This window comes from Pseudomonas sp. Irchel 3A7, assembly GCF_900187565.1.
Lineage (GTDB): Bacteria > Pseudomonadota > Gammaproteobacteria > Pseudomonadales > Pseudomonadaceae > Aquipseudomonas.
The window spans coordinates 170,608-228,278 of the sequence record NZ_FYED01000004.1 but is presented as its reverse complement, the minus strand read 5'-3'; the positions used below and the strand labels follow the sequence as shown (position 1 = coordinate 228,278).

Sequence of the window (57,671 nt, the reverse complement as noted above, 5' to 3'; positions counted from 1 at the left end):
ACGCTTTTTGTGGCGAGGGAGTTTACTCCCGTCCGGCTGCGAAGCAGTCGCAAATACTGTGAATGCGGTTTGACTAATGCCATGTGATCACAGGTATTGGGGCCGCTTCGCGACCCAGCGGGAGCAAGCTCCCTCGCCACAGTTGACTAGCAGTGTCTGAAGATCAGCATTCGCAACCGATAACGGTATTGGCAGGTCGTTGGACCGTAACACTCAACTCAAACCCTTCATCCAGCCAGCCGGTCACACCGCCGATCATCTCCTTGACCGGATAACCCAGCGCCGCCAGTTTCACGGCGGCCTTGTTCGCGCCATTGCAGTGCGGCCCAGCGCAATAGACCACGAACAGACTGCTTTTCGGATAGGCCGCCAGACTGTCGGCCGTGAGCAAACGTCCCGGAATATTGATCGCGCCTGGCACATGACCGCGCTCGAACGCCAGCGGGCCACGTACGTCCAGCAGGACAAAATCGATTTCGCCGGCCTGTCGGCTGCCGTGGACGTCGGAACAGTCAGTTTCGAACGTCAGACGGCTGCTGAAATGCATCAGGGCGATGGCCGACGGGGCGGCGGGAATTTCGCGGACCAGGCTGGTCATGGGCAGTACTCCGGGGTGGCAGTGGGTGTGAACCGACTTTATCCGCGTGCCACTTGTCGCTACAGTGGCGCACAAGACACTCACCGGGAATTTTCCGCCAAATGCAGCCTGCCCCTGGATTGGTCGCGATTCTGGCCTACGACGGCCTCTGTACCTTCGAATTCGGCATCGCCGTGGAGATCTTCGGCCTGGCGCGGCCGGAATTCGATTTCCCTTGGTACGAACATCAAATCGTCGCCGTCGATCAGGGCCCGATGCGCGCCATGGGCGGCATCCAGGTATTGGCCGATGGTGGCCTGGAACTGCTCGGGCAGGCCCGGACCATCATCATTCCCGGCTGGCGCGACCGCAACGCGGCCGTGCCCGAAGCGCTGCTCACAGCCCTGCGCCAGGCTCATGCCCAGGGCGCGCGGTTATTGTCGATCTGCTCAGGGGTATTCGTGCTGGCTGCCACCGGCTTGCTCAATGGTCACGGCGCCACGACGCACTGGCGCTACACCACGGAACTGGCCGAACGTTTTCCCGACATTCTGGTGGACCCGGACGTGTTGTATGTCGACTCAGGCCAATTGATCACTTCAGCCGGCAGCGCCGCCGGCATCGACGCCTGCCTGCATCTGGTGGCACGGGATTTCGGCACCCAGGTGGCCAACACCGTGGCGCGGCGACTGGTGATGTCGCCGCAACGCACCGGTGGCCAGGCGCAGTTCATTCCAACACCCGTCAGTCCTACGCCGCGCAGCGATCTTTCCCGCGTCATGCAATGGGCACGTGAGCGCCTGCATGAACCGCTGGAAGTGCGCGACCTGGCCAGCGAAGCGGCCATGAGCGAGCGCACATTCCTGCGGCGTTTCAGCGAAGCCAGCGGCCAGTCGCCCAAGACCTGGCTGCAACACGAACGCCTGGGTCGCGCCCGCGAACTGCTGGAAAGCACGAACCAGAACACCGAGCAGATTGCCCAGCGCTGCGGTTATCGGTCAGTGGAAAGCTTTCGGGTGGCATTTCGCAGCGTGGTCGGGGTGCCGCCGTCGGTGTATCGGGAGCGGTTTGGGCGCGGGGTCAAGATCATTTTTTGAGTTGACCTATAGGGCCTCTTCGCGAGCAGGCTCGCTCCCACAGGGAAATGCATTTCAAATGTGGGAGCGAGCCTGCTCGCGAAGGGGTCAGGCCAGACAACCCACATCTCAAGGCTTGCGCAGCAGATAGGTATCCATGATCCAGCCATTGGCCAATCGCGCCGCCTTGCGCACCCGTTCGATCTCATCCGCCACATCCTTGAGCTTGCCGCTGATCAGGATCTCATCCGGCGTCCCCAAATAAGCCCCCCAGAAAATCTCGGTGTCCTGATTCTCTACTTGATGGTAGGCATCTTGCGCATCGAGCATTACCACCAGGCTGTCGGCATCACTCACTTGCCCCGCTGCCAGGCGCCGACCGGTGGTGATCTCGACCGAGCGACCGATCTGATTGAGTGTCACCTTGTGCTGCGCCGCCAGTGCCTGGACGCTGGTAATACCGGGGATGACCTCGAACTCGAACACACAGGCGCCTGACGCCAGTATCGCCTGCAGAATGCGAAGGGTGCTGTCGTACAACGCCGGATCGCCCCACACCAGGAAACCGCCGCACTGGCCGTCGGATATTTCTTCGTTGATCAGCCGTTCAAAGGTGCGCTGCTTGGCCAGGTTCAGATCATCGACACTGGCGGTGTAGTCCACATCGCCACGCTCGCGCTCCGGACTTTGCGCTTCGACAAAGCGGTAGTCACCCTCAGTAATGTATCGCTCGCAGATTTCCCGGCGCAGGTCGATCAGCTTGTCCTTGCTCTGGCCCTTGTCCATGAGGAAAAACACGTCGACCCGATTCAATGCCTTCACCGCCTGCATCGTGATGTAGTCGGGGTTGCCGGCGCCGATGCCGATGACCAGGAGTTTTTTCATCACCGCGTTCCTTCGGGCTCGCTGCCCGGCAAGCGTAGCCGCCAGCAACCATTGAACCTCAATTCAATGGCCGATAACGGCTCGACATCTATCAGGTTGAACGCCGAACCTTGCAACACGGTTGCCAGCGCGGCACGGATGATAAACGGATGGGTCATGGCAACGACATGACCGGGTGTCGCCTCCAGCGTCGCCAGCCACGCGGCCACCCGCTCGATGACCTGCGTCACGGATTCACCACCGTGGGGCGCCGAATCCGGGTCCGTGAGCCAGCGCTCCAGCTGTTCAGGCTGGTCTTTTTGCAGATCGTTTATACGTGCCCCGCTCCAGCGACCGAAATCGCAGTCCCTGAGTGCTTCGACAATCTCCACGGTAGTGCCGAACAATTCGGCGGTTTGCCGGGTCCGCAGCTCCGGAGCGCACATCAGCCTTGGCGAACCCTTGTATCGGGCGCTGAGCGAACCCCTTGCCGATTGCCAATTCATCTCCAGTGGCTCATTTGTAGGAAAACTCGCCAATTTCTGTGCGATGGTTCTGGCATGGCACATCAAGGTCAAACGGGTCGCCTGCACGAAAAATCTCTCGGTCGATAAAAAGGAAAAACGGCGTCTTGCCGTGGAATATCGCGTAATTGTGCCGTAACCAGGATGATCGGGGGTGTTTCGTTTGAACCAATGATATCGGCTCGCGCTGGCATTTCATCGCCCCCTGGCAGCCTTCTCCGACGCTCTTATAGGCCATGCCCTACACGGTCGATCGACATCCGCGTAGCCTCCGTCCCATGAGCATGCGGTCCGCGACCAGGCGTTCTGAACAGCGCGAAAATTAACTAGACATGTAACGCGCCTTAAATAAATACTGGTTTCAACGGACTATCGTTCCCATCCAGCAGGAGCCCGGATGCCCTCATTCAATGACCCGATCGTCGACTCTGGTCTGGACCTTGCACCGTCCGAATGCAAATCCCTATGTAACTCGCTGCCCCTGCACCCATTGCATGAGGCGAGCCGGGTAGCGATGTACGAATAACGACTGACAAAAAAAGAGCGGCGCCTGGCTAGGTGACCGCCGCTTCAACGCGTGGAAACCGACAGTGATAGTCAGGTCCGGTGCCAGTCACCTGGCCCTTTGATACAGGAGTGCATCCATGCTGGTCTTGCGTCCAGTGCAGTTAACCGACCTGCCCCAGTTACAGCGACTTGCCCGCGAAAGCCTGGTGGGCGTCACGTCCTTGCCGGACGACATTGAACGCCTGCGCGATAAGATTCTCGATTCCTGCACCTCGTTCGAGCAAGACGTGCGCAGCCCCGGCCCCGAGAACTACTTCTTCGTACTGGAAGACCTGGCGACCCAACGCCTGGTGGGCTGCTCGGAAATTCTCGCGACGGCCGGCTTCAGCGAGCCGTTCTACAGCCTGCGCAACCGCCATTTCAACAGCGTCTCGCGGGAGCTCAACATCGAACACGACGTGCCGGCGCTGTCGGTGTGCCATGACCTCAGCGTCCACACCTTGCTGCGAGGGTTCCATATCGATGCAGCGTTGGAACGCACGGCATTCTCCGAACTGTTGTCCCGGGCGAGACTGCTGTTCATTGCCGCCCATGCCCCGCGTTTTTCCGATGCGGTGATTACCGAGATCGTCGGTTACAGCAGCGACGAGGGCCACTCGCCGTTCTGGGATGCCGTGGGCAAACACTTCTTCGATCTGCCCTACGTCGAGGCCGAACGACTGTGCGGCCTGGAGAGCCGCACCTTTCTCGCCGAATTGATGCCGCAATACCCGATCTACGTGCCGATGCTGCCAAAGGCCGCCCAAGACTGCATCGGCAGAATTCATCCCGACGGCCAGGAAGCCTTCGATATCCTGGAGCGAGAGGGGTTTGAAACCAACAGCTATGTCGATCTGTTCGACGGCGGCCCTACCCTGTTTGCGCGCACCGGCAGCATCCGCTCCATCGCCCGCAGCCACACCGCTTCGGCCAAACCCGGCTCATCCATCGACGCCCGTGGTTGCTATCTGGTGAGCAACGATTCGCTGGAAAACTTTCGGGCCATCGTCGCGGAACTGGATTACATCGCCGGGCAACCAGTGATTCTGGACGCCGGCATGTGCTCAGCGTTGAAGGTAAGCGAAGGCAGCCCGGTCCGGCTGATCGCCCTGTGAGCATCAACCGGACCGCTACCCAACGACGACGCCCGATCTGGCGCAAACAAGGAGTTGCAGCATGATTGTCCGTCCGGTCCAGGTCACCGACCTTCCCGCCTTGCTCGCGCTGGTCCGGCAAGCGGGCCGCGGATTGACCAACTTGCCGGCCAACGAGGAGCGCCTGACCCATCGTTTGCGTTGGGCGAAACGAACCTTCGCCGAACAGGTCGAGCGCGCCGATGCCGATTACCTTTTCGTCCTTGAGGACGACGATCAGCAAGTGATCGGCGTCAGTGCCCTGACCGGGGCTGTGGGCCTGCGCGAACCCTGGTACAACTACCGGGTCGGGCTGACAGTCAGCTCATCAGCAGACCTGGGCATCAGCCGGCATATTCCGACCTTGTTCCTGAACAACGAAATGACCGGCCAATCGGAACTCTGCTCATTGTTCCTGCGCCCCGATCAACGCCTGGGCGGTCACGGTCGATTGCTCTCCCTGGGGCGCCTGTTGTTTGTCGCAGAGTTTCCGCACCTGTTCGGCGACAAGCTTATTGCCGAACTGCGCGGGCGCGCTGACGAACAAGGTTGCTCACCCTTTTGGGACAGCGTGGGCCGTCACTTTTTCCAAATGGATTTCAGCCATGCCGATCATTTGTCGTGGCTGGGTAACAAGTCGTTCATCGCCGAACTGATGCCACGCCAACCGCTTTACACCTGCCTGCTCACCGAACAGGCCCAGGCCGTGATCGGCAAACCTCATCCGAACAGCGAACCGGCAATGAAAATCCTCACCGTCGAGGGTTTTGCCAACCAGGGTTACATCGACATCTTCGACGCCGGCCCGGTCATCGAGGCCCCGGTGTCGAACATCCGTACCGTGCGTGACAGCCAATTGCTAGAGTTGGCCATCGGCACTCCGGACGACCAGGCGCCGATGTGGCTGATCCACAATCGTCGCCTGGAAAACTGCCGGATCACCACTGCTCAGGCGCGACAGGTCGGCAATTGCCTGATGGTCGACCGTCTCACCGCCAAACGACTGCAACTGCAGCCCGGAGATGGGGTGCGCGGTGTGCCAATGGTCAAGCAACAGGCACGGGCAGTGGCGGCTTGATCGGCAGTCGCCCGAACAAAAAGGCAGTAATCACGTTAAATTCGTCATCATTCCTAACATGCACCCGTGATAGCCTCTAACACTTTCGGCGTTGACACTTTTGCTCAAGCCCTTCCATTTCCATTGGTGGAACTCATATGTCCAGGCTGTCTCATCAAGATTTGCGCCGCAATTTTCGTCAACTGTTCGCGTCCAACACCTGCTACCACACCGCATCGGTCTTCGATCCGATGTCGGCACGCATTGCCGCCGATCTGGGCTTTGAAGTGGGGATTCTGGGTGGTTCGGTCGCGTCGTTGCAGGTACTGGGCGCCCCTGACTTTGCCTTGATCACCCTCAGCGAATTCGCCGAACAGGCCACCCGCATCGGCCGTGTCGCCCAATTGCCGGTGATTGCCGACGCCGACCATGGCTACGGCAACGCACTCAACGTCATGCGCACCATCGTCGAGCTCGAACGAGCCGGCGTGGCGGCCCTGACCATCGAAGACACCTTGCTGCCGGCGCAATTCGGCCGCAAATCCACCGACCTGATCACCGTCGCCGAAGGTGTCGGCAAGATTCGCGCGGCACTGGAAGCCCGGTGCGATTCGGAAATGGCCATCATCGCCCGCACCCACGCAGGGATCCTGCCGGTCCAGGAGATCATCAGCCGGACCAAGCAATACCAGGCCGCCGGCGCAGACGGCATTTGCATGGTGGGCGTGAAAGATTTCGACCATCTGGAACAAATCGCCGAACACCTGAGCGTACCGCTGATGCTGGTGACCTACGGCAACCCGGCCCTGCGCGACGACAAACGCCTGGCCGAACTGGGCGTGCGCGTCACCATCGATGGCCACGGCGCCTACTTCGCCGCGATCAAGGCGACCTACGACAGCCTGCGCGAACAGCGCCAGATCTTTACCCAGGCCTCGGATTTGAACGCGACCGAACTGACGCATACCTATACTCAGCCCGAGGAATACATCCGTTGGGCAGAGGAGTTCATGAGCGTCAAGGAGTGATGGGCAGCAGGTAGTGCTTTTCTCCTGAAAGGACGCTATCGCGAGCAAGCTCGCTCCCACAGGGTTAGCGTCGTACACATAATTTGTGTTCGACATATTCCTTGTGGGAGCGAGCTTGCTCGCGATGGCGTCAGATCAAACACCGCTAAACCGAAGCCTTGAACCCCTCCTCCCGCTGCAACGCCCTCGCCTGAATCACATCCAGCACAGCGCAACCTTCACGCATGAGCAAATACACGGCGCGAGTCACCCGCGTGATCTCCTTTGGAAGCGGACTTGCTTGCGAAGAAGGTGTGTCAGCCAATATTTATGCTGAATGAGACACCGCCTTTGCGAGCAGGCTCGCTCCCACAATGGGTCGACGTACGCCCGCTGCTTTTCACCACTCATCAGGCCGAGCGTCAGCTCGCCTTCAGCTCTTGATCTTGATCCACCCGCCCCTTCGGCAGGCTGAGTGGAGGCGTTCATCCGGGGATGGGCGCGCAGCGCCGTTCGACGCAGTCGAACCCATTGCATGTAGGTGCAGCGAAGCCAACCGGAGGGCAATGCCCCCGGATGAATGCCGGAGCGAAGGAACCCCGAGCCTTGGCGAGGGGCCGGACGCCGGGGCGAGCGTTTTTTTGGTTACTTTTTTTAGGCGCTTGTAAAAAAGTGACTCGCCGTAAGGGCGAAACCGCCAGTGGCCGTTACCGCAGCAATGGATATGTGCACCATCAAAATATGTCGCCTGACACATAGCCTTCGCAGGCAAGCCTCGCTCCTACAAAAGCAAAAGCAAAAAGCGCCACAGAAACGGCTATACATGAAGATAGGGTTGACCCCATAGCGGCAAACAGGAGCCCCATGCAGACCTTTCAGGTATTGATCATCGGCAGCGGCTTTGGCGGGCAGTGTGCAGCGGTCAATTTGCTCAAGGCCGGCATCACCGACTTTCGTCTGCTGGAACGGCGGGATTTCTTCGGTGGCACCTGGTGCCAGAACACCTATCCCGGCGCGGCGGTCGACGTGCCCTCGCCGCTCTACTCACTGTCCTTCGCCCCTTACCGCTGGACGCAGATGTTCGCCGAACAGGCCGAACTGCATCGCTACACCCGTTACGTGGTGGAGCGCTTCGGCCTGCGCGACCGAGTGGAACTGCTGGCCAATGTCGAGCGTGTGGAATGGGACGATGAGGGGAAGCGCTGGGCGGTTCATACCAGCAAAGGCACGTTTCATGCGCAGTTCCTGATCAATGCCACCGGGCCGCTGAGTCAACCGGTCGTACCGCGCTTCAAGGGCCAGGAACGCTTTCAGGGCAAGACCTTTCACACCAATAACTGGGACCATTCCTACGATTACCGGCAAAAACGCGTGGCCATCGTCGGTAGCGGTGCCAGCGCGGCCCAGGTGATTCCGTCGATTGCCCCGGACGTCGGGCACTTGCATGTATTCCAACGCACACCGCATTGGGTGCTGCCCCGGGCGGACCGCACTTTCGGCCGCTTCCAGCGCTGGCTGCTCGGGCTCAAGCCCGCCTACAAGCTGCTGCGCTGGATGATCTATTGGCAATTCGAAACCCGGGTGATTGCCTTCAAATACTCGAAACCGGCGGTGCGCATGGTCCAGCATCAGGCCCTGCGCTTCATCAAACGCCAGGTACCGGACGCCGAACTGCGTCGAAAACTCACGCCGGACTACACCATTGGCTGTAAACGGGTGATTCTGTCGAGCACCCTGTACCCGGCGCTGGCCCGCCGCAACGTGACACTGCACAGCCGCGAACAGGCCATCGCCGAAATCGACGAGACCGGCATCATCATGCAGGACGGCCAGCACATCGACCTGGACCTGATCGTCTGGTCCACCGGTTATGACGCCACCGACGGGGTGATTTCCTACCCGGTCACCGGCAAAAACGGCACGCAGCTCAGAAACGTCTGGGCCGAGTACCCCCGAGCCTACCTGGGCACCAGCCTGCCGGACTTTCCCAACCTGTTCATCGTTACCGGCCCGAACACCGGGATCGGCCACACATCGGCGCTGTTCATCATCGAATCGCAGATGAATTACATCCTCGACTGCATTCGCACCTTAAAAGCACAAGGTTTGCGCAGCATCGAAGTACGCCCCGAGGCAGAACGTACCTACACTGAAATGATCCATAGAGAAATGGAACGCACCGTGTGGAAGTCCGGAGGCTGCCACAGTTGGTATCAAAGCAAGAGCGGTCATGTGATTGCGATGTTTCCCGGGTTCAGTTTCAGCTTTCACCGCTTGACCCGAGCCCTGAAACCCGCCGATCACATATTGTCCTGATCCATCAGAAGGAAGACGCCTGATGCTTTTACTGGTTGTCGCTATCGCGGTTTTTGCGGCCTGGAGCTGGTTGAGCTACCCGGCCATCGGGTACTGGCTGTACAACTTGAGCGTGGCCGCCGAGGCCAGGTTGTACAAGCTGCACAAGATTGTGGTGCCCATCAGCGAAATGACCGTCTCGACCTGGCAAGGCGGGCCGTACGAGGCATCCAGCAATGTGTTGATGCTTCACGGCTACAGCGCCGATAAAAATATCTGGCTGCGCTTTGCCCGGTACTTTGTCGGCAATTACCGGGTGATCATCCCCGACATTGCCGGGCACGGCGAAACAGGCTTCAAGGCCGGTGGCGGCTATGACATTCCGCTGCAGGCCAAGCGCATGATCCAGCTGCTGGATGTGTGCGGGGTCGAGAAGGTCCATGTGATCGGTAACTCGATGGGCGGCTATATCGCGGCCTGGCTGGCGGCCACCTATCCGGAACGCATTGCCTCGGTCGCCCTGTTTGACCCGGCGGGCGTCGCCTCGCCCGAACCCAGTGATCTGGAGCACCATTTGTTCCGGGGCCACAACCCGTTCCTGATCAACTCGCGGGAAGAATTCAAATATTTTTATGCCATGACCATGGCCGATCCGCCGTGGGTGCCACGGGTGGTGCTGGATGCCATCGCCCATCGCTATCAACAGACGCGGGACGAACTGGAAGAAATCTTCCGCGAATTCCGCGCCAGCCCGCCGATGGAGCCGAAACTTCCGTCGATCAAGGTCCCCGCACTGTTGTTGTGGGGGCGCAAGGATCGCTTGATCGATGTCAGCAGCGTCGCCATCTGGAGCAAGGGCATCGCTGATTTGCGCGTGGAAATCTGGGAAGGCATCGGCCATATGCCCATGGTCGAAGCGCCTGCCGGCTCGGCACGCCTGTATCGGGAGTTTTTGGCATCGCTGCGCTCGGAAAGCCCTCAGGATCAACGATTGCATTGAGGATGCAGTCCTTTGCAGAATGAAGTTCGTCAGAAACTTCGTTTGTCGGCGTGGCTGAAGGCTGCGATCTTTTCTCCCATCCTTCACGTCACCGCGCCAGGAACCCTGTTCATGAACCACCCGAACTTCGTCAGCCCCGACCTGATCCGCCAACGCTTCTCCAAAGCGATGTCCGACATGTACCGCGAAGAAGTGCCGCTGTACGGCGCCCTGATGGAGCTGGTGGAACAGACCAACCGCCATGTCCTGGACAACGATCCGCAAGTGGCCCGCCAATTGAACAGCACCGGCGAAATCGAGCGCCTGGACCTGGAGCGTCATGGCGCGATCCGGGTCGGCACGGCCGCTGAACTGGCGACCCTCGCCCGCCTGTTCGCGGTGATGGGCATGCAGCCGGTGGGTTATTACGACCTGACCCCGGCCGGCGTGCCGGTGCATTCCACGGCGTTTCGCGCGGTGCATGAAGCCTCGTTGCAAGTCAGCCCGTTCCGCGTGTTCACCTCGTTGCTGCGCCTGGAACTGATCGAAGACCCGGAACTACGGGCATTCGCCCAGTCGGTGCTGGACAAGCGATCGATCTTCACCCCTGCTGCGCTGACGCTCATCGATCGCGCCGAAACCCAGGGTGGCCTCACCGAACAGGAGGCCGGGGAATTCGTCAAACAGGCGCTGGAAACCTTCCGCTGGCACCACAGCGCCACCGTCACCGCCGAGCAATACCAGACACTCAGCGCCCAGCACCGGCTGATTGCCGATGTGGTGGCGTTCAAAGGCCCGCACATCAATCACCTGACCCCGCGCACCCTGGACATCGACATTGTCCAGGCGCAAATGCCGGTACATGGCATCACCCCCAAGGCGGTGATCGAAGGCCCGCCCCGCCGCCAATGCCCGATCCTGCTGCGCCAGACCAGTTTCAAGGCACTGGACGAACCGGTCGCGTTCACTGATCAAGCCGAGTCACGTGGCAGTCACAGCGCCCGTTTCGGCGAAATCGAACAACGCGGCGCCGCCCTCACCCCCAAAGGCCGGGCGCTGTACGATCGTTTGCTCAATGCTGCCCGGGACGAACTCAAGGACTTCCCCAATGAAGGCAACGCGGCCCGTTACAACGCGTTGATGACGCAGCACTTCAGCGAATTTCCCGACACCTACGAAGGCATGCGCCAACAGGACCTGGCGTACTTTCGCTATTTCGTGACGGAAAAAGGCCTGGCGGCGGCCGAACTGAAAACCTTGCCTCTCGAGGATCTGGTCAGCGACGGCTATCTGCGGGTTGAACCCTTGGTCTACGAGGATTTCCTGCCGGTCAGCGCGGCGGGGATTTTTCAGTCAAACCTGGGCGACGCGGCGCAAACCCACTATGGCGTGCATTCCAATCAGCAAGCGTTCGAAGCAGCACTGGGACGTCCGACCATTGATGAGTTGAGGTTGTATGCGGAGACGCAACGGCGTTCGATCGAGCAGTGTTTTGCCTCGTTCGCGAACTAACACGCAATGACTGTAGGAGCGAGCTCGCTCGCGATGGTCGTGAACGATAACGCGGGGAGTCTGACGCCCCGCGGCGTTCTCGGGTTCTTCGCGAGCGAGCTCGCTCCTGCAGGTTTGTTTATTTCAGTTTCGCCAACAACGCTTCAGCCGTCGCCTGCGACGACGCCGGGTTCTGCCCGGTCAGCAACAAGCCGTCGGTGAGCACATAGCTTGCCCAGTCAGGCCCCTTGGAAAAAATCCCGCCCTTGGCCTTGAGTTCGTCTTCCACCAGGAACGGCACGACATCCGTCAGTTGCACAGCGTCTTCTTCGCTGTTGGTGAAGCCCGTCACCTTCTTGCCCTTGACCAATGGCTGACCGTCCGCGCCCTTGGCATGGCGCAACACCCCTGGTGCATGGCATACCGTCGCAACCGGTTTTCCGGCGTTGTAGAAAGCTTCGATCAGGGCTATCGATTGCTTGTCCTCGGCCAGGTCCCAAAGCGGGCCATGGCCGCCGGGATAAAAGATCGCATCGTAGTCACCGGCCCTCACCGAGCCGAGCAAGGCAGTGGAGGCCAACGCGGATTGTGCGGCCGGGTCCTTGCGAAACCGCTCGGTGGCTTCGGTTTGCGCGTCGGGCTCGTCGCTTTTTGGGTCCAGCGGTGGCTGGCCGCCCTTGGGTGAGGCCAGGGTCAACTGCGCGCCAGCATCCTTGAAGGCGTAATAGGGTGCCGCGAATTCTTCCAGCCAGAAGCCGGTTTTCTTGCCGGTGTTACCCAATTGATCGTGGGACGTTAAAACCATCAGGATTTTCATGTCTTCACTCCATCTCGGGATTGCGGGGGGATTTGTAGCGTGATGCGCAAGAGACTACGCGTAGATCCTGGTGTAAGACCCTGGGGCGAGGTGGATCGTTCGGTCGGAAAGACCTTTCAGAATGGTGCGCAAAATGCCGCCATGAATTGCGCGATGTTCTGCGCAGTTTTGGGAGAGCGTAGGATCAAAACCTTCCGGGATGGCTCTCAACCTACCGTTTTCCGTGGCTTCACGCTTCTTGGCACGGACCTTGTTAACCGTCAGTCCCCCGTCGGGCGATAACGTCTTTCGGGAAGATTACTTAACTCTAGCAAGGAGAGCATCCATGGCTTTACCCGCGTACATGTCCGTCGAAGGTCAGGTGCAAAAGCTGATCACCGAAAACGCGAGTACTCAATTATCCGCAGGCGCTGGTGCTATCGACGAAGAGACGCTCAACAACTATGTCTTGGTGCAAGCCTTCAGCCATGAAGTCACCAAACCCTTTGACCCACAATCCGGAATGCCTACCGGATTGCGTGCTCATAAAGCCGTCATTGTCACCAAAGGGTTCGACAAGGCTTCCCCACTGCTGCAACAAGCCTTGTGTACGGCAGAGCCTTTGAAGTCTGTAGTCATCAAGTGGTACCGCAACTTTGAAGGTAATAATCAGCACTACTACACCACGACCCTGGAAGGTGCGCGCATCGTTCAGATCAAGGATTACATGCATAATTGCCAGGACCCCGCAAACGCGCATTTCACACATATGGAAGACGTGCACTTCACCTACCGGAAGATCACTTGGACTCACGAGATATCCGGCACATCGGGCTCCGATGAATGGGGTAAACAGAAAACTGACTGAGTGTTTTCACAAGCAAAAAAAATCGACCAGTTTCGCTGGTCGATTTTTTTTAACTTAAAGAATGACCCCGCCGAATTTGCACCAAACCAAGTTCAATAAATAGCGTGTTTTGCGCGTCGCGGCAGGAAGCCTAAGGGATAGAAGGTGTTCGCCCAGTGCAATGGCCTCGGCAATCCATGCACTGGTAAAGAGCCGTGACACTGGGCGAACGGCGCGTATTTTAATTGATATGGATGAATATGTCCGCGCCTGCAAACATGAAATTTACAGATACAGATTTTATCAAATGTCGATTCAAATATTATTCAGATCGATACTTAAAACTCACCAGTTCGTCCATAAAAGTGATTATTCCTATACAAGAAGTTGTACAGGAATAATCAAAAAATAGAGCTGACACTCAACTTCCGCGCTTACTCGTCACTGTCAGTATGTCGGTGTAGACAACGTTAACGCTTTGCCCAACTTTCAGATCCTTCAACTTGGCTTGAACTTCCGGCCGTTCGATATCAAGGGTTTTGCTCTGCCCGGCCGGGTTCTCGAGGGTCACCTGATTTTTCTTCAGATCGATATGGGTGATTTTCAGCTGCACCTGCACCTGGCGATACGCTTCGCCGCCAGGGTTGGCGCTGCCGGGAGCTGCACGAACTTCGCCGGTGCGCTCAATGGTGCCTGGCAGGCCCTTGTCGACATCGGTGTCGAGATAAGCCGCCACGGCGCGGGTGACCTCGACGTCGACCTGGTCGCCGACTTTCAGGTTGTCGAGGTTTTTCGCCTTCTCGGTCAGTTGCACGTGCACCTGACGGCCTTCCGGCCCTTCGAGGACGACTTGACGGTTGGCAACATCGACCGAGACGACTTTGGTGCTGACTTTATCGGCTTCCACGACGGCGGACAGCGGAATATCCGCGGCAACGGCGCCGAGGCTGGCGGCAGACAATAAGGTGGCGAGGGTGATGGCTTTGGCCAGTGCATGACGTTTCATAGGCAGAACATTCCCTGTGATCAATGGCGACAAACGGCACCGAAGCAGGCTGCGATGCCGAGCGTGCCAATGAGCATAGACGCGGATCAGGAATGCTTCGCGGTTTCTTGTGCGGTCGATTCGCCGCTGGCCGTACCCTTGCCGCTTTCCTTGCGCCGGGTCGGGTCAGTAGAACGCAAGGCATCATTGTCACGCTCAACCTCTCCGGGTGGCCGTGGTTCGTCGGGGTGTTGCGTATCTGGCGTGGGTTTCATGGCTATGTTCCTCAGGCTTCGGGATCGTCGACTTCCCTGGCCACGTTGATGGCCGGCGAGCGTTTGTGGGATTGCTCCGCCCTCGCCCTCAGCTCCTGCCATTGTTCAAGGTCAATGGCGCCCTGCCCCAGCAGGTCGTCGGCCAGGTTCAATAGCTGCTGAAAATGAGCGTCGGGGGACTGTTGCCAGTAGGCCTCGTCTTCGAACAGGCGCTGCCACGCATCAAGGTCGGGGGGTGTGAGGTCTTCGCGCATGGCAGGCTCCGGTCAGAGGGCTTCTAGATTTAGGAGGCTGGTGCGCAGGCGAGAGTTCCGACTCAATAACCGGTCATTTCCAGATACCCCTGCCCGCCATGGCTGCCGCTCAAGCGCACAGGGCCTTCCCAGTAGGGAATGCGCAGGTCCATCCAGGCGTTGGGGTTGAGGGCGCTGATGACGATGTCCAGGTGTTTGTCGGGAATCTGGATCGACCAGCGTACAGGCATCGGGCGCCCGGCCACGCGGGCGGTGTCTTGAGGGATGAGCCGAATGTCGGGGCCGTGCAACAACTGCGTCTGGCCTTGGGCATCGATCCACGTGCCGGTGAGGTAAGGTTCACCGTCCTTTTGCCGCATGCGATAGAGCATCACCTGTTCGCCACTGTCCAGATGCAGGGAAAGCCAGTCCCAACCGGTCTGGTTGGCGGTCAAAGGCTGACTGCTCCATTCGCGGTCAAGCCAGGCGGGACCGTTGACCTGAAACGTCTTGCCGTCGATCTGCAGCGTGCCGCTGGCCTGGAAAAACGGCTGGCTGTAGTAATACGACGCCTGGCCCTCTTCGGATTTCTGGCTGAAGCCTTTGTCCCCTTGCAACACCAGCGGCCGGCTCGATGTCAGCCGCAGTTGATAGCTGAAAGCCTTGTCGCGGGCACTCAGTTGCAGGTCGGCCAGCGGGTCGCCATCGCTCGATTGGCTGTTGAAACGCCAATCGTCGATCCACGCATTGAACGGCGCCAGGCTGACACCGGCCAGGCCGACGCCGCCGCGGGCATAGCGTTCGGCAGCATGATGCACCGTCGCCGAGGTCACGGCCGCATGACCGAGCCAGATCGTCTGGTTTTCCCAGCCTGCCACTTCGGGTGTGGCTTTCAAGGCGCTGCGAAACAGCGTCCATTGCGCACCGAACTCGTTACCCTGCCCGTCCTTCAGGTTGGCGGTGACGTACCACCATTCGATGCGAAATCCATCGTGGGGACCGTGATCCGCCGGGAAGCTGAACACTCGACCGGGCACGACCGGCGTAAACGCCGCCGCTTGATTGCCCATCCCCGCAAAGCCTTTTTCCGCCGGCGCCGGGTGATCGCAGCCCGCCAATAGCAGCGCCACCAACATGAACGAATTAATCCTCATGGGCAAACGTCCTCAGCAGGTCCGCCGGCCGGGTGCGATACAAGGAGTACAACGGCCACGCCGAAGCCAGCAAGGTCGCCAGCAGCGCCAGCCCCATCAATTGCAGCAATTGCAGCGGGAATACCCGCAACGGCAAACGCCAGCCGAAGGCCTGGACATTGATCACCGTGTCCAGGCACCAGGCCAACGCGATGCCCAGCGGCAACGCCAGCACCAGCGTCAACACCGCCAGCAACCAGGTCTGGCCGAGGTTGAGCAACATCAGTTGCCGACGCGTCACGCCCAGCGCCCACAACGGCGCCAGTTGCCCGAGGCGGCTCTGGCTTTGGGTCAGCAGACTGATGAACAGCGCCACGCCGGCCACGCAGAGGGTCAGGCTGTTGAGGGCGGCGGTGGCGGCAAAGGTGCGTTCGAACACCTGTGTCGACCAGCCCTTGAGCCGGGCCTGATCGACAATGCGGCTGTCCTCCAGAGCGAAGCGATCTTGCAAAGCCTTCACGAACGCCGGAATCGACGCCGGCTCGATGCGCAGGTTGAAGCGATTGGGCGTCAGTTGCGGCCAGCCGCGCAGCAAGTGATTGACGTTGACCAGCACATGACCCTTCGGGTTGCCATAGTCGGCATAGATCCCGACGATGCGTGGCGACCAGGGGCCATTGGGCGTGGCAATCGTCAGGTGATCCCCCAGCCGCACGTTCAAACGCCGGGCCAGTTGTTCGCTGAGCATCATTGCATCGTCCGTGGCCAGGCGCTCCCAGGGTGAGTCGCCCAAGGCTTCGAGCAACGGCCAGTGCTGGCGATAGGTCGGGTGATCGATGACGCCAAAAATATCCGTGGGCCAACCTTGCAGCTGGATCGACACCTGCCAGTTGGGCAACACCGCCGTGAGTGGCGGCTGCTGTTTGAGCCAGGTGTGCAGCTCCAGTGCCTGGGCCGGATTTTGCGGATTGAGGTACAGCTCGGCGGTCAGCCGTTGTTCGAGCCAATTGCTGAAGGTCTGGCGGAAACCGCCGGTCATGCTGCCGGCACCGATGTTGGCCGCCAGTGCCAACAGCAGCGCCATCAGCGCCAGGCTCAAGGCCGGCAGTTGCTGGCGGCAATCGGCGACGAACCACTGACCGAGCACGGACCGACTGCGACCGATCAGCCCGTTGAGTACGGCATTGAGCACCACCGGTAATGCCAGTGCGGCGCCCAGCAACAGCGCGGCCAACAGCACGAAGCCGCTGGCCAGGCTGTCACCGCACAGCAACGCCAGCAAGGCGATCGCCAAGGTCAGCGCCGCCACCCAGCCCTGACGGCGCAACCAGCGCGCGTGGGCCTGATGCCAGGCCTGCGGATCGGCCAGGGCCAGCAGCGGCAAACGCGCTGCCCGCCATAGACTGTTGGCGCCGGCGAGCAACGCGCCGAGCAGGCTCAGGCCGATGCCGCTGAACCACCACCACGGGCTCAGGCTCAAGCGCCCCGCCACTTCGGCGCCATACAAGCCGCGCAGGCTGGCGGCGACATCGGGCAGCAGCATGCCGGCCAGCAGGTAACCACTGACCACACCGGCCATGCCCCCGAGCAAGGCCAGCACACCCAGTTCAACCGCCAGGCTGGCGATCAACATCCGCGCACTGACGCCACAGGCGCGCAATGTTCGCAGCAAACCGCGACGCTGTTCCAGTGCCAGCCCGATGGCGGCATGCACAATGAACAGGCCGACCACGAAGGACAGAAACCCCAAGGCATCCAGGTTCAGATGAAAGCTTTCGGTCAGGCGCACCAGATTGTTTTCTTCACCACTGCTCTTGAATTGCAGTTGGCCCTTGAACGAATCGGGCAGGGTCGCGCTGAAATCCTTGGGCAACAGCAGGCGCGACAACTGATCCGGCAAGCCCAGCACCCGCTGGGCAAAACCGATGTCCACCAACAACACCCCCGGCGCCATGTCTGCCTGAATGTGCAACGGCGGCAACGCCTGACCATTCACCGCCAAAGGACGATCGCCCTCCTTCAGCCCCAACGCTTGAAGGGTCTGCGGCGAAATCCAGGTGCTGCCGGGTGGCGTGAAAAACTCGACGACCTGCTCGATGGTCAACGCCTGCCCGGCCACGACGCCACCCGCCGGCAGCGACACCGGTTCGATGCCCATCAGTTGCAGACGCTGATCCTCATGGCCCTTGAGCGTCAACCGCCCCTGCAATACCGGCGACACCGGCCAACCGGCACGGCGCAAGTCGACAAACCATTGCTGCGGGAAGGTCGCGGAAGTGGGGGAACTGAGGCTGGCCTGGGGTTCGCCGCCGATCAGTTGACTGGCCCGGGCATAGCTGTCCCGCGCCTGAGTGTTCAGCGCCTGCACGCCGGTCAACAGGCTGGTGGCCAGCCACAGCCCGGTCAGCACGCTGAAAAACTGCACCGGATGCTGGCGCCAGTGACTGAGCAGTGCGCGCAGGGTTTCGCGAAAAATGCGCACCTCAGCGCCCGTCCACACCGGCCAGGCGACCACCGTGCAGCACCACTTTTTCCGCCAGCCGTGCCGCGACGCTGGGGCTGTGGGTGACCATCAACAGGGTCGTGGGGCTGTCATCGAGCAGTTCCAGCAACAGCTTCAGCACCTCGTCGCTGGTGGCCTCATCCAGGCTGCCGGTGGGCTCGTCGGCCAGCAGCAGCTTCGGTTGCGAGGCCAACGCCCGGCCCAGCGCCACCCGCTGCTGCTGGCCACCGGAGAGTTGTTCGGGATAACGCCGCAGCAGATCACCCAACCCCAGGCGTTGCACCAGATGCGCCTGCCAGCGCGGATCATGTCGCCCGGCAAGCCGCGCCTGAAACGCCAGGTTGTCCTCCACCCGCAAGCTGCCGATCAGGTTGAACTGCTGGAACACCAGGCCGATTTCCGTGCGTCGCCAGTTCGCCAGTTGTCCTTCGTTCATCCGTTCCAGCCGTTGTTCGCCGCTGCGGATGCTGCCGCGATCGACCTTGTCCAGCCCGGCGATCAGGTGCAGCAAGGTGCTCTTGCCACTGCCCGACTCACCCATCAGCGCCAGGCTGCTGCCGGGTTTGAGGCTCAGGTTGACGCCTTGCAGCACCGGCAATGGGCCTTGTGGCGTTGCGTAGCTTTTGAAGACGTCCCGGACTTCGAGCATGGGGGGAGGCTCGTTGAAAGCAGTGAGCCTAGGATAGCGGACGGCGGCAGCACCGCGTCATCGTTCTTCGCGAGCAGGTTCGCTCCCACAGTGGAATGCATTTCACATGTGGGAGCGAGCCTTGCTCGCGAAGGGGTCGGAACTGGCAACTAAAATATCACTGCCCCACCGCCACGCTCGCCGGCGCCTGCGACGGCGTCACGATGTTGTTCAAGTCGATGTACTTCCACTCCGGCTTGGCCCCCAGTCGCGCATTGAACCGATAGTTGAACGTGAACTCATCCGCCGTCGGCACGCTCAGCGGTTTGCCGTACACCGCCTCCACCCCTGCCAGGTCGTAACCCATCACCTGCAGCAAGGTCGGGAAGATGTTGTAGTGACTGGAGCGGTCCTTGTTGCCGGCAAGTGCAGCCTGCCAATCGAGGGTTTTCAATCCACTGCCCTGAATCACCACCAGCGGCACCAACCCTTCCTCTTCCACCGGGTCGCCACCGCAATGGGTGTTCAATCCGGGATTGCCCCGTTCATGCAGATCCTGTCCATGATCCGAGGTGTAGATCAGCACGGCGTTGTTCAAATTCGCCTGGGCAAATACCCGTGAAAAAAACTCCCCGACGTTCCACAACAGCGTGTTCTTGTAGGCGTTGCGGTACAGCACCCAATCGTCCGGCTTACCATTGAAACCGTCTCGCTCGCCCGTGTCCGCCACTTCGACGAACTTCCCCCGGGGCAAAGTCGGACGATAAGCCATGAACGCGTCCGGGTACTTGTCGTGCACCGGAAAATGCGCCCCGACCTTGTTGACCAGCACCAGTTGCGGCTTGCCGTCATTGAGCAGTTCGATCAACTTCGCCGCCGTCGCCATGTCACGGTCGCGCACGCTGGTCTGGTCGAACTGCACGAACTCATCAATGTCCTTTTTCTCTGCCGCACTCATCAGGTTCTGCAGATTGCCGCCGGTGCGCTGAGCATCGATGTAGACCGTGCTCAGGCCGGCCTTTTTCGCGTACTGCCAGATCGACGGCAGTGTGCTGTTGATCCGTACGTAGTCGGCGCGGGTGCCGCCATAGCGCAGGGTGACGTTGGTGTCGACGCTGCAATTGGCGATCGAGGCGGCGTAGCCATAGTTGAAGATGTCGACGCCCGGACGCGGCTCCTTGAGGTTGCTGTGCACACCGAACGGCGCATTGATGTCCAGGTAGTTGCCGGAAATGCTCTCGTCGATGACCAGCACAATATCGTGACCCACCGGTTGATCGACGCGCGCCAGACTCACCGGTTCGCGGGGGCCGACGGTGTTGTGCAGGGATTCATAGGCGAACAGGTTCAGGTAGGCCAGCGGCGTGTACATCACAGGCAGGCCCCGCGCGCCCTCCCCGGCGCGCACGAACAACACGGCACTGAGCAACAGCACGCCCAGCAGCGGTGCCGCCACCAACAATGCCCCCGGCACGGGCATACGCCGGCGCGGCTTGAGGCCAATGCCGAACAACAGCAACAAACCACCGAGCACGCCGCTGATGATCGCCCCACGGTACTGGTACAGCGCCTCTTCAATGAAGCCACCGGAATACACCAGCGAGACAAAACTGCTGTAAGTCAGGTAATCGGCGGTAACCCGCGAATAAACATCAAAGAACACCGCCGAGCCAAACATCGCCAAGGCGAACAGATGACGAATCAGCGTCTGGCGAATGTAGGCCGTCATGAATAAGGCAACTGTCAACACGACGAACATGCCGACAAACAACACAAGTGGGAAACTTAATCCGATTGCACTGATACGACCAAAGTAATAGTCGTAATGGGTGAGCAAATAGACAGCAATCAGAATTTCTTTGAAGTATCGAATCATTATTTTGGCGCCGGTTATTCATCACTATGGCCAGAAGGTCGTCGGCCATTTTTTGACACTAGCATCGAGCCATCAAAGCGCAAGAAACGTCAAAAAATCAGCTGAAAGCGTCAAAAAATAATCGTCTCATTTCTGACACACTCAACAGCCTACAGCCCTTGTATTTCAAGCCTTACGACCGTTTATCGCTTTGTTGAAAATCTTCGCGATCGCTAAAAAAACCGGCTAAGCCAGCAGGGCCGAGCGTTTGATGGCAAATGGCCCCCCAAAACTGGGGGTGTCTTAGCGCTTTAACATGTCAGTTTGCTGACATGGTTTTCCAAGGCTGGGCTATACCCCTTTTGACAGTCTCATTTCTGATCTTTCCACCGACTTACGAGGCACGCCAATATGGACGTGAGCGTATTTGGTACGGGCTACGTTGGCCTGATACAAGCAGCGGCACTGGCGGATGTTGGACATCGCGTCTTATGTGTCGACATCGATCCGAACAAGATCAAACAGTTGCAACAAGCAGTTCCACCAATTAGTGAACCGGGACTCTCCGGTACGCTGGAAGAAAACATCAAGGCCGGCCGGTTGCTCTTCTCCACCCAGGCCAGCGACGCGGTCGAACATGCCGAGTTGATCTTCATTGCCGTCGGTACGCCCGCCGATGAAGATGGCTCCGCCGACCTCAGCCATGTGCTCAATGTAGCTCGGCAGATCGCCAGTTTCATGGAGGCCGATCGCACCCTGATCATCAAGTCCACCGTGCCGGTCGGCACCGCGGACCAGGTCGCGGCGACCGCCTTGCAAGAACTGCAGCGCCGGGACAAGGGTTCGCTGCAGGTACGGGTGGTGTCCAACCCGGAGTTTCTCAAGGAAGGCAGTGCCCTGGCCGATTGCATGCGTCCGGACCGGATCATCATCGGCACCGGCGACGACACTGCCCGCAACCAGATGAGCGAGTTGTACGCACCCTTCTGCCGCAACCATGAAAAGCTCATGTTCATGGACAACCGCAGCGCCGAACTGACCAAGTACGCCGCCAACGCGATGCTCGCCACGCGCATCAGCTTCATGAACGAACTGGCCAATCTCACCGAACTGCTGGGGGCCGACATCGAAGCGGTGCGCAAAGGCATCGGCTCGGACCCGCGCATCGGCTACCACTTCATCTATCCCGGCTGCGGCTTCGGCGGCTCGTGCTTCCCCAAGGACCTGCGCGCCCTGCTGCACACCGCCGAACACAACGGCATGCCGCTGCGTCTGTTGCGCAGTGTCACTGACGTCAATGACAGCCAGCGCCAAATCCTGTTCAGCAAACTCAAGGCGCAGTTCCCCCAAGGGCTGGCCGGCAAATCCATTGCGATCTGGGGTCTGGCCTTCAAGCCCAACACCGATGACATGCGCGAAGCGCCCAGCCGTTACCTGATGGATGCGCTGTGGGCCGAAGGCGCCAGCGTGCAGGCCTATGACCCGGAAGCCATGTCCGAATGCCGGCGCCTCTACGGCTACCGCAAGGACCTGCACCTGTGCGCCACCCGCGACGACACCCTGGAAGATGCCGACGCGCTGGTGATCTGCACCGAATGGAAGAACTTCCGCGTGGTCGACTTCGACCTGCTGGCAAGCAAACTGCGTTCGCGGGTGATCATCGACGGTCGCAATCTGTACAACCCCGAACATGTGGCAGCGGCCGGCCTGCACTACAGCGGCATCGGCCTGCGCCACGTCGTGCCCGAGGCGCCGCGCCCATGAAGATTCTCGTGACCGGAGCCGCCGGATTCATTGGTGCCCATTGCGTGTTGCGGCTGTTGCGCGATGGGCATCAGGTGGTCGGGCTGGACAACTTCAACGACTACTACGACCCGCAACTCAAGCACGATCGCGTGCGTTGGGTGCAGGAACAGGTCGGCCATTTCCAGCTCGCAACCATTGACCTGGCCGATGCCTCGGCCATCGAGACCCTGTTTACCCGTGAACAACCCGAGGTGGTGATTAACCTCGCGGCGCAGGCCGGGGTGCGTTACTCCCTGGAGAACCCCCGCGCCTACCTCGACAGCAATTTGAACGGGTTCCTCAACATCCTCGAAAGCTGCCGCAACCACCCGGTCAAGCATCTGATCTACGCCTCGTCCAGCTCGGTGTACGGCGCCAACCAACACACGCCGTATTCGGTGCGCGACGGCGTCGATCACCCGCTGTCGCTGTACGCCGCGACCAAGAAAGCCAACGAGCTGATGGCCCACAGCTACAGCCACCTGTTCGGCATTCCCTGCACCGGCCTGCGCTTTTTCACGGTGTACGGCCCCTGGGGCCGGCCGGACATGTCGCCGATCCAGTTCGCCCGGGCGATCACTGAAGGCAAGCCGCTGAAGTTGTTCAACTACGGCGAGCACCAACGCGACTTCACCTACATCGACGACATCATCGAGAGCATCGCCCGCCTGATCGACCAGCCACCACAGGTCAATGCCGAATGGGACCGCGAGCAACCGGACCCGGCCAGCAGCATGGCGCCGTGGCGAATCTACAACATCGGCGGCCAGCATCCGGTGGAACTCAAGGACTACCTGGCGCTGCTGGAAAAACACCTGGGACAAAAAGCCCAGGTCGAGTTGCTGCCCCTGCAACCCGGCGACGTACTCAACACCTGCGCCGATGCCAGCGACCTGGCCCGCGCCACCGGTTTCCAGCCTCGTATCGAGCTGGATGAGGGACTCGGACGCTTCATTGCCTGGTTCCGCGACTACTACCCACTGCCTATCCCCTACGCGCCGCTCGCGGCTGAATTCCAGCGGAGGACTGCTCAATGACTGGACATGAAAAAGGTGTGCCGATCCAACTGTTGCGCCGTGACAAGCGCCTGGACCCCGAACACCGAATGCGCCTCGATGCAGCGATCCACATGCAGGGTCGCGGCTGGGTGACAGGCCGGGACGGTGGTCGGCCGTGGACGCTGTCGCGAACCAACCGCGTACTCGCCTGCCTCGGTGCACTGGTGATCCTGGTGCTGATCTCCCCGGTGCTGCTGGGCCTGGCGCTGGCGGTCAAGCTCACCAGTCCGGGGCCGGTGATGTTCGTGCAGAAACGCACCGGCTACCGCGGTCGCATGTTCGGCATGTACAAGTTCCGCACCATGGTGGCCAACGCCGAGGAACTCAAGGAGTCGCTGCGTCACCTGAACAAACACGGTGCCGACGCCATCGACTTCAAGATCGACAAGGATCCGCGCATCACTGGCATCGGCGGCTTCCTGCGCCGTACCAGCCTCGATGAGCTGCCGAACCTGTTCAATGTAGTGGCCGGCGACATGCGTCTGGTCGGTCCCCGGCCGACCTCGTTCAACGCCTATCGCTACAAAGACAATCACCTTGCGCGACTGAGCATCTACCCCGGCATGACCGGACTCTGGCAGATCTCCGGGCGCAGCAACATCGACTTCGACCAGCGCGTTGAGTTGGACCTCAGCTATATCGCCGAGCAGAGCCTGCTGCTTGATCTGAAGATCCTGTTGAAAACCCCCTTCAAAGTATTCAGCGGCCATGGAGCAAGCTAATGGACGGTTCAACTACCAAGAGTCTCAGCATCGCCAACCCCAGTGAGTCCAACCTGACCTCGACCGTGCTCGATCAGGATCTGCGCATCCTGTTCCTGACCGCCGCCAACCCCGGCGCGGGCACGAGCACCAGCGCCCTGGTGCTGGCCAGTCAACTGGCGCAAATGAGCAGCGGCCAGGTCCTGCTGGTGGACGCCAGCCAATCCTCGACCAACCTCACGCAACAGCTGGGGTTGACCAAGGAACGCGGTTTCCGCGACCTGCTGTTCAACCACCAGAGCCCGCCGCTGTTGCAGGACTGCGTGGTGGACGTGTCGAGCCTGCCCTTTCATATCCTGCCCAACGGCCGGTATGCCCGGGGTAACGAGCACCTGACACCGGATCGTCTGGGGGCGTTGCTCGACGAGCTCGGCAGCCGCTATCGCTTCGTGGTGATTGACGGCGACGCCGTGTATTCGGCCGCCGACACGCTGGTCATCAGCACACAGGTAGATGGCGTGATCATGGTCGTACGCTCCGAAGACACCCGCTGGGAAGTGGCACAGGCCGCGGTGCAGCGCCTGACCCAGGCCGGGGCAAAAATGGTCGGCAGCGTGTTCAACCGGCGCAAGTACTACATGCCCAAGTGGCTGTACAAAAACCTGTAAGCAACCGCAAAAAGGATGACGCCAATGAACGCCAAGATGCTTGTCCTGCTGTTGCTGCCGCTTGCAGGTTGCACCAGCACTTCCGAACCCCAGAACATGCCGGTGAACATTCTCACGGCCGCACCGGCCAACGCCCAGGCCACCGACATGCCCAAGGTCGAGCAAACCTTGCGCCCTCAGGATGTGCTGGATGTGATCTTTCACATCAGCACCAGCGGTTCGGATGCCTACCGCATTCAATCCGGTGACCAGGTCGGCCTGAACTTCACTGCCGCCAGCCAGCTCAACGGCAATCAGCTGGTGCTGCCGGACGGCACGATTGAACTGCCGGGCGCCAACACCTCGGTGAAAATCGCCGGACTGACCTCGGAAGAAGCACGCCAGGAAATCCAGCGCGCCTACAACCGCAAACAACTGTTCCAGCCCAATCGCAATCAGCTGTCCGTGCAGATCATCAGCCCATTGACCAACGAGTCGAACCTCAAGAGCGCGCTGAACCACCCGGGCACCGGCATGAGCCGGGAGATCACCGTGGGCACCGATGGCTATGCCAGTTTCCCGGAAATCGGCGCCGTGCCGCTGCAAGGCATGACCGTCAATCAACTGGAAACCTTCCTCAACCAACGCTACGCGCAACTGCCGGGACGGATGACCGTCGACGTGCTGCTCAAGTCCACTTCGGGCAACGAGATCTACGTCCTGGGCGAAGTCGGCCAACCAGGCTCCTACCCGATCCGCCGCCCGGTCTCGGTGCTCGAAGCCCTGACCCTGGCCCGTGGTTCCAACGTCAAGGCGCGCCTGGATTCGGTGATGATCATGCGCCGCAACGGTAACCAGGTTGTGGCCCACCGCTACGACGTGGAACAAGCCCTGTCCGGCGATGCCTCGCAGATCGCCTACCTGCAACCGAACGACATGCTCTACGTGCCCAAGACCAAACTGGCCAGCGCCGGTGAGCTCGCGCGGCAACTGGCAGATGTCGTGCTGTTCCAGGGTGTCGGCTTCAGCTTCGGCTACCGCGTCGACAACAAAGACAGCGACAACAACTAACTCTCAGGTGACCTGACATGAATCCAAAGGAAAACTACCTGCACGAGTTCTTCAGGATCTTCTTCGCCAACAAGCAATTGGTGAAGCGCGTATTCCTGGTCTTTGCAGTGATCGCCCTGGTCTTGCCATTGGTGCTCAAACAGAGCTTCGATATCACCGCCCAGGTGATCGTGCAGTCGAAAAAACTCTCACAGGGTGACGCCACCACGTCGCTGAATCAGGAAAACGCTCAATTCATTCCGCCATCGCTGGCCGACATGGAAACCGAGAGCAATATCCTGCGCTCGCCGGCGTTGATCCGGCAGACCATCAGCGAGTTGCGGGACAAGGGTGAGTACACCCAGCCGCCCGGAGTGTTCAACAAACTGGTGACCCAGCCGTTCAAAACCTGGGTGACCACACCGTTGCGCGAACGCGTGATCAACCCGATGAAAGCCGCGTTGGGCCTGGAGACCGACCCGGTGCGCGACACTGTGCTCGACGGCCTGACCCAGGAAGCCATCGACAGCCTGAAGATCGAAACCCTGCCGGGCTCCAACGTGATCTCGATCATCTACAGCTTCCCTGATCCGGCCCAGGGCACCAAGTTTGTTGCGGCGCTGCTGCAGAACTACCTGGTGAGCCGTCAGGCACTGCAATCGATCGACCTGCCGCAGAGCTTCTACGAAACCAAGAAGATGCAATATCAGGTGCGCCTCGATGGCCTGGAAAGCAACCGGCAGACGTTGCTGGGAGCGGTCGGCTCGTCCGATCCGAAGGAAGAGATCACCTTCCGCCTCAACGCCATCAACACCGAGGAGCAAGCGCTCAACCTGTACCGCGATCGCCTGCTGCAAAGCCAACGCTGGCTCGACTACCTGAAAACCAGCCTGGCCGCCGCCAAGGAATCCAAGCTCAACGACTACACCTTCCCCTACACCTTCACCACCACCGTGGACAACGTCGCCTTCGAAGATCGCGAGATCAAGCAGATGGGTGAGGCGCTGACCACTCAGGTCAGCCGCTACATGAATGACCTGGCGATCTTCCAGCCAAGCAGTGAACCGATGCTGCTGACCCGCGAGCAAATCGCCCGCACCCGCCAGCAGTTCCTCAAGGTGGTGAGCAACCGGATTCAGGAACGCACCAATGACCTGGCGATTGTCAGCTCGGTGATCGACCAGAAGACCGCGCGCATCGCCGAGTTCAAGAACCGCATCCGCCAGTTGCAGGAAACCCAGAGCAAGCTGCGGCAGATGGACACCGAGATCGACGCGCTGCACGCGGCGTTCTCTACCTACGCCCAGCGTTTTGCCGAAAGCAGCACTTCCCGTTCGCTGGACAACGACCTGTCCAACGCCCGGGTCCTGAGCCCGCCGTTCGAACCGACCGAAGCGGCCTTTCCAAAACCGCTGCTGATCATTCCGTTCGGACTGTTTACCGGTCTGTTGCTGGCGATTGCCCTGGTCTACGTGCGTGAGTTCTTCGATCACCGCTTCAAGCATCCTGCGCAAATCACCCATGAACTGGGCTTGCCAGTGCTGTTGGTGATCAACGATCAGAACGTGGAGCCGAACAACCCGCACAGGAATTGGGGCGTACCCCGCTTCGTGCATTGGGTGCGCAATTGAACGCGCCACTACCCTCCCCTAACAGCCGGTCGCTGCCGATCATTCATTTGCTCAGCAGCGGCGGGTTCTACGGGGCCGAGCGGATGTTGCTCGACCACTGCCTGGCGACGCCGGGGCAGCATCAGGTGCTGTTTCTCGATGCACCTTACGAGCTGCTCGCGCGGTTTCGCGAAGCCGGGGTGGACTGTCGCGGCTGCACCGGGCTGGGGGCGTTGCTGGCGCACTTGCGCCAGCGGCGGGCCGAGCGGCCGTTGATCAACACGCACAATTTCAAAGGGCTGTTGTTCGGCTGGGTCGGCGCAACCCTGTTGCGCCTGCCGCTGGTGATCACTCAGCACGGTTTCACCCCGCGCAGCCGCAAGCAGAAGTTCTACACCTGGCTAAGCCTGCAGCTGTGCCGCACCGGTTCGGTGAACCGGGTGGTGTGCGTCGCCGAGAGCATCGCCACGCTGTGCCGTCAGGCCAGCGTGCGGGCGGAGAAACTGCAAGTGATCCCCAACGGCCTGCCCGCCACCCAAGATCTGCAACCGCACACTGCGCAACGGCAACGCTGGCTGGCCGGTTACGTCGGGCGCTTGAGCAGTGAAAAGGGTCCGGACCTGTTTCTCGATGCATTGATTCCGCTGTGTCAGCAGTACCCGCAACTGGACGCCGTGATGCTCGGCGACGGTCCGGAACGGGACAATCTGTTGGCGCGAATCAATGAAGCAGGGCTGCAGGAGCGCATCTCGCTGCCGGGTTATCAGACCGACATGCGCCCGTGGTGGCGGCAACTCGACGCGTTGGTGATCAGCTCGCGCACCGAAGGTACGCCAATGATTCTGCTTGAAGCCATGCAGGCCGGGGTACCGGTGGTGGCGTTCGGCGTCGGTGGTATTCCCGATGTGCTGGAAGACCGGCACAACGGCATGCTGGCGCCCCCCGCCGACAGTGCCGCCCTCGCCCGCCAGATCGGCACCCTGCTGCGTGACCCGGAGCTGGCGCGCGAGCTGATCGACAACGCAAGACGTACGCAACTGGATCGCTACGACCTCAAGGCCCTGGCCGAACACTGGTCGCAGCTTTATATCCGTACCGCACGGGAGGCACGCGCGTGATTTTTCCGCTCTCGATCGTCAGTCTGCTCGGCTTGGTCAGCCTCGTTTTGCTGGCCACTCCTTATCCGTTTCTGGCACCGGGAGCGGTGTTGGGCGTGGTCGGTATCGCGGTGCTGTACCGCAAACCGGCCTGGGGCCTGTTGGGTATCGCGGCACTGATACCCCTCGAAGGCTTCTTTAAGGACAACGCGCTGTCCGGCACCAAACTGATCGGCGCGTCACTGGCGCTGATCCTGATGTTGCAACTGGCCATGCACCAGATTCCGTCCGAACGCCTGCGCAGCAACATTTGGCGCTTCCTGGTCGGATTCATGGCGCTGTACCTGCTCAGCACGCTCACGACCGACAACATGGCGATGTCCATGGGGCACCTGCGGGAACTGAGCGTCGGCCTGATCCTGTTTGTGCTCACCCTGCTCATCGGCCGTGAAATGAACCTGGACATGTTCGCCCGGCTGGTGACGCTGAGCGTCACCCTGACCTGCGCGCTGGCGATGTTCTCCAGCAAGTATCAGGACCAGGGTCGCGCCGCCGGCCTGCTGGAGGACCCAAACGCCTTTGCCATGCTGATCGCCTTTGCCGTGCCGCTGGCGCTGCTGCTGGTGATCCGCGGGCCGAACTGGCTGCATCGCGTGTTCTGGCTGGGTTGCTTCATCCTGCTGCTGGGCGGCATGACCAAGACCGAATCGCGTTCGGGACTGGTGGTATTGTTCCTGAGCCTGATGATCGGCGTCTGGCATTACCGCGCGCACCTACGGCGCATTCGCCCGCGTCATCTGGGCTTCGCCATGCTCGGCATAGCCATCGTGATTCCACTGGCGATTGCTGCGATGCCCCCCGGATATGTGGCGCGCATCCAGTCCCTGAGCATCTTGAGTTCGGGTGCCAAGGCCCAGGACGAATCCCTCGGTCGCCGCGCCTCGTACATCGTGGTCGGCAGTGGGATGATCCGCGAAAACCCGCTGCTGGGTACCGGCCCCGGTACGTTCCCGCTGCACTACGCCACCACCGGTTACGCCAAGGCGTTTTCCGCCAACCGCAAAATCGGCGACCTGTACCGCCGCGCCCACAACACCTACCTGGAAATCTTCAGTGAACTGGGGGTTCCGGCCGGGCTGTTGTTCGTCGGCATGCTGGCCCTGGGGTTGTACAACCTGACGCGCGCCCGGCAGGCCTGGATGCAGCGGCGCAATTGGCAACAGGCCGACCTGTTGACCCACCTGGGCATGAGTTATCTGTCGCTGACGCTGTTCCTGATGTTCCTCAGCGCACCCAATCAAAAGTACGTGTGGATCATGCTCGCCATGACCAGCGTGCTGCGTCTGAAAGCCGAAGAAAGTCCAACGCTGGAGGCCAAGGCATGAGTCGCATCAGTATCGTCATCCCGATGTACAACGAAGCACGGCACATCACCCGGACCCTGATCGCAGCGCAGCATGCCGCCGATTCCGCCGGCATCGAATGCGAGTTGATCGTGGTCGACAACGGCTCCAACGATCAAGGCCCGCAGATTGCCCGGCAGTTCGGTGCACAGGTGCTGGACATGCCCGGCCTGTTGATCGGTGCCCTGCGCAATCGCGGAGCGGCCGTCGCCACCGGGGAATGGCTGGCGTTCATCGATGCCGACATCGAGATGCCCGAAGACTGGATCACGCTTTTGCTGAAAATCCAGACCGCGGTTGAGGTCGACATTCTGGGGCTGGACCTGCACACCCCGGCCGAGGCCCCGTGGTACGCCAACGCCTGGCAACGCCGCATGTTGCGCCCCAGTGCCGAAACGGTGCAGTCCGTGCGCTGGCTGCCCAGCGCCAACCTGCTGATGCACCGTCACTGGTTCGACAAAGTCGGTGGCTTCAATGAAAACCTGCGCACCGGCGAGGACAAGGATTTCACCATGCGCCTGGCCGACGCCGGCGCACGTCTGCTGTCGGTCAATCAAAGCGTCGCCCTGCACTGGGGATACGAGGGCAGTTGGCGCGAATGGATGGGCAAGGAGTTCTGGCGCCAGGGCAGTCATCTGCAGCTGCTGCGCAGCCATGGCATGACCCTGCGCTTGTTGCGTTTCCCGATGCTGTCGATAGCCGCCTGGGTGCTGGACATCGCCGCGATGTTCGCCCTCGCCCACGGCCAGTGGCCGCTGGCGTTGATGCTGTTGTTGCTGACCAGCCTGCCGGCGCTGGTGTTGAGCCTGCGCCAGAGCCTGAAACACCGCGATTTCGGTTTGATTCTGCAACTGTGGGGCCTGCATTGGGTGCGCCTGCACCTGGCCGGCGCCGCGTTCCTTCTCAGTCTGTGTCAATGGAATGCCAGGAGGCCTGCCCGTGGCTGAATTCATTTTCTGGTCGTGCCTGTTGTTACCGGTCTACGCCTACCTCGGCTACCCGCTGCTGCTGACCCTGCTGGCGCCGTTTTTCCCGGCACGGCGTCATGGGCCGGCAGCGCCGATGGACGTGAGCATCGTGATTGCCGCACACAACGAAGCCCGGCACATCGAAGAGAAATTGCGCACCGTGCTGGCCCAGGATTATCAGGCGCGCTCGCTGCAGATCATCCTGGCCAGCGACGGCTCGACCGACGACACCGTGGCCTGCGCGCAAAAGGTCATCGACACGCGCATCACCGTGCTCGACCTGCCACGCCAGGGCAAGGCGGCGACCCTGAATGCCGGCGCGGCTCTCAGCACCGGCGACATTCTGGTGTTCACCGATGCCGACAACCAATGGTCCACCGACACCCTCGGCCACCTGCTCGCCCCGCTGGCCGATCCCAAGGTGGGCGCCTGCGCCGGGCACATGCTGATCCCCGTCACCGGCAAAGGCCTGAGCATCGGCGACAGCCTGTATCGGCATTACGAAGGCTGGCTGCGCAAGGTGGAAAACCGCACCGGTTGCATGGTGTCCGCCGATGGCGCCCTGCTCGCCCTGCGCCGCGAGTTGTTCCAGGAAGTGCCGGCGGAGGTCAACGATGACTTCTTTATCAGCACCTGTGCGCCGGTGGCGTTCAAGCGGATCATTTACGTGCCGCAAGCCCGGGTGATCGACACCGGCGTGGATGAAGCCGACAAGCAATTCCGTCGCCGCCAGCGTGTGACCGTCGGCGGATTGCAAAGCCTGGCCCAGCGCCGCGAACTGCTCAATCCGCTGAAACATGGTCTGTATGCCATCGCGTTGATCAGCCACAAGTTGATCCGGCGTCTGGCGCCGATCCTGTTGCTGCCGCTGCTGCTGAGCAATTTCTGGCTGTGGGACGACCACGGTTTTTATCGCCTGAGCCTGGTCGCCCAGTTGCTCGGTTACACGGTGGCCATTGCCGGTCTGCTGGATTCGCAACACCGCTTGCCCAAACCCTTTCGCCTCGCCGCATTCCTTCTGGTGACCCTCGCCGGGATGAGCATCGGTCTGTGGCAGTTCCTGCGCGGTCAGCGTTATGCGCAATGGAACCCCGAGCAAAATCGATGAGAGGAACGTGCCATGGCGATCAAACAATTATTAAAACGCACCAGCGGCTGGCTCTACCTCAATTCCTCGGTCGGGCGTCAGCAACTGCATGGCGCCGGGGTAATCCTGATGCTGCACCGGGTGCTGCCCAATGACCGCGCCGCCGACCTGCCCCATCGCAATGAACTGTGCGTCGGCCCCAAGGCCTTCGAGCATCTGCTGGTCTGGCTGAAAAAGCATTTCGACTGCGTGCCGCTGATGGAGATTCTGCAACCGGGCAGCCTGCGCTCGGAGCGGCCGAAAGTGACGCTGACCTTCGACGACGGCTGGCGCGATAACGCGGTGCATGCGTTCCCGCTGCTGCAAAAATACCAGGTGCCGGCAAGCATCTTTCTCTCCACCGACTTCATCGGCAGCCGCCAGCGCTTCTGGTGGGAAAGCATCGGCGAAACCCTGTGGAACAGCCACGGTGAAAAGGCCCGCCTGCATTTGATCGAATGCCTGCAGCAAATGGGTCGGCCGTTGCCGGTGCTGTGCGATGACCCGGATGTACAGCGGCGCAGCCTGGCGCTCCTGCACTTTTTGCAAAACCTGAAAACCTTGTCCCCCGTCGACCTCAATCGCCTGACCGACGAGTGCCCGCAGGAATCGCTGCCACAAGCACTGGACTGGCATCAGGTGCGCTCGCTGGAAGCCTCCGGACTGGTGCGCTTCGGTCCCCACGGTGCCAGCCATGCGATCCTCACCGGCCTCGACGATCAACGGCTGGATGAAGAACTGAGCCGCAGTCGCCAGGCACTGTTGAACAGCTGCAACCGGCCCCTGCCGGTGTACTGCTACCCCAATGGCGACAACGATGAGCGGGTGCGGCAACACGTGGCCGAGCATCACTTCCCGTTTGCCCTGGGCACCGGCACCGGGATTTATCGCGGCAACTGCGATCCGCTGGCCTTGCCACGGTTCGGGGTCAGCCAGCGCACCGCGCGCAATCCTGAACTGCTGTCCTGGCGCATTTACCGCGGGGGCCGCCCATGAGCCGCAGCAGCTACCTCAAACACCTGGCCCTGAGCATGGGCACCAAACTGGCGATGATCGCCCTGCGCCTGCTGCGCAACGTGTTGCTGGCGCGGATTCTCGGGCCGAGCGAACGCGGCCTGTTCGCCCTGCTCAGCACCCTGCCCGACCTGATCAGCGCCGCCACCAGTGGCGGGCTGAATTCAGCGGTGGGTTATCAGGCGGCCAAGCAACGGCCCATGGGGCTGTTGCTGAGTCAGGTGCTGGTATTCGGTTGTCTGCTGGCCGGTTTGCTGACCTTGCTGGTGGTGGCGCTGACCCGTGAGTTCGGCAGCGAACTGGACATCACCACGCAACTCGGGCTGCTGGCCTGGCTGTTGTTGCTGGCGGTGCCGCTGACCGTGCTCAAGAGCGGGCTGCTGACGTTGCACAACGCCTCGGGCGGCGTGGTGGCGTTCAATGTCTTGCGCCTGATCGAGTCGCTGGTGCCGCTGCTGTTGTTTCTCGCGTTGTTCTGGATGTGGAAAAGCGCCGCCCTCGAAGCCGCGCTGATCAGTTGGCTGGCGGGTATCAGCCTGGTGGTGCTGGTCGGCTGGCTGTGGCTCAAGCGCAATCAACCGCTGACCCTGCAATGGGACCGCAGCAGCCAGAACGAACTGCTGCGCTACAGCGCCCGCAGCCATCCCGACCTGCTGTTCCAGCAAGTGATCCTGCGCTCCGACTACCTGTTCATCGGCGCCCTGCTCGGCAGCACCGCGCTGGGTCATTACGCCATGGCCAGCGCCGCCGCCGAATTGTTGCTGATCGTCCCGGAAGCGGTGACCACGCCCTTGATGAAGCGCCTGTTGCAACAGGAAGCAGGCATCGAAAAAGTCACGCCGCTGGCCCTGCGCCTGACGGCCACGGTGATGCTCGGTGCCTGCCTGACCATGGCGGTGATCGGCGAATGGTTGATCGTCACCTTGTTCGGGGTCGCCTATCAGCCGGCCTATCCAGCCTTGCTGGCGCTGCTGCCGGGGCTGCTGGGGCTGTGCTATGCGAGCATCCTGCGCCTGGATCTGCTGGGCAAGAACCGGCCCGGTTCGATTTCCCTGCTGATGGGCCTTGGCGCCCTACTCAACCTGGCGCTGAACCTGTTGCTGATCCCCAGCTACGGCATTGTCGGCGCGGCGGCGGCTTCGTCCATCGCCTACCTGGCGGTGACCATTGCGTTACTGGTGTTGTATTGCCGCTTGAGCCAGGTGCCGGTCTGGCAAACCCTGATCATCCTGCCCCGCGACGTGGTACCGATGCTGCAAGCTCTGCAACTTAAGTCAGCGCAACGGAAGTCGGCATGAAATACTTTGCGCTGGCGGTGAGCCTGGGCCTGTCCCTGGATGCCTGGGCCGCGCCTGTGCGTTGGTCCGACATCCGCGACGGCAGCCTGTACCTGCAAGCGGATCGCCCCGACACCCTGACCGTGCGCTGGGTGCCGGCGTGGCAAGCGGATGCCAACGAAGAACACCTGTATCTGCTCGATGGCCAAGGCAAGCTTGCGGGCGAACGCACGATTGCCGCCAGCGAATCCAGCGGCAGCCAGCGTTGGCCGTTGGAACCGGGCGCCGCCAGTTATCGGCTGGAGATTCCCGGCTACAGTTTCCGTCGCTACAAGGTCGAGCACGATGAGCGCACGGTGGCGTTGTTCGCCCCGGCCAAAGTGCATTTCAGTGCGGAAACCCGCGACGGCGACGAGCTGTATTTCAAGGTCGCGGCAGGTGAGCACGCGGTGCTGGCCGGCAAGTTCCACGGCGGTGTCGGTGCCCTGCAGGCCCAGCGTGTCGGCGACGGCAAACAGTTGTCACTGGCGCTCAAGCCGTACCGCGCGTATTGGCAGTTCGATCAGGTGGCCTTGCCAGTGGCCAACGCCGATCAGGTCTGGCGCCTGCGCCTGCAAGGCAGTGGCAAAGTGGCGTTCTGGCTCGACGGCACAGCCAACCTGTTTGCGCAGAATCCACAGCAGCTCAAACCACTGCGCGAAGACGACGGCCAGACCCGCCTGACCCTGCACGACAAAGTCCTCGGCAATACACCGAACCTGGGCATCGCCCTGCCCTACGTGATGCCGCCGCCCTCCAGCTATGCCGTGCTCGATGCGCTCAAGCCACAGGCCGCCCTCTATTACAGTTTCGTCGACATCACCGCGAAGCAACCGCACTACGAAGACCTTTTCCGCCAGTTGTACCAGGACCGCTTCGGCATCAAGCAGGACCTCACCCTGTTGGCCGGTAGCCAACGCCAGGCCGATCTGCGCGCCGACACCACCAGCAACGCCGGCCTCGACGCCTGGCTCGCCGCGACCCGCGCCCTGGGCGGCAAAGGCACTCATTACATCGGGTTTGCCGACGAGCCGAACCTCAATTATCCGGACTACGCCAGCTACCAAAGCATTTTCAACAGCATGGCCCGTCAGGTGCGCAGTAACCCTGACAACGCCAAGGCCGGCGTGCGCATCGCCATGCCCGCCAGTTCGCGGCTGGTCAATGGCCCCTTCGCCAACAACGCCGCCGACAAGCGCGGCATCGACTGGTCCAGGCGCTTGCTGGCCGAATCCGGCGACAAGGTCGATGCACTGGCCTGGCACGAATGGATGGTCCGCGACCTGCTGGCGACCCGGGTCTATCGCGACAGCGTGCGCCGCGCCGCCGACCTCGTGGGGCTGGACGCCAACGGCCGGCCACGCAAGGCCTTGCTGCTGGACCAGACCAACATGTCCAGCGGTTCCAGCCTCAGCCCGTACGATCAGGAAACCCACTTCGCCTCGTTGTGGTGGGCGTCGGTGGTCATCAATTCGTCCCAGGACGGTTTGCTGGAGATGCTCAACTGGTTCCAGGCTGCCGACGAGCCCGAGTACCCCAAGGGCATGATCCGCGTCCACGGCGACGACAGCTTCGAACTCAAACCCATTGGCCTGGCCCAGCAATTCATCCAGCAGCATTGGCTGCACAGCGTGATGACCCTGGAAAACACCGCCTTTGAAGTCGACGTGCTGGCCATGGCCGAGGAGGACAAACGCAGTTTGCTGGGGGTCAACAAGGGTTCGCGCTTGCAGCGTGTAGAACTGAAAGGGGCACGCTGCCCGCTGACCAATGGATCCCTGCGTTATTTCGGCGCGGACAACCGCAGCCGCGACGCACCTGTGAAATGCAACGACGGTCTCGTGAGCTTCGAGCTGCCAGGGCAAACGCTGTTCGCCCTGACCTGGAGCGCTTCATGACCGCCGCTCTACTGTTTGGCAGCGCAGGCACCGAGCCGCGCGCTGGATCACTCCACTTTCGGGCCAACCCGTCAGGAGCCAACACCATGAGTATCTTGCACAGACTCAGTAACCACATCAGACAAAAAGGCCTGCGGGCCACCTTGAAAAAAATATGGAAGCACTTCGTGTTCTCTCACGAAGAACTGATATGGATGGAGCGCGACCTGGTCAGCCCGGTGCCACCGCACAGACTCAAGCCTTACCCGCCGTTGCAGGTCGTCGCCATTACACCGCACAACACCGCGGCGTTTACCCGCCACTTCGGCGACCGCGTGGCGACCATGACCGAACTCGCCAAAGAGGGTCACACCGGCCAAATGCACCTGGACGAAAACGGTGATGCGGTAGCGTTCATCTGGGGCGCCTCGCGCGACTACCACGACCGTCACTACTACGGTTGCTGGTTCCCGGTGAAGGACGGCGAGTTTTTCGAGTTCGGCGGTGAACTGAGCCGGGGCTATTGGGGCACTAAGCTGTCGATGGACCTGCAAACGGAACTGTGGAAAGCCATGCACGCACAGGGCTGCAACAAGGTGGTGGATGTGTGCGAGTGGCACAACGTCCCGGCCCTGAAACTGCATATACGCACGGGATACAAGGAACAGGGGCGAATCATGAACGTGTATGAACTGTTTGGCCGCTGGCGTTTTTATCGCGAAACCCGCTACACCGGCTCGCGCCTGGATGCCTTGCGTAAACCGGAACGACCCACCGTGAAAGCTGAGGTAGCCTGAACCCATGACAGTGCGATTTGAATGGCGGACGTCGCTGTGCGCCGCAGATTTTCCCGCAGCAGCCTATGAGGTGCTGCGCCTGCAAGTGATGGACCACACGCCGTTCAACACGCTGGCCTGGATGTCTGCATCGGAACACGCCCTGAGAGTCGGCGAACGCTTGCACGTTCTGCTCGGCTGGCAGGGGCAACAACTGGTCTTGTGCCTGCCCCTGGTGGCGTCCGTCGAACGTTTCGGCGGACTGCCGTTTCGGGTCCTGCATCACCTCGGATATCCCCTCGCCGACCGCCTCGCGCTGCTCGCCAGCCTGGACGCCGAGGACATGGGCAAAGCGTTGACGCAGATCCGTCGTCGACTGCCCCATGCTTTACTGCAACTCAATGAATTCTGTGAACCGCCAGGTGCCGCCAGCGCCCTGAGCGAATGGATGGGCCATAGCTCCACGGCTGAACGCCGCCTCAGTTGTCGGGTGCCGGTGCACCTGATCAGCGACGCCGATCATCAGGAAGTCTCCGGCGACCCGCGCTACAAACTGCGCCGGGCACGCAAACGCATTGCCGCCTGTGGCGCGCAAGTGCGGCGCATCATTCCCGACGCCACGACCATGGGCCCGTTGCTCAAGGTCATCGGCGAAGTCGAAGCGGTGAGCTGGAAAGGCGATGAAGGCGTGGGCATTTTTTCCGACGAGCGCCACCGCCAATGGATGGACCGCGCCTTCACCGCCCTCGCCGCCCAAGGGCTGGTGCGCGTGGTGGTGCTGGAGCTGGACGGGCGTTGCATCAGCTACCGCCTCGGCTTGCTGGAGCAGGGCCGGCTGTACGATTACAACCTGGCGTTCCTGCCGCAACACGCCGACCTGGGCAGTGGTCGGGTGCTGCTCGAAGAATGGATTCGCTGGGGCCTGGAGGACCACTGGCACTGGATCGATGCGTCGCGGGTCAGCCTGGAAAACTCCAGCCATCAACTGCATGAACGCATGACCGGGCAACTGGAACACTGGCGCTGGAGCTTCTATTCCTGGCGCCCGAGCGGCCTGGCCCTGGGGCTTGCCCTGCGGGTCTGGTACCGCATCAAACCCTTGTTGCAGCAATGGCGGGCCCGGCGCGCGACAGCGTCCAGCGCCCCTGCACCCGCCGCAACGCCTGCGCCTGTCCCCGGGCCCAAGCCGCCTGCAGCCACCGACAAACACCTGGAGGGTAAACATGCCACGCCAAGTCATAGTCAACGCTGACGATTTCGGCCTCAGTGCCTGTGAAAACGCGGTGATCCTGGGGGCATTCCAGGCCGGGATCATCAGTTCCGCCACCGCCATGGCCAACATGCCGGCCTTTGAAGCGGCCTGTGCCCTGGCCCAGCATCCGTTATTGGAAGGACGCATCGGCCTGCACTTCAACCTCACCTACGGCCACCCGGTAAGCAGGCGCATTCTGACGCGCCGCACCTTCTGCGACAGTGCCGGCGTGTTCGACCTCAACCTGTCCCGCACCCGCCTCTGGCTGGGTCGCCAGGATCGGCTGGCGGTGGAGGAAGAACTCGAAGCCCAATGGCAACGCTGTGTGGATAACGGCGTGCGCCCCAGCCATCTGGACTCCCATCAACACGTACATAACATCTGGCCCATCGGCGAGATCGTCGCGCGCTTCGCCGCCCGCCAGGGCGTTCCCGTGAGGCTGGCGCGCAATCTGGGGCAAAACCTGAGCCTGCCCAAGCGCATCTTCAAGGAATTGCTCAACCATCGTCTGAACAGCCTGGCCGGGGCCACCGCCGACTACGTCTGCACCCCGGTGGATTTGCGCAATGCAGCGCCACCCAGTGACGGCCTGCTGGAGATCGTCGCCCATCCCAACCAGCTCGGCGCCGATTTCGGCGATGCCTATCTGGATCAAGGCGAGTCGTTGAGCGCGCTGCTGGAGCAGCGCTTGCCGGGTGTGCCGAGGGTCGCCTACGGCGCTGCAGGTCGCACCTTCGGCAGTCGCGCAGAGACGGTGATGGACTAACCCTCCAGGCACCGATTCACCCCGAAAAAAGCCCCTCTGGAAAGCCCGGAGCGCGGCTTTTTGACGCCGGAAAAGTTGTGTCAATACTGAAACACATATTGAAACAAATTGCTGGTAAAGGCGCCTCCTTGCCACGTCCAGTGTGATCTATACCCAACAGTACCTTCACCCAAAGCATGGCCAATCCCGGCCAAGGAGGGCTTCATGAGCCTGATCGACAAACTCCGCGAACGAATCAAACAAAAAGGCCTGAGCCGCACGTTCGGCACGCTGTGGAAACGCTATGTGTTCTTCCACTGGGAGTTGTTGTGGATGGAGCGTGACCTGGTCAGCCCGGTACCACCGCACAAGCTGCGTCCCTACTCCGGCGTGCGCCAGGTCATCATCACCCCGGAAAACGCCACGGCGTTTGCCAAACACTTCGGTGACCGTGTGCAAACCATGGCCGAACTGGCTGCCGAAGGTCACACCGGGCACATGTATGTCGATGAAAACGGTGATGCGATCGGCTTCATCTGGGGCAGCACTCGCGACTACCACGACCGCCATTACTACGGCTGCTGGTTCCCGGTAAAACCCGGTGAATTCTTCGAGTTCGGTGGCGAAATGATCCGCGCCTACTTCGGCAGCAGCCTGTCGGTGGACGTGCAGGTCGCGCTGTGGGAGGCGATGGCGGCCCAGGGCTGCAACAAGGTGGTGGACGTCTGCGAAACCCACAACATCCCGGCCCTGAAGCTGCACATCCGCATGGGCTATCAGGAACAGGGACGCGTCACCCACGTCTACGGCCTGTTCGGCCGCTGGCGCTTCTTCCGCGAAACCCGCTACACCGGCTCACGCCTGGAACCGTTGCGCAAACCGGGACGGCCGGTGGTGACAGCGGCGGCGCAGGCTTGAGTCAAGGTTCTATCCGAGAGACCGCGTGGTCTTCTTCGCGAGCAGGCTCGCTCCCACAGTGGATCTTCGTCGTGCACAGCACTTGTGTTCGACACCGATCAACATGTGGGAGCGAGCCTGCTCGCGAAAGCGTTGGCCCAGCCATCATCAATGCTCAATGCAACACCGCTTTCGCGAGCAGGTTTGCTCCCACAGTGGATCTTCGTCGTGCACAGCACTTGTGTTCGACACCGATCAACATGTGGGAGCGAGCCTGCTCGCGAAGGCGTCAGTCGACGCAATACATTCCTCAGCCCTTCTGCACCACCAATGTAAAACACATCGGCAACTGCGCCTCCCGCTGTTGGTAACGGTCGTACAGTTCCTCACGATTGGAATGCGGGTATTCCTTGAAATGGCGGATGTTCAGACCCCCCGCGAGGGCGCCGTGGAAGATGGCACCCAGGGTGTGGACGAACCAGTACGACGGCGCGGCCTGTTGTTCGACTTTGCCCTCGTAGACGATCGGCTCGGTCTGCACGAACGGCTCGCTGCGAAAATACGAACTGGCCAGGGCGAAGGGATCGGCACCTTCCGGGTCAAACATTTCCAGGAACGGATGGGTCTCGTACACCACCAGCGCCCCACCCGGCTTCAGTGTCTGTGCCACATGGCGGAAAAATTCGCCGATGTCCGGCATCCAGTTCAATACGCCGATGGTGATCAACGCCAGGTCGAAACGGCTCTGTAACTCAAGCGGCAAACGGTGAATATCGGCCTCGATGAATGCAGGCTGATGGGCCGAGCGTGACGCCAGTTCCCGCGCCTGGTCGAGAAACGCCGCGGACTGGTCGACACCGACCACCTGCCGGGCGCCCAGGGCAAACAGCGACAGGCTTTCGCGGCCATTGTTGCAGCCCAGTTGCACCACATCCTTGCCATCGACACCGACCTCGGTCAATACAGCGGTCAGGGTGTCATCCAGGCAGGTAAAATCCGCGCGGGCCACGGCGCTCAAGAGCACCTGCCAGTCAGGGCTGTCCTTGTGGTGGCGGGCGGAGTCGTTCCAGGCATCGCGGTTGCTGGCGATGGCTTGTTCTTTTGTCGGCATTTCCATTGCACATTCCAGAATCGGGTCTTTGATTGACGGTTGTAGGAGCGAGCTTGCTCGCGATGATCGTTAACGATAACACGGGGAGCCTGACACCCCGCGGGGCTCTCTAGCCCATCGCGAGCAGGCTCGCTCCTACAGGGGGCGCTATAGTTAATGACCTTGGGGATATGCGCGAAAACCGATGTCACAGGTGCTGCCATGAACAAGACCGAACAGATGCTGTTGCTTGCCCTTTGCCTGACCGCCGCCACCTGTGCACGGGCGGATGACAGCCCGATGCAAACCGAGCAGTCGAGCAGTGAGTTCAACTATTACGGGGCCGATCAACCCTTCGCCCACCCCGCCCCTCCTTCGCTGAGCACCGTACCGCCGGGGTCATATATCCCGACATCGCCCCAGACGTTCATCCCGGTTTCCAGCGAGCACGTGTTTTCCGACTCACGGTTGCCCACGGTGGCCGATGCCACTGTTCGCGTGTTCATCCGCACCTACGATTCGGAGCGCGGCGTCTACGTGAACCAGGAAGTCATCGACCCGAGGTGCATGCTGGCCTGCCTGAGCACTCCAGGCCCTGCTTTGTAACTGCTCTTACCTTGCAGCTTGAAGCTTGCGGCTCGCAACTGCCCCACTACCACTGCCGTTTGTCCGGGCGCGCAAGGCCGAGTTTTTCGATCCGATAGCGCAGCATGTCGCGGCTCAAGCCCAGCAGCCGTGCGGACTTGGTAACGTTCCAGTCGGTCTTGTCGAGCATCTTGCGCACCATGTCGCGTTCGACTTCCGGCAGGTTCATCGACTCGGTGCCGTTGTAAGCCACGCGTGATTCGCTGGGTGGCAGCTCGTGTTGATACGGCGGTGGTTCATCCACCAGGCTCATGCAGACATTCAGCTGATGGGCGGCGACGATGTCGCTTTGCGCCAGCAGCACGGTCTGCTCCAGCATGTTGCGCAACTCGCGCACGTTACCCGGCCAGCTGTAGTTGAGCAGCAACTCTTCGGCCTGATCGCTGAAACGCAAATGCGGTTTGCCATAGCGTTTGCCATGGGTCCCCAGAAAGTGCCGGGCCAGCAACAGGATGTCTTCACCACGGGCATACAAGCGCGGCACCTTGATCGAGATGATGCGCAGGCGGAAAAACAGGTCGCGGCGGAACTTGCCCTGCTGGACCATTTGTTCGAGGTTGCAATTGGTGGCGCTGATCACCCGCAGATCGACTTTACGCTCCTTGACCGAACCGACCCGGCGGATGCTCCGGTCTTCCAGCAGCTTGAGCAGCTTGGCTTGCAACAGCAGGTCCATTTCCCCCACTTCATCGAGAAACAGCGTGCCGCCGTCGGCCGCTTCCACCAGCCCGACACGACGATCCTTGGCGTCGGTAAAGGCACCTTTCTCGTGACCGAACAGCTCCGACTCCACCAGGTTGGAGGGAATCGAGGCGCAGTTGAATTCAATGAATGGCCCTTTGGCGCGTGGGCCGTCGAAATGCAGGGCACGGGCCACCAGTTCCTTGCCAGTGCCCGTCTCACCTTCCACCAGCACCGGCGGCAGGTCGGTGTTGGCCATCCGGCGTTCGGCGTCGAGCAACTGGGCGATGGTGCCTTTGAGGTAGACCATCGGCGCCGATTCGCCGATCAGCGCCTGCACCCCGGACTTTTGCGCCTCGCGCTCCTGATAGAACGACAGCGTGCGCTCCATCCTTTCGGTAGCCAGGGCCTTGTCCAGCAGCAGCTTGAGTTCCGGCAGCGCCACGGGTTTGGTCACGTAATGGAACGCGCCTTCCTTCATGGCCACCACGGCGTCCTCGACGTTGCCGTAGCCGGTCATCATGATCACTTTCAGATCCGGCGCGCTGATGCGCAGCTTCTGGATCAGGTCGTGACCACTCATGCCTGGCAACGAGTTGTCGGTCAGCACCACGTCGGGAACGAAAGTCCTCAATTGCTCCAGTGCGTCTTCAGCCGAGTGGCAGACCGTCACTTCGAAGTCTTTGCGCTCAAGGTAAGTCTGAATATTCTCGGCGAGGAGTTCATCATCCTCGACCAGCAGTATGCTGTGTTCCATATTCCCCTCCCGTTGCCACTTTAAAATTCAGACAAACGCGGGTTCCTTCCTGCTCCTGGCTGGTCAGTTCGACCGAGCCTTCAAAACGCTCCATTATTCTTTTGACCAGCGCCAGGCCCACCCCCAGCCCACCTTGCTTGGTGGTGAAGAACGGCTTGAAGACCATTTGCTGTTGCTGCTTGGTCATGCCCTTGCCGGTGTCGTTGAGGATCATGCTCACTTGACCCGGGACCGGTGTTTCAATATCGATGCTCAACACGCCACCGGCAGGCATGGCTTCCAGGGCATTGGCGAACAGGCTATTGAGAATTTGCGTGAGCAGCACCTGCTGGCTGACGACCGGTGGCACGCTTTTGGGGGTGAAGCGCACGTCGACGTTCGAGCGCTTGATCAGCGGTTCGAAGGCACCCAGGGCGTCGTCGATGGTCAGCACCAGGTCGACCTGTTCATGGTCATCATTGACCGGTCGCAACGACACCAGCAATTCACGGACCCAGCGCGACATGCGGTCGACCTGGCTGATGATGTCGCCGATGTTTTTCTGCGCGGTCTGGCTGGCGATTTCCTGGGCCAGTTCAGCGCTGGACCGGATATTGGCCAGCGGATTGCGCAGGCTGTGGGCCACCGCCGAGGACATTTCCCCCAGGGCGACAAAGGTTTCGTTGGCCACCAGTTGTTTTTGCTGGCTCTGCAGCAGCATGGCCGCGCGGCGCACGATCCAGAACAGGCCCAGGTAAATCGCCGCCCCGCCCAGCAGGGTCGCCAGCCAGATTGCCTTGAACCCGCGCTGGATGCGCTCCACCAGGTCCGCCGGCTCCTTGTAGATTTCCACCATGGCAATCACTTTGCTTTTGTCGGCGTTGAACATCGGAATGTAGTTCTCGATGAACAGGTACTGCGGTTCACGCAGCAAGCGTTGCTCGGGGCGCTCCTCGTCGATTTCGTGATAACTGGTGGATACGGCCTCTTTCATTTCGAAGGACTCGTCCAGTTCCTCATCGTCTTTGATCCGCACGCCGATAAGCTCCGGGTTCGTCGACCAGACGACGGTACGATCGAGGGCGTACACCGTGGCCAGCAGAATGTCCGGCAGGTGTTCCACATGATCGAGAAACTCGACGCGCGATGACGCACGTGCCGCCGGATTGACATCCTGGTAAGCGTTTTCATCCCGGGGGTCGAGCATCTCGCCCATGGTCCGTTTCGGGGTGATCTGGGCATGGCGAATTTCCGCATCGCCAATGGCCTGTATGAATTGCGCGGTCAGCATCGAGTCGCGCTCGATACTCTCTTCCACCACGAAGCGCGTGGAAATGTAGCCCAGCCCCAGCGCTACCGCGGCGATGATGAAAAAACTCGCCAGGGAGAACCAGCGCACCAGATTGAACGGCGGTCGCCACTCCTTGCCTCCTGTCGCCGGGGGAGTCGGCGCAGGTACTTTTTGTTCTTCCAGTATCTGCATGGGACGGTCCTGGTTACGAGTCTTCAAGCCTTTTCAGCCGTGTTTCGGATCAGTGTAGGTGGCATTGCCCGCCTCTGAAGGTCGAGCGAGTGTTATTTCGCCACTATTGCACCCGAGTCTTGCCGGGGGCCGCGATTGCGTGATGGTGTTCGGGTTCTTCGTTGCCGGCCAAAGGGGTTGAAGGCGGATGTTGGCGATCGGTTTCCTCCTGTAAAAAGTCGATGATCGACTGCGCGGACTTCTCATCCATGCGCAGGTTGGGCATCGGTATCCTGTCGAAGCGTTCGAACAGCTCCATGGCAATCGGGTCTTTTTCCGCGAGCATGCGGTCCGGCTCACGGATCCAGCGGCTGAGCCAGGCCGGATCGCGTTGTCGGGTCACGCCGATCAGGTCCGGGCCGATGCTGCGCAGGCCGATGCCCTGCCCATCCAGCGGACCGAGGCTGTGGCACGAGGCGCAACGGGTGCGAAACAGTTCTTCGCCGTTGCTCGGTGGACGAATCTCCGGGGCGTTGGCGTAGCTCTCTGCAATGCTCGGTTGTTTCCAGTTATGCAAGGTGTTGGCCAGTTGATCGGCCAGAATCCACGGGTTCTCGAAGGGTGAGGCTTTCATCCAGCGACCGGTTTGCTGGTTGCCGACAATCAGGCTCAGGTTGTGGTCCTTGCTGCGACCGTTGTCCACGCCTTCGATGAACAACCCGAGCTTTTGCCGCAACTCGGTGACATCGGCGAACTCCCCGGTGAGGAACTGCCAGCCCGGCCCGACCTGGAAACGTTGCGAATAGGCCTTGAGCACCGCAGGGGTATCACTCAAGGGATCGATGCTGATGGAGTAGAAAAAGATGTCCTTGCCGACCCGGTCGCCGAGCAGTTTTTGCACCTGACGCAGGCGCGCGGTTTCCAGCGGGCAGGAATCGCTGCACGAAGTGAAGATGAAATTGATCACCACCACCTTGTCCTTGATCAGGTCATCGAAAAAATGCACCTGCCGACCGTCCTGGTCGGTCAGCAGGGTGTTGGGGAAATAGTCGCCACCCCACGGGCTGGCGGAGTCGACGATGGCTGATTCCACCGGTGCTGCTGCGGGGATGGGTGCGGGTGTCGACGGCGTTGGTTGGGCGATCAGCAGCTGGCTGACCAGCAAACCGGTGGCCAACAAGAGCACAAGGTGCATGCCCAAGGCACGTGAGCGTGGTGTATGCAGATTCATGTCGACACCTTGATACCCGGCGTCAACCACCACGTGAAAGGAGCGCGCGCTCTTCTGTCCATCACCAGCTGCCTCATGTGCGTGAAGGAGGTGATGGTGCCTTTGCAAAAGCCTCGCCAATTTGTAACTGCTTTATACAAAGACGCTGATGCCCCATAAAACAAAGGCTTATCAACATCAATGCGCCATGACCGGGAAAACCGATTGGGGAGTGGTACCCGCTAGTGGGGAAAGTTCGCCCCCAGTTTCAGGGGCCTTGCAGGATTGGGATGGTGCGGGGAGGCGTCTCGCTATGGCGGCCTTGCAGCCGGCCAACTTCTTGTTGGTTTAATCCCGATCTATTTGTGGGAGCGAGCCGGCTCGCGAAAGCCGTGTGTCATTCACATTGATGGGGGCTGGAATGCCGCATTCGCGAGCAGGCTCGCTCCCACAGGGATAACGCCGCCATCCATCCCGTCCGAAAACTTCCAATGTCAGGAAGCCAACTTGAACGACAGACGCACACGGGTGCCCTCACCCTCGCGGCTGTCGAGGGTCACGGCGCCGCCAAAACGCTCCATGATCCGTTTGACCAGCACCAGCCCGACACCCAGCCCGCCCTGCTTGGTGGTGAAAAAGGGGCGGAACGCCATTTTTCGTTGTTCTTCGGTCATGCCTTTGCCGGTGTCGCTGACCACCGCGCACACGCCGCGGGCATCGGTCGGCTCCAGGGTGATGGCCAGCGTCCCGCCTTCGTCCATGGCCTCCAGCGCATTGGCCAGCAGACTGTTGAGGATTTGCGTCAACTGCACCTGCTGGCTCATCACCATGGGTGTCTCTTTGGGCTCGAACACCACGTTGACCCGGGCCTTGGCGATCTGTTGCTCGAAGGCCATGAGGCTGTCATGCAAGGCCGCCACCAGATTGACCGGTTCGGCGTCGTCATTGATCGGTCGCAAGGACTGCAGCAACTCCCGCACCCACTTCGACATGCGATCGACCTGGCCGATGATGTCGCTGATGTTCTTGTGCGCCGCGCCACTGTCGAACTCCAGTGCCAGTTCGGCGCTTGAACGAATGGTCGCCAGAGGATTGCGCAAGCTGTGGGCCACCGCCGAGGACATCTCGCCCAGCGCGACAAAGGTTTCATTGGTGATCAATTGCTTTTGCTGGGTCGCCAGCAGGTTCGCCGCACGGCGCACGATCCAGTACAGCCCGAAATAAATCAGGCCGCCGCCCAGGGCCGTGGCCAGCCAGATCAGCACCAGGCCGCGCTCCATGCGGTTGATCAGGTCCTTGGGCTCCTTGTAGATCTCGACCATCGCCGTGACGTTCTTGCCATCGGCATCAAACAGCGGAATGTAGTTCTCGATGAAGATGTATTCCGGCGGCGTGATGAACTTCTGTTCCATGCGCGTCTTGTCCACATCGTGGTAGCTGGCCGACACCGGGGTCTTTGAAGCGAAGGCCTCATCGAGGTCCTCATCGGCATGGATCGTGGTGCCCATCAACGCCGGGTTGGTCGACCAGATCACCATGCGGTCGGGGGCATAAATGTTGGCGAGGATCACATCTGGCAGGTGTTCGATATGGTCGAGGAATTCACCACGGGCGTTGGCACGGGCCATCGGGTCGACGTCGGGAAAGTCGCGGTCCTTGCGTGGGTCGAGCAGCTCGCCCATGGTCCGCACATTGGGAATCGCCACATGGCGCACCTCCGCCGAGGCAATCGCCTGAATGAACTGCGAGGTCAGTAACGCATCGCGCTGCACGCTTTCGGTAATCACGAATTTGGTCGACACCGAACCCAGCGCCACCGCCACCGTGCCGATCACCGCCATGCTGATGAGCGAAAACCAGCGCAGCAGATTGAACGGCTGTTTGCGCGTGCTCAGGCGAACATCGCCCTTGTCGGACTCGAGTGTTTTTGCCAGCGTGGTCATGGACATTCTTCTCGGACAACCCCTATAGGGTTATAGCCCACTGCTGGCAGTTTGCCCGGCCATGAACTGCCGCCACCCCGCCCCACCCCGCTATCCCCATCTACCCCCAATCCTGGGGAAAGAGGCCCGCTCCCAGCATTGGGGGAATGGTCACCCATTGCGCGAAAAAGGCTTGTACACCGGGCCTCTCAGCGCTGTTTTCGCCGATTGGCATGGGAGTTGCCGAAGCCCTCTCAACTGACCCACATCCAAGGGGCAGGTACTCTGATAGAGGGAATACTCATGCACCCTTTACTGTCCAAAACCGCGATCGCAATGGCTGTGACCGCTCTGGCCCAAGGCGCTGCCCAGGCCGCGTTGTTTGCTGTAGACCCCGGTCCATATCAACCCGCTACCGGCGGCTTCGCTGCCTGGTATCAGGACACCCACGGTCGAACCCTCGACTTGTGTTTGTCCAAGGCTGTCAGTTCCAGGGTTCCCGGTGCCCCCGGCGCGCCCTCCTACATGTGCGTTTTGAATCCGGCCCCAGGGGTTTTCGACGACACCCAACCCATCGCTTTCCCCAGCAACTTTCCCGATGAAACGTTCTGGTTTACCGGCGAGGGTTCCATCGTCGATGCGGCCCGGGGCATCGACCTGACGTTTGTCAGCGCCGTCGAAGCAGCCTTCGCCGCGGAAGAGGTGAGAGAAGGCGACCAGGTCAGTTTTGGCCGTATCCGTATTCGGGTCGACGTGCCCACCGCCGGGGTCTACACCATCACCCACCCCTACGGCGTCGACATCTTTGACGTTCCGGCCGGTGGAGACCGCGCGATCAACATGACGCGCGACATCGGCATCGGCTCGCCGAAAACCTACGACGGCGCACTCAGAAGCGACATCGGCCCGTTCTTGCGCAGCGTCAACGGCCCCTACACCGAGACCAACCCGGACACGGGTCAAGCCGATCAATTCATCGGTGATCCGAACCTGGCCGAAGCCTTCACCGGCAGCCCTTTCAATACCAACTACATCCGCATCGAAGGCCCTAACGGACTGGATTTGCGCACGACGGTGATGACCATTTCCGGCAAGTTGTCGACGGTGGTCCGCCCTACTCCGATCATCGCCGAGCGCAGCACGTACTCGCGTAAAGCCGGGGAAAGCGCAACGGTGGCGCAGCAGGATGTGTTCGTGATGGCCCCACCGCCTCCGGCCACCGTGACCCTGGACAGCAACAGCCCGGTGCTGAACCTGAGCGAGGCCGACACCACCGGTCACTGGTACGCCCAGTCCGCCACCAACCCGACGTTGCCAAGCAACCTGGTGGTGACAGCCGACAACCACCTGGCCATCCCCACCAGCACGCCGACCTCTGTGTCCATGCCGTTGACCGACCTGGTGGTGATCTCGCAGGCCCAATACAGCCTGAACAGCGGGCAGATCACCATCGTGGCGTCGACCAGCGATGAAACATCGCCACCGGTCCTCACCGCCACCACCGGCACAGGTGTCACCATCGGCTCCCTCAGCGGCGATGGCGCGGTGAAATCCCTGTCGACCGGCATCTCGCCGATTCCACCGGCCAAGGTTCGGGTGACGTCATCCAATGGCGGCAGCGATACCGAAGAAGTGGTCATCGTGCAATGAACGCACATAGGTCCAGATCCTCATCAGGAGGCATCATGAACAAATTGCCACGCCTGGCGCTCAACGCCCTGGGACTGACTCTATCGCTGTCCGGCAGTGCATTCGCGCAACTCGCTGCCGTCGACCCCGGCCCCTACACCTTTGCCACGGGGAAATTCCCCATGTGGTATCAGGACAACAATCTGCTGTCGCTGGAACTGTGCCAGTCGCGGGCGACCAGCTCGCGGTCACCGGGCGCTCCCGGCGCGCCATCCTACATGTGCATCCTGAGCCCGGAACCCGGGGTCTACGACGACACCCAGCCAATGGTGTTCCCGGATAACTGGCCAGGGGAAACCTTCTGGTACCTCGCCGAGACCAGCATCAACGATGTCGGCGGCTATGGGGTGGATGCCTACGTGGCCGGGATCGAGGCGGCATTCGGGGCCGAAACCCCTATCGACGGTGATCAGGTCAGCTTCGCGCGGATTCGGCTACGCATTAACATTCCTATCGCCGGGGTCTACACCATCACCCACCCGTACGGCGTGGAAACGGTAAACGTCACCGCTCCGGGTCGTCGGGCGATCAACATCACCCGCGACATCGGCATTGGCGCACCGGGTAACTTCTCCGGTGCCCTCAACGGGGAGGTGGGACCCTTCCTGCGCAGTGTCAACGGCCCCTACACCGAAGTGAACCCGGACACCGGCGCCATCGATACGTTCATCGGCGATCCGAACCTCAACGAAGCGGTCACCGGCAGCCCGTTCAATACCAACTTCCTGCGGGTCCAGGGTCCGGCCGGGACCATCCAGACCAACCTCTTTACCGTGTCCGGCAAAGTCCTCGACAGCCGTGCGCAAACCCCGGTGGAAATCGGCCGCGCCACTTACCGTCGCACCTCGTCAGGTAGCCGTGTGGAGGTCTTCGGCAAATCCGCCAACAGTTCAAGCCTGTGCTTCCGCGAAACCGTGGCCCTGGTTCCCGGACCTCCGCTGACGCCGTGCCTGACCAACATGCTCGGCAGCAGCGGCCAGTTCTTCGGCCATCGCCTGACGGGCGCCACGGTTCCTCCGCTGGTGGTGGTCACCGCGACCGACCCGAGCGGCACCACCCGGCCGACGGCGGTGTCGAGCAAAGTCACCGACGTGGTGAAAGTCCAGACCGCTCGTTACAGCTGGAGCAACCACAGCCTGCTGATCGAAGCCACCTCGTCTGACGAAGTGGTGGTGCCGGACATGGTTGCCCAGGGCTTCGGACGCCTGACGAAAACCGGCACCTTGCAGCGCCTGACCGTCAGCGACCTGCAACAGCCACCGGCCACTGTCACGATCAAATCCGCCTCTGGCGGCAGTGACACCGAGCCAGTCGTTGTGGTCGGTTCGGCACCGGACACCGGTGAAAACCAGGCGCCGATCGCCCTCGCCGACAGCGGCAACACCAGCTTCGGCGTACCGATCACCCTCAACCTGCTGACCAACGACAGCGACCCCGACAACGACACACCGCTGAGCATCACCGCGCTGACCCAACCGGCCCCCGGCCAGGGCTCCGTGGCACTCAACGGATCGACCGCCGTCGTCTACACCCCGCCAGCGGTGGTCAACGCTCCGCTGACCACGACCTTCACCTACAAGGCGCAAGACGTCAAAGGGCTGGCCTCGACCGCTGCGGCGACCGTGACCATCACCGTGGCGCCTAACCAGCCTCCGGCGGTCGTCCCCGACAGCATCGCGACTTTGGGTGTGTCGATACCGATCAACGTGCTGGGCAACGACAGTGATCCGGAAGGCAACGGGCCGCTGGCAATCGACAGCTTCACTCAACCACAGCCAGGCCGCGGCACCGTTACCAGCAACGGCACGGTCCTGACCTACAACCCACCGGCCACGATCACCACGGCTTTCACCACGACCTTCACCTACTTCGCCCGGGATAGCTTCGGTGCTGTGTCGACGACGCCGGCCACGGTCACGGTGCAAGTCTCGCCACGGCCTGCCGCGGAAACCTTCGCGGTGACCGCAGCCACGGTGACGGCCCGTTCCAACAACCGCTTCAACTGGGACTTCACCGGCACCTCATCAGTGACTACCGGCAACACCATCACCGTCCAGGTGACCACCCCGACCGGGCTGGTAACCCTGGGTAGCACCGCGGTGCCGTTGACCGGACGCTGGAGGCTGACAGTGAGCAACAGCACCACGGTGGTTCCGTCGGCGAACCCGACCGCCACCATCACCTCGTCCCAAGGCACCGTGCGCACGGTGCAGGTGATCTCGAACTGAGTCCTGGCCCCATTCACTCGGTGAGTGGATGGGGCCGCTCTCTTCTCAAAAGGACAACACCATGAAAACGCCGACCGCCGCCCTGCTCTGCCTGCTTCTGCTTTGCAGCAGTGCCGGCGTGCGCGCCGACGATTTGATGGAGAACGACGACCTGGCGCCCGCCGCCGATCTCGGCGAACTGCCCCCTCCAGTGGGCCAGCACGCACTGATCGACCAGAACGGCCAGGCCAACATCGCACTGTTGCAACAGAACGGTCAGTCGCTGCTCGGCCAGATCGTGCAGTCGGGCAGCAATCAGGAAGCGTACATCCTGCAGCAAGGCAGCGACCTGATGGCCTTGATCAACCAGCAAGGTTCCGGCAACGCCGCGTCGATCACCCAGACCGGCAGCCACAACCGCGCGCAGATATCCCAGAACGGCAACAACAACGACGCCAACATCGTCCAGGCCGGCACGGGGCAGCAAAGTGCTGTGACCCAGGCAGGCAATGGAATGAGCGTATCGGTCACTCAATATCGCTAAAGCACTGCACCACTTGGAGGTTTCATCATGTTCAAACTGACGCCCCTTACCGCCGCCATTCTGGTCATTGTCAGTGCCCAGGCGTTGGCCGACGACAGCGTGTCCACCCAAAACCAGCTCGGTGACGCCAACATTGCCGATGTGAAGCAAAGCAGCGCACCGTTCAGTACTGCCACCCAGCAGCAACTGGGCGCGGGCAACGATGCGGCCGCCGTGCAGGATACGGCCACCAGCACCATTACCCAGACCCAGGTCGGCGACTACAACGCCGGTTACGCCGAGCAACTGTACGAAGACAACAGCACCATCACCCAGAACCAGCTCGGCACCTTCAACATCGCCCACGCCAGCCAGTCCATTGGTCTGGGAGCGGGCGAAGCCTTGCAACAGCAGACCGGCAACGGCAACTTCTCGTTCGTGTACCAGGACAGCCAGGACGGCACTTCCGGCCAGACCTACCAGTTCGGTGACGGCAACGAAGCCAACATCGAACAGATCCAGCCGGGCATGGCCAACAACGCGGTGATCATCCAGTACGGCACCACCAACTACGCCACCGCCGAACAGATCGGCCACATGGCCGGCCAGATCGACATCAACCAGGCCGGCAGCACCAACTATGCCTATGGCGACCAGCGTTATGGCGAGGGTGGCACCCTGACCATCAACCAGTACGGCGACGGCAACGGCACCGAAGTCTGGCAAGACACCCAGCTCAACAGCCAGGCCACCATCAACCAGTACGGCCAGACCAACGAAACCATCGTCGACCAGAGCTTCGGCGAAAACAACGTGGCCAACGTGCTGCAAGTCGGCGACCTGAACGCCGTTTACGCCGACCAGTTCGAGTCCGTGGGCTCCACACTCGGGATTTATCAAGAAGGCACCGGCAACGTGCACTTCACCTACCAGAGCGGCGACAGCCACGTGCTCAACACCAACTCGGTGGGCAACGACAACAAGGTCTACGCCAGCAACTGGAAAGGCCCGCAACTGGGCGGCCAGTTCGGCAGCAACCAGCGCGCCACCGTCAACCAGGCCGGCAACGGCAACATCGCCAGCTTCAAACAGGACGGCATCGGCCACATCATGACCACCAACCAGACCGGTTATGGCAACAAAACCACGGTCAGCCAGGCCAGTGCCTACAACGAGCTGTACTTCGACCAGAACGGCAGCGACAACATCCTGATCTCCGACCAGCGCGGCACCACCAACCTGGCCCAGGGCATCACCAACGGCACCGGCAACAGCACCGAGTTCAACCAGGAAGGCACCGGCAACCAGGCGTTCACTACACAGCTGTATGGCGACGACAACATGATCACCGTCAAACAGGCCGACATCATGAACGTGGCGTATGTGACCCAGGGCGGCACCGGCAACATCGCCAGTGTCGACCAGAGCGGCATGACCCAGACGGCGACCATTCAACAGTTGGGTTCGGCCAACCAGGCGACTGTGTTGCAGCAATAATCGCGGGGCATGAAAAAACCGCGGCCCTCGGGGAGAGGGTTGCGGTTTTTTTTGCAGGTTCGAAATGACATGGTTGCTTGTCCCGCCGCCTTCGCGAGCAGGCTCGCTCCCACCTTTGATCTTCATGAGACACCTATTCTGTATACGGCATAGGTCCATTGTGGGAGCGAGCCTGCTCGCGAAGAACGATTACGCGGTCAACCCTGCGGATCGAGGTTATCCAGCGCCCGATTCACCGCCAGATCCGCCAGCATGATTACCTGCTGGATACCCAACATCGTGCTGCGCTGTGACCCGTCCAGGAACGTCGCGAAATCGCTGACCATGACACTGGCGGACGCCAGGGATTCACAGGCGTGGGCCAGGAGGGTTTCGGTGTTGATGTCGGGGGCGACGCAAGGCGATGTAGCCTTGCTCCGAGTCCTGAGAAATTTCCTGCAACCACAAACCCCTGTGGCGAGCGAACTGGCTCGCGCTGGGGCGCGAAGCGACCCCGAAATCAGGCGACACGGTTTGAGCAGACACACCGCATTGAATGGATTTACGACTGCTGCGCAGCCGATCGGGACGGTGCGGCGATCCGACAAGCTCCCTGCCACAATAGCTGGTTCCATTACTAAGTTATTCGCTAACTGTCAGGCCGCCATCGCTGGCAAGCCAGCTCCCACCATTGAATTGGGTGCATCCGCGAAAGCCAGGTCGGCTCGTAGGCCCCATCGCGAGCAGGCTCGCTCCCACAGTTGAACCGGGTACATCCGCGAAAGCCAGGTCGGCTCGTAGGCCGCCATCGCAGGCAAGCCAGCTCCCACAATTGATTTCCATAGGCAAGGATGATGTGTTCGGCGCATTTCCACTGTGGGAGCGAGCCTGCTCGCGAAAATCGTTCAGGCAACGCGATCATTCGGGTAGCCCGCGTTATCGTTGACGTCCATCGCGGACAAGCCTCGCTCCTACAGGGGAATGAGCACATCTGCCAAAGCCAGGCCGGCTGTCAGGCCGCCTTCGCGAGCAGGCTCGCTCCCACAATTGAACCGGGTACAACCGTGATAGCCAGGTCGGCTCGTAGGCCGCCTTCGCAGGCAAGCCAGCTCCCACATTTGATTTCCATAGGCATGGATGATGTGTTCGGCGCATTTCCACTGTGGGAGCGAGCCTGCTCGCGAAAATCGTTCAGGCAACGCGATCATTCGGGTAGCCCGCGTTATCGTTGACGTCCATCGCGGGCAAGCCTCGCTCCTACAGGGGAATGAGCACATCTGCCAAAGCCAGGCCGGCTGTCAGGCCGCCTTCGCGAGCAGGCTCGCTCCCACAATTGAACCGGGTACAACCGTGAAAGTCAGGTCGGCTCGTAGGCCGCCATCGCTGGCAAGCCAGCTCCCACATTTGATTTCCATAGGCATGGATGATGTGTTCGGCGCATTTCCACTGTGGGAGCGAGCCTGCTCGCGAAAATCGTTCAGGCAACGCGATCATTCGGGTAGCCCGCGTTATCGTTGACGTCCATCGCGGGCAAGCCTCGCTCCTACAGGGGAATGAGCACATCTGCCAAAGCCAGGCCGGCTGTCAGGCCGCCTTCGCGAGCAGGCTCGCTCCCACAGTTGAACCGGGTACAACCGTGAAAGTCAGGTCGGCTCGTAGGCCGCCATCGCAGGCAAGCCAGCTCCCACAATTGAATTGGGTGCATCCGCGAAAGCCAGGTCGGCTCGTAGGCCACCATCGCTGGCAAGCCAGCTCCCACATGGGACCGTGGGCAACTGCCAAAATCAGGTCGGCTACCAGGCCGCCTCGCTTTGGCTTTTCGCGGTGTTCGCCCCCTCGAGAGGCCGAGTGGAGGTTCTGCGCAGTGGGCAACCCGGCAAGGATGCCGGGTTAGCCGCGCACGGCCATGGATGGCCGATCGCGGCGGGCCCACGGAGCAGGACCGGAGCGAGGGCACCCTGAGCCTAAGCGAAGGGCCGAACGAAAGGGGCAAGAGCCCTTGGTTACTTGGGGCTTTTCCAAGTGACCCGCTGTAAAAGCGGAACCATCAGTAGCCGTGACCGCAGGAATGGATATGTACTCGGTCAACCAAATTAAGGTCGGCTCATAGGCCGCCTTCGCGAGCAGGCTCGCTCCCACAGTTGAACCGGTTACATCCGCGAGAACCAGGTAGGCCCGAAGGCCGCCTCGTTCACTGTTCTTCACCCTCCGGCACCACCTTGTTCTGCGTCAGGTACCGATCCAGGGTCGCCGAGCTGTCAGGCGTATTATCCCCGGCCACCTGCCACAACCGCCGTTCAATCCCCTGGGCCAGAAGGTGCCCCACCGCCGCTTCGATCGCCGACAGCACACACAACTGCGCCGGTTCGTTGGTGGTGTAGCCGACCTCGGCCTCAAGCAGTTTCTTGAACTCGATGAACTTGAACACCCCGGCGCTGCGGGCCACGGAGTAGATGGTCTTGCTGGTCATCACGTTGGCCAGCACCTGCCCGCTGCGTACATCCACGGCCCGCAGGTTGATCGTGACCTGGTCCACGCGATACTCCCGGGCGATGTCGATGCCCAGGTAGCGTGCCCCTTCCCCACCGCTCTTGACGTTGGTGTCGTAGGCGATGATCCCGCCTTCGAGCATCATGTTCGCCGCTTGCAACGGTGGCAGTTCAGACTGGATGTTCACCGGCGTATTGGGTTTTTTCTGCGAGGCGCGGATGATCTTGCGCTCGGTCAGCAGGTTCTGCAGCCCTTCGCGCTCCAGCACCACGAACCAGCCGCTGGCCTGCATGGCGTCCATCAGCATGCTCGCCGCGCCCTGGGTGACGCTGGTGGAAAACGAGCTGGCCGGGGTCGGTTTGTACTGTCCGGTCTGGTCACGGAAACCGTACACCACCGCCATTAACCGGCCTTTGGGCCGTGGCATGTTGAGCAGGTCGTAGTAGGTCGAGGCCCTGGGGGTCAGGGTCGGGATTTTGCTGTCCTGCTCCGCCGGCAACGGCTCGCGCAGACTGCACCCTTGTAATGCCGCCAACATCAGCCCTAGCGCAATTATTTTTTTCATGTCCTTAACTCCCCGTTGACCCAATGCCCCCTCAAGGGGCCAGGCCATTCACCTGGATTTCCGAAACTTCGCCGGTCGCTCGGTCGGTCACCACAATGGTCAGTGCCCCCGAGTCATCAACGACGTTGACGATGAACGCGTCAGTGGACAGGCTCCCCGTGTTGCCGGTGGAGATGTTGTCCAGCAATTGCCCCAGCAATCGCGATTGCAACTGACTGCTGAACCGCTCCAGGGCCGAAGTGCCGGTCAACGAGGCGCGGTCTTTCAAATCAGGGTCGTCGTAGTCGTTCTGCGCCTGGGCGTTGTTGAGCAGCCAGGTGCCGTTCAACGGGTTGCCGCCGAACGAGGGGTTGATGGGCGTGTAGACCAGCTCCGTGGCGTGGACCAGCCCGCAACCGCCGAGGCCGAGCAAGCACCAGCCGGTGCGCTGCAAAATCGTTTTCGTTTTCATAATTCGTCCCTCTCAAGGTCCGTGGTGTCCTGCAACAAGGCTTCCAGCTTGCGCTGGACAATCTGCCCGCGTACCCAGTCGGCGGCGTCATAGGCCTCGTCCTTGAGCTCCACGGTGTTCGGCGGCAGGAAACGCCGATAAACCAAACGTTGTTGATATTCCACGGTCACCAGGCTGCCCCAGCGAGCCGAAGGTCGTTCGCGTACCACCAGGTTGAAATCCATCGGGCTGGTGGCGCGCAGGCGTTCACTGAACGAGTAGTAAAAGTCGTGGCCGATGTGCGAGATCGTGTCGTCGATGATGAAACCCATCATTTCGTCCTCCTCGGCGGCCGAGGCCACGGAGGTGCTCAACACCAGGATCAATGCCAGGCAGAAACGGTTCATGGCTGCAACGCC

50 protein-coding genes and 1 pseudogene (1 of these 51 running past the window's edge) are annotated in these 57,671 nt (G+C 61.0%); 30 read left to right on the top strand and 21 right to left on the bottom strand.

The annotated features are described in order from the left end of the window. Window positions 1–163: 163 nt before the first annotated feature. The gene (locus tag CKW21_RS08240) at window positions 164–598 is read right to left on the bottom strand and encodes a rhodanese-like domain-containing protein (protein ID WP_095193482.1); all 435 of its coding nucleotides are present in this window, start codon (window positions 596–598) and stop codon (window positions 164–166) included. Window positions 599–699: 101 nt separating this feature from the next. Between CKW21_RS08240 and ftrA the strand changes: the two genes are divergently transcribed. Then, complete coding sequence (gene ftrA, locus CKW21_RS08235) at window positions 700–1,674, top strand: transcriptional regulator FtrA (RefSeq protein ID WP_095193481.1); 975 nt, start codon at window positions 700–702, stop codon at window positions 1,672–1,674. 108 nt (window positions 1,675–1,782) lie between these two features. On the opposite strand, the gene cobF is transcribed toward ftrA, so the two are convergent. Beyond that, a complete protein-coding gene (gene cobF / locus CKW21_RS08230) occupies window positions 1,783–2,538 on the bottom strand; it encodes a precorrin-6A synthase (deacetylating) (RefSeq protein WP_095193480.1) in 756 nt (251 codons plus the stop codon). Further along, the gene (locus CKW21_RS08225) at window positions 2,538–3,110 is read right to left on the bottom strand and encodes a histidine phosphatase family protein (RefSeq protein ID WP_095193479.1); all 573 of its coding nucleotides are present in this window, start codon (window positions 3,108–3,110) and stop codon (window positions 2,538–2,540) included. Before CKW21_RS08225 ends, cobF begins: the two co-directional genes overlap by 1 nt. A 575-nt stretch (window positions 3,111–3,685) precedes the next feature. Here CKW21_RS08225 and CKW21_RS08220 point away from each other — a divergent pair. The 6 genes from CKW21_RS08220 (at window position 3,686) to CKW21_RS08195 (ending at window position 11,570) form a co-directional block, all read left to right on the top strand. Beyond that, a complete protein-coding gene (locus tag CKW21_RS08220) occupies window positions 3,686–4,702 on the top strand; it encodes an arginine N-succinyltransferase (RefSeq protein ID WP_095193478.1) in 1,017 nt (338 codons plus the stop codon). Window positions 4,703–4,763: 61 nt separating this feature from the next. Next, window positions 4,764–5,798 carry an arginine N-succinyltransferase gene (gene astA / locus CKW21_RS08215; protein WP_095193477.1) on the top strand — a complete coding sequence of 345 codons (1,035 nt, stop codon included), beginning with the start codon at window positions 4,764–4,766 and terminating at the stop codon, window positions 5,796–5,798. A 137-nt stretch (window positions 5,799–5,935) separates the two neighbouring features. Then, window positions 5,936–6,805: an oxaloacetate decarboxylase gene (locus CKW21_RS08210; protein WP_095193476.1), complete on the top strand. Its 870-nt coding sequence runs from the start codon at window positions 5,936–5,938 to the stop codon at window positions 6,803–6,805. 843 nt (window positions 6,806–7,648) lie between these two features. Beyond that, a complete protein-coding gene (locus tag CKW21_RS08205) occupies window positions 7,649–9,100 on the top strand; it encodes an NAD(P)/FAD-dependent oxidoreductase (protein ID WP_095193475.1) in 1,452 nt (483 codons plus the stop codon). Window positions 9,101–9,122: 22 nt separating this feature from the next. Next, on the top strand, window positions 9,123–10,079 hold the full coding sequence (locus tag CKW21_RS08200) for an alpha/beta fold hydrolase (protein ID WP_095193474.1): 957 nt from the start codon (window positions 9,123–9,125) through the stop codon (window positions 10,077–10,079). 111 nt (window positions 10,080–10,190) lie between these two features. After that, entirely contained in the window at window positions 10,191–11,570 is a 1,380-nt protein-coding gene (locus CKW21_RS08195; protein WP_095193473.1) for a VOC family protein, read from the top strand. A gap of 118 nt (window positions 11,571–11,688) precedes the next feature. Here CKW21_RS08195 and CKW21_RS08185 read toward each other — a convergent pair whose 3' ends face one another. Beyond that, window positions 11,689–12,366 (bottom strand): type 1 glutamine amidotransferase domain-containing protein, encoded by a 678-nt coding sequence (locus CKW21_RS08185; RefSeq protein ID WP_095193471.1) that lies wholly within the window; start codon window positions 12,364–12,366, stop codon window positions 11,689–11,691. A 325-nt stretch (window positions 12,367–12,691) separates the two neighbouring features. Between CKW21_RS08185 and CKW21_RS08180 the strand changes: the two genes are divergently transcribed. After that, complete coding sequence (locus CKW21_RS08180) at window positions 12,692–13,213, top strand: Hcp family type VI secretion system effector (RefSeq protein WP_095193470.1); 522 nt, start codon at window positions 12,692–12,694, stop codon at window positions 13,211–13,213. Window positions 13,214–13,613: 400 nt separating this feature from the next. Here the strand turns inward: CKW21_RS08180 and CKW21_RS08175 are convergent, their stop codons facing one another. The 7 genes from CKW21_RS08175 to CKW21_RS08150 form a co-directional block, all read right to left on the bottom strand. Continuing rightward, window positions 13,614–14,198, bottom strand: coding sequence for a hypothetical protein (locus CKW21_RS08175; protein ID WP_095193469.1), 585 nt, complete (start codon window positions 14,196–14,198; stop codon window positions 13,614–13,616). Between the two features lie 86 nt (window positions 14,199–14,284). After that, on the bottom strand, window positions 14,285–14,452 hold the full coding sequence (locus CKW21_RS31475) for a hypothetical protein (protein WP_170948646.1): 168 nt from the start codon (window positions 14,450–14,452) through the stop codon (window positions 14,285–14,287). 11 nt (window positions 14,453–14,463) lie between these two features. Then, window positions 14,464–14,706, bottom strand: coding sequence for a hypothetical protein (locus CKW21_RS08170; protein ID WP_095193468.1), 243 nt, complete (start codon window positions 14,704–14,706; stop codon window positions 14,464–14,466). A gap of 62 nt (window positions 14,707–14,768) precedes the next feature. Beyond that, window positions 14,769–15,839: a lipocalin-like domain-containing protein gene (locus tag CKW21_RS08165; RefSeq protein WP_095193467.1), complete on the bottom strand. Its 1,071-nt coding sequence runs from the start codon at window positions 15,837–15,839 to the stop codon at window positions 14,769–14,771. Next, window positions 15,829–18,300, bottom strand: a complete 2,472-nt coding sequence (locus tag CKW21_RS08160; RefSeq protein WP_095193696.1) for an FtsX-like permease family protein — start codon at window positions 18,298–18,300, stop codon at window positions 15,829–15,831. The genes CKW21_RS08165 and CKW21_RS08160 overlap by 11 nt, the downstream gene beginning before the upstream one ends. A 1-nt stretch (window position 18,301) precedes the next feature. Next, window positions 18,302–18,970 carry an ABC transporter ATP-binding protein gene (locus tag CKW21_RS08155; RefSeq protein WP_095193466.1) on the bottom strand — a complete coding sequence of 223 codons (669 nt, stop codon included), beginning with the start codon at window positions 18,968–18,970 and terminating at the stop codon, window positions 18,302–18,304. 157 nt (window positions 18,971–19,127) lie between these two features. Continuing rightward, window positions 19,128–20,825 (bottom strand): sulfatase-like hydrolase/transferase, encoded by a 1,698-nt coding sequence (locus tag CKW21_RS08150; RefSeq protein ID WP_095193465.1) that lies wholly within the window; start codon window positions 20,823–20,825, stop codon window positions 19,128–19,130. A 390-nt stretch (window positions 20,826–21,215) separates the two neighbouring features. On the opposite strand from CKW21_RS08150, the gene CKW21_RS08145 reads away from it, so the two are divergent. The 17 genes from CKW21_RS08145 (at window position 21,216) to CKW21_RS08065 (ending at window position 40,147) form a co-directional block, all read left to right on the top strand. Next, on the top strand, window positions 21,216–22,568 hold the full coding sequence (locus CKW21_RS08145; protein ID WP_095193464.1) for a UDP-glucose/GDP-mannose dehydrogenase family protein: 1,353 nt from the start codon (window positions 21,216–21,218) through the stop codon (window positions 22,566–22,568). Continuing rightward, window positions 22,565–23,626: an NAD-dependent epimerase gene (locus CKW21_RS08140; RefSeq protein ID WP_095193463.1), complete on the top strand. Its 1,062-nt coding sequence runs from the start codon at window positions 22,565–22,567 to the stop codon at window positions 23,624–23,626. Before CKW21_RS08145 ends, CKW21_RS08140 begins: the two co-directional genes overlap by 4 nt. Further along, a complete protein-coding gene (locus tag CKW21_RS08135; RefSeq protein WP_095193462.1) occupies window positions 23,623–24,369 on the top strand; it encodes a sugar transferase in 747 nt (248 codons plus the stop codon). Before CKW21_RS08140 ends, CKW21_RS08135 begins: the two co-directional genes overlap by 4 nt. Then, window positions 24,369–25,016 (top strand): CpsD/CapB family tyrosine-protein kinase, encoded by a 648-nt coding sequence (locus tag CKW21_RS08130; RefSeq protein ID WP_095193461.1) that lies wholly within the window; start codon window positions 24,369–24,371, stop codon window positions 25,014–25,016. Before CKW21_RS08135 ends, CKW21_RS08130 begins: the two co-directional genes overlap by 1 nt. A gap of 24 nt (window positions 25,017–25,040) precedes the next feature. Next, on the top strand, window positions 25,041–26,066 hold the full coding sequence (locus tag CKW21_RS08125) for a polysaccharide biosynthesis/export family protein (protein ID WP_095193460.1): 1,026 nt from the start codon (window positions 25,041–25,043) through the stop codon (window positions 26,064–26,066). Between the two features lie 17 nt (window positions 26,067–26,083). After that, window positions 26,084–27,676 (top strand): Wzz/FepE/Etk N-terminal domain-containing protein, encoded by a 1,593-nt coding sequence (locus CKW21_RS08120; RefSeq protein ID WP_095193459.1) that lies wholly within the window; start codon window positions 26,084–26,086, stop codon window positions 27,674–27,676. Further along, window positions 27,661–28,773, top strand: coding sequence for a glycosyltransferase family 4 protein (locus CKW21_RS08115; protein ID WP_371917513.1), 1,113 nt, complete (start codon window positions 27,661–27,663; stop codon window positions 28,771–28,773). The genes CKW21_RS08120 and CKW21_RS08115 overlap by 16 nt, the downstream gene beginning before the upstream one ends. After that, window positions 28,770–30,137 carry an O-antigen ligase gene (locus CKW21_RS08110; RefSeq protein ID WP_095193458.1) on the top strand — a complete coding sequence of 456 codons (1,368 nt, stop codon included), beginning with the start codon at window positions 28,770–28,772 and terminating at the stop codon, window positions 30,135–30,137. Before CKW21_RS08115 ends, CKW21_RS08110 begins: the two co-directional genes overlap by 4 nt. Beyond that, the gene (locus CKW21_RS08105) at window positions 30,134–31,102 is read left to right on the top strand and encodes a glycosyltransferase (protein ID WP_095193457.1); all 969 of its coding nucleotides are present in this window, start codon (window positions 30,134–30,136) and stop codon (window positions 31,100–31,102) included. The genes CKW21_RS08110 and CKW21_RS08105 overlap by 4 nt, the downstream gene beginning before the upstream one ends. Next, entirely contained in the window at window positions 31,095–32,231 is a 1,137-nt protein-coding gene (locus tag CKW21_RS08100; protein WP_095193456.1) for a glycosyltransferase, read from the top strand. Before CKW21_RS08105 ends, CKW21_RS08100 begins: the two co-directional genes overlap by 8 nt. 12 nt (window positions 32,232–32,243) lie before the next feature. Further along, entirely contained in the window at window positions 32,244–33,245 is a 1,002-nt protein-coding gene (locus CKW21_RS08095; RefSeq protein ID WP_095193455.1) for a polysaccharide deacetylase family protein, read from the top strand. Continuing rightward, on the top strand, window positions 33,242–34,561 hold the full coding sequence (locus tag CKW21_RS08090; protein WP_095193454.1) for a lipopolysaccharide biosynthesis protein: 1,320 nt from the start codon (window positions 33,242–33,244) through the stop codon (window positions 34,559–34,561). Before CKW21_RS08095 ends, CKW21_RS08090 begins: the two co-directional genes overlap by 4 nt. Next, on the top strand, window positions 34,558–36,477 hold the full coding sequence (locus tag CKW21_RS08085) for a hypothetical protein (RefSeq protein ID WP_095193453.1): 1,920 nt from the start codon (window positions 34,558–34,560) through the stop codon (window positions 36,475–36,477). The genes CKW21_RS08090 and CKW21_RS08085 overlap by 4 nt, the downstream gene beginning before the upstream one ends. A gap of 86 nt (window positions 36,478–36,563) precedes the next feature. Beyond that, window positions 36,564–37,253, top strand: a complete 690-nt coding sequence (locus CKW21_RS08080; RefSeq protein ID WP_095193452.1) for an N-acetyltransferase — start codon at window positions 36,564–36,566, stop codon at window positions 37,251–37,253. A 4-nt stretch (window positions 37,254–37,257) separates the two neighbouring features. Continuing rightward, window positions 37,258–38,484 carry a GNAT family N-acetyltransferase gene (locus tag CKW21_RS08075; RefSeq protein WP_095193451.1) on the top strand — a complete coding sequence of 409 codons (1,227 nt, stop codon included), beginning with the start codon at window positions 37,258–37,260 and terminating at the stop codon, window positions 38,482–38,484. Next, window positions 38,456–39,250, top strand: coding sequence for a ChbG/HpnK family deacetylase (locus CKW21_RS08070; protein WP_095193450.1), 795 nt, complete (start codon window positions 38,456–38,458; stop codon window positions 39,248–39,250). The genes CKW21_RS08075 and CKW21_RS08070 overlap by 29 nt, the downstream gene beginning before the upstream one ends. 204 nt (window positions 39,251–39,454) lie before the next feature. After that, window positions 39,455–40,147: a GNAT family N-acetyltransferase gene (locus CKW21_RS08065; protein ID WP_095193449.1), complete on the top strand. Its 693-nt coding sequence runs from the start codon at window positions 39,455–39,457 to the stop codon at window positions 40,145–40,147. Between the two features lie 289 nt (window positions 40,148–40,436). Here CKW21_RS08065 and CKW21_RS08060 read toward each other — a convergent pair whose 3' ends face one another. Next, window positions 40,437–41,243, bottom strand: a complete 807-nt coding sequence (locus tag CKW21_RS08060; protein ID WP_095193448.1) for a class I SAM-dependent methyltransferase — start codon at window positions 41,241–41,243, stop codon at window positions 40,437–40,439. A 195-nt stretch (window positions 41,244–41,438) separates the two neighbouring features. On the opposite strand from CKW21_RS08060, the gene CKW21_RS08055 reads away from it, so the two are divergent. Next, a complete protein-coding gene (locus tag CKW21_RS08055; protein WP_095193447.1) occupies window positions 41,439–41,822 on the top strand; it encodes a hypothetical protein in 384 nt (127 codons plus the stop codon). Between the two features lie 46 nt (window positions 41,823–41,868). On the opposite strand, the gene CKW21_RS08050 is transcribed toward CKW21_RS08055, so the two are convergent. The 4 genes from CKW21_RS08050 to CKW21_RS08035 form a co-directional block, all read right to left on the bottom strand. After that, window positions 41,869–43,299, bottom strand: coding sequence for a sigma-54 dependent transcriptional regulator (locus CKW21_RS08050; RefSeq protein WP_095193446.1), 1,431 nt, complete (start codon window positions 43,297–43,299; stop codon window positions 41,869–41,871). Then, window positions 43,268–44,761 (bottom strand): sensor histidine kinase, encoded by a 1,494-nt coding sequence (locus CKW21_RS08045; protein ID WP_095193445.1) that lies wholly within the window; start codon window positions 44,759–44,761, stop codon window positions 43,268–43,270. The genes CKW21_RS08050 and CKW21_RS08045 overlap by 32 nt, the downstream gene beginning before the upstream one ends. Before the next feature lie 103 nt (window positions 44,762–44,864). After that, a complete protein-coding gene (locus CKW21_RS08040; protein ID WP_095193444.1) occupies window positions 44,865–45,971 on the bottom strand; it encodes an SCO family protein in 1,107 nt (368 codons plus the stop codon). Window positions 45,972–46,444: 473 nt separating this feature from the next. After that, window positions 46,445–47,893: an ATP-binding protein gene (locus tag CKW21_RS08035; protein ID WP_095193443.1), complete on the bottom strand. Its 1,449-nt coding sequence runs from the start codon at window positions 47,891–47,893 to the stop codon at window positions 46,445–46,447. A 282-nt stretch (window positions 47,894–48,175) separates the two neighbouring features. Between CKW21_RS08035 and CKW21_RS08030 the strand changes: the two genes are divergently transcribed. From CKW21_RS08030 to CKW21_RS08015, 4 genes are all read left to right on the top strand, one after another. Beyond that, window positions 48,176–49,522 (top strand): hypothetical protein, encoded by a 1,347-nt coding sequence (locus tag CKW21_RS08030; RefSeq protein ID WP_095193442.1) that lies wholly within the window; start codon window positions 48,176–48,178, stop codon window positions 49,520–49,522. Window positions 49,523–49,557: 35 nt separating this feature from the next. After that, window positions 49,558–51,789 (top strand): Ig-like domain-containing protein, encoded by a 2,232-nt coding sequence (locus tag CKW21_RS08025; RefSeq protein ID WP_095193441.1) that lies wholly within the window; start codon window positions 49,558–49,560, stop codon window positions 51,787–51,789. A gap of 61 nt (window positions 51,790–51,850) precedes the next feature. Further along, the gene (locus tag CKW21_RS08020) at window positions 51,851–52,312 is read left to right on the top strand and encodes a curlin (RefSeq protein ID WP_095193440.1); all 462 of its coding nucleotides are present in this window, start codon (window positions 51,851–51,853) and stop codon (window positions 52,310–52,312) included. Between the two features lie 27 nt (window positions 52,313–52,339). After that, entirely contained in the window at window positions 52,340–53,788 is a 1,449-nt protein-coding gene (locus CKW21_RS08015; protein ID WP_095193439.1) for a curlin, read from the top strand. Between the two features lie 197 nt (window positions 53,789–53,985). Here CKW21_RS08015 and CKW21_RS08010 read toward each other — a convergent pair. The 5 genes and pseudogenes from CKW21_RS08010 to CKW21_RS07990 form a co-directional block, all read right to left on the bottom strand. Then, window positions 53,986–54,183, bottom strand: a pseudogene (locus CKW21_RS08010) (DUF6124 family protein); the annotation flags it as partial. Window positions 54,184–55,958: 1,775 nt separating this feature from the next. After that, the gene (locus CKW21_RS08005) at window positions 55,959–56,822 is read right to left on the bottom strand and encodes a CsgG/HfaB family protein (RefSeq protein ID WP_095193438.1); all 864 of its coding nucleotides are present in this window, start codon (window positions 56,820–56,822) and stop codon (window positions 55,959–55,961) included. 31 nt (window positions 56,823–56,853) lie between these two features. Continuing rightward, entirely contained in the window at window positions 56,854–57,273 is a 420-nt protein-coding gene (locus tag CKW21_RS08000) for a curli assembly protein CsgF (RefSeq protein ID WP_095193437.1), read from the bottom strand. Further along, entirely contained in the window at window positions 57,270–57,659 is a 390-nt protein-coding gene (csgE, locus tag CKW21_RS07995; RefSeq protein WP_095193436.1) for a curli production assembly/transport protein CsgE, read from the bottom strand. The genes CKW21_RS08000 and csgE overlap by 4 nt, the downstream gene beginning before the upstream one ends. Beyond that, a protein-coding gene (locus CKW21_RS07990) for a type II secretion system protein (protein WP_095193435.1) crosses the window boundary here: on the bottom strand, window positions 57,656–57,671 show its final stretch. It continues 524 nt past the right edge of the window; the window shows 16 of its 540 coding nt (coding positions 525–540); its start codon lies beyond the right edge, outside the window; the stop codon is at window positions 57,656–57,658. Before CKW21_RS07990 ends, csgE begins: the two co-directional genes overlap by 4 nt.

Coding starts and splice junctions, on each gene's coding strand:
- CKW21_RS08130 (WP_095193461.1), top strand. CDS start 24,369: ATGGACGGTTCAACTACCAAGAGTCTCAGCATCGCCAACCCCAGTGAG.
- CKW21_RS08020 (WP_095193440.1), top strand. CDS start 51,851: ATGAAAACGCCGACCGCCGCCCTGCTCTGCCTGCTTCTGCTTTGCAGC.
- CKW21_RS08170 (WP_095193468.1), bottom strand. CDS start 14,706: ATGCGCGAAGACCTCACACCCCCCGACCTTGATGCGTGGCAGCGCCTG.
- CKW21_RS08015 (WP_095193439.1), top strand. CDS start 52,340: ATGTTCAAACTGACGCCCCTTACCGCCGCCATTCTGGTCATTGTCAGT.
- CKW21_RS08025 (WP_095193441.1), top strand. CDS start 49,558: ATGAACAAATTGCCACGCCTGGCGCTCAACGCCCTGGGACTGACTCTA.
- CKW21_RS08205 (WP_095193475.1), top strand. CDS start 7,649: ATGCAGACCTTTCAGGTATTGATCATCGGCAGCGGCTTTGGCGGGCAG.
- CKW21_RS08135 (WP_095193462.1), top strand. CDS start 23,623: ATGACTGGACATGAAAAAGGTGTGCCGATCCAACTGTTGCGCCGTGAC.
- astA (WP_095193477.1), top strand. CDS start 4,764: ATGATTGTCCGTCCGGTCCAGGTCACCGACCTTCCCGCCTTGCTCGCG.
- CKW21_RS08220 (WP_095193478.1), top strand. CDS start 3,686: ATGCTGGTCTTGCGTCCAGTGCAGTTAACCGACCTGCCCCAGTTACAG.
- csgE (WP_095193436.1), bottom strand. CDS start 57,659: ATGAACCGTTTCTGCCTGGCATTGATCCTGGTGTTGAGCACCTCCGTG.
- CKW21_RS08040 (WP_095193444.1), bottom strand. CDS start 45,971: ATGAATCTGCATACACCACGCTCACGTGCCTTGGGCATGCACCTTGTG.
- CKW21_RS08105 (WP_095193457.1), top strand. CDS start 30,134: ATGAGTCGCATCAGTATCGTCATCCCGATGTACAACGAAGCACGGCAC.
- ftrA (WP_095193481.1), top strand. CDS start 700: ATGCAGCCTGCCCCTGGATTGGTCGCGATTCTGGCCTACGACGGCCTC.
- CKW21_RS08005 (WP_095193438.1), bottom strand. CDS start 56,822: ATGAAAAAAATAATTGCGCTAGGGCTGATGTTGGCGGCATTACAAGGG.
- CKW21_RS08145 (WP_095193464.1), top strand. CDS start 21,216: ATGGACGTGAGCGTATTTGGTACGGGCTACGTTGGCCTGATACAAGCA.
- CKW21_RS08125 (WP_095193460.1), top strand. CDS start 25,041: ATGAACGCCAAGATGCTTGTCCTGCTGTTGCTGCCGCTTGCAGGTTGC.
- CKW21_RS08210 (WP_095193476.1), top strand. CDS start 5,936: ATGTCCAGGCTGTCTCATCAAGATTTGCGCCGCAATTTTCGTCAACTG.
- CKW21_RS08175 (WP_095193469.1), bottom strand. CDS start 14,198: ATGAAACGTCATGCACTGGCCAAAGCCATCACCCTCGCCACCTTATTG.
- CKW21_RS08085 (WP_095193453.1), top strand. CDS start 34,558: ATGAAATACTTTGCGCTGGCGGTGAGCCTGGGCCTGTCCCTGGATGCC.
- CKW21_RS08065 (WP_095193449.1), top strand. CDS start 39,455: ATGAGCCTGATCGACAAACTCCGCGAACGAATCAAACAAAAAGGCCTG.
- CKW21_RS08150 (WP_095193465.1), bottom strand. CDS start 20,825: ATGATTCGATACTTCAAAGAAATTCTGATTGCTGTCTATTTGCTCACC.
- CKW21_RS08095 (WP_095193455.1), top strand. CDS start 32,244: ATGGCGATCAAACAATTATTAAAACGCACCAGCGGCTGGCTCTACCTC.
- CKW21_RS31475 (WP_170948646.1), bottom strand. CDS start 14,452: ATGAAACCCACGCCAGATACGCAACACCCCGACGAACCACGGCCACCC.
- CKW21_RS08240 (WP_095193482.1), bottom strand. CDS start 598: ATGACCAGCCTGGTCCGCGAAATTCCCGCCGCCCCGTCGGCCATCGCC.
- CKW21_RS08195 (WP_095193473.1), top strand. CDS start 10,191: ATGAACCACCCGAACTTCGTCAGCCCCGACCTGATCCGCCAACGCTTC.
- CKW21_RS08075 (WP_095193451.1), top strand. CDS start 37,258: ATGACAGTGCGATTTGAATGGCGGACGTCGCTGTGCGCCGCAGATTTT.
- CKW21_RS08140 (WP_095193463.1), top strand. CDS start 22,565: ATGAAGATTCTCGTGACCGGAGCCGCCGGATTCATTGGTGCCCATTGC.
- CKW21_RS08180 (WP_095193470.1), top strand. CDS start 12,692: ATGGCTTTACCCGCGTACATGTCCGTCGAAGGTCAGGTGCAAAAGCTG.
- CKW21_RS08070 (WP_095193450.1), top strand. CDS start 38,456: ATGCCACGCCAAGTCATAGTCAACGCTGACGATTTCGGCCTCAGTGCC.
- CKW21_RS08045 (WP_095193445.1), bottom strand. CDS start 44,761: ATGCAGATACTGGAAGAACAAAAAGTACCTGCGCCGACTCCCCCGGCG.
- CKW21_RS08120 (WP_095193459.1), top strand. CDS start 26,084: ATGAATCCAAAGGAAAACTACCTGCACGAGTTCTTCAGGATCTTCTTC.
- CKW21_RS08080 (WP_095193452.1), top strand. CDS start 36,564: ATGAGTATCTTGCACAGACTCAGTAACCACATCAGACAAAAAGGCCTG.
- CKW21_RS08155 (WP_095193466.1), bottom strand. CDS start 18,970: ATGCTCGAAGTCCGGGACGTCTTCAAAAGCTACGCAACGCCACAAGGC.
- CKW21_RS08165 (WP_095193467.1), bottom strand. CDS start 15,839: ATGAGGATTAATTCGTTCATGTTGGTGGCGCTGCTATTGGCGGGCTGC.
- CKW21_RS08035 (WP_095193443.1), bottom strand. CDS start 47,893: ATGACCACGCTGGCAAAAACACTCGAGTCCGACAAGGGCGATGTTCGC.
- CKW21_RS08000 (WP_095193437.1), bottom strand. CDS start 57,273: ATGAAAACGAAAACGATTTTGCAGCGCACCGGCTGGTGCTTGCTCGGC.
- CKW21_RS08060 (WP_095193448.1), bottom strand. CDS start 41,243: ATGGAAATGCCGACAAAAGAACAAGCCATCGCCAGCAACCGCGATGCC.
- CKW21_RS08055 (WP_095193447.1), top strand. CDS start 41,439: ATGAACAAGACCGAACAGATGCTGTTGCTTGCCCTTTGCCTGACCGCC.
- CKW21_RS08200 (WP_095193474.1), top strand. CDS start 9,123: ATGCTTTTACTGGTTGTCGCTATCGCGGTTTTTGCGGCCTGGAGCTGG.
- cobF (WP_095193480.1), bottom strand. CDS start 2,538: ATGAAAAAACTCCTGGTCATCGGCATCGGCGCCGGCAACCCCGACTAC.
- CKW21_RS08050 (WP_095193446.1), bottom strand. CDS start 43,299: ATGGAACACAGCATACTGCTGGTCGAGGATGATGAACTCCTCGCCGAG.
- CKW21_RS08030 (WP_095193442.1), top strand. CDS start 48,176: ATGCACCCTTTACTGTCCAAAACCGCGATCGCAATGGCTGTGACCGCT.
- CKW21_RS08090 (WP_095193454.1), top strand. CDS start 33,242: ATGAGCCGCAGCAGCTACCTCAAACACCTGGCCCTGAGCATGGGCACC.
- CKW21_RS08185 (WP_095193471.1), bottom strand. CDS start 12,366: ATGAAAATCCTGATGGTTTTAACGTCCCACGATCAATTGGGTAACACC.